Raw genomic sequence first — 57369 nt, 5'->3', positions numbered from 1 at the left:
AAAAGCCAGATCAATGAATATCTGGAAGCCTATAGAGGCGAAGGCATACAACATATCGCTTTGGGCACCCATCAGATATATGATTCTGTAGACAAGCTGCGGGCGAACGGGATCGCGTTTCAGGAAACGCCAGATCCCTATTATGAAAAGTTGGATACGCGCCTGCCGGGGCATGGGGAATCCGTGCCGGACATGCAAAAACGTCATATTTTGATGGATGGCGGAGACGCGCAGGGTGGCGGGCTGTTGTTGCAGATTTTCACAAAAAATGTGATCGGGCCGATTTTCTATGAGATCATCCAGCGCAAGGGCAATGAAGGTTTTGGCGAAGGCAATTTCAGAGCATTGTTTGAATCGATCGAAGAAGATCAGATCCGTCGGGGATATCTGAAGCCGGATACGGCGGCGGAGTAATCAGCATCGGCCAGAGATGGCCTTGATAGTATCATGCGGGAGACGAACCCATGCGCAACTGGATCAGCTTTCCACGGCTTGAGGGAGAGGCGTCGCGCCAAGCCCATGCGGATTTCCCCGAAGGGGCCTATGAGCGTGAGATGGGGAAAGAGGGGTTTTTCGGACCCGCAGCCCATCTGTACCATCGCCATGCTCCCACCGATTGGGTGGGCTTTGAGGGCCCGTTGAAGCCCCGCGCTTTTGATACAAACAGGTTTGCCGATTATGGCCCTAGCCCATGGGATGCCAAAAAACTGTTGAGCAATGCCCATGTGGCCGTGCGCTTTTGGTCATTGGATGGGGCGATGGATCATTTGGTGCGCAATGGCGATGGCGATGAGCTGTTGTTCATCCATGAAGGTTCTGGCGATCTTTATTGCGATTTTGGCCATATGCCATACCGGGATGGGGATTATGTGGTGTTGCCACGTGGCTCCATGTGGCGGCTGGACGCACAGTCTTCCACCCGCCTGATGATGGTGGAAGCGACCAATTCCAGCTATCAATTACCGGATAAAGGGCTGGTTGGGCCGCACGCTATTTTCGATCCGGCGATTCTGGATACACCCAGAATTGACGATGCCTTCAAAGCCCAGCAAACCGAGGATGAGTGGCGCGTTTTGGTGAAGCGGCGCAACCAATTGACCACCATCACCTATCCCTTCAACCGCTGGATGCCATGGGTTGGAAAGGGGATCTGATGCCGGTGCGGCTGAATTGGCGCGATATTCGCCCCTTGATGAGCCATCGCTATCATTTGCCGCCCAGCGCCCATACCACTTTTGTGGCCAGTCGATTTGTGGTGTGCAGCTTTGTGCCGCGCCCCATCGAAAGCGATCCCGGCGCGCTAAAGGTGCCATTTTATCATAATAATGACGATTATGATGAGTTCATCTTCTACCATCGCGGTGAATTTTTCAGCCGCGACAATATTCACCCCGGCATGACTAGCTTGCACCCTTGCGGCTTTACCCACGGCCCGCATCCCAAGGCGTTTGAAGCGGGGATGAAGGCGGCCAAAAAAGAAACCGATGAAGTGGCGGTCATGATCGATACCCGCGATCCTTTGGATGTGAGCGAAGAAGCGGTTGGTATTGAATGGAAAGACTATTATCTAAGCTGGGGCGGACAGGCACGGTACGGGTCTGCCGCGGAATAAGCACGTAAACGACGGATCAAGGAGCATTTATGCGTTTAGCATCTCTCAAGCAGGGGCGGGATGGCCAGTTGGTCGTCGTCAGTAAAGACCGCAAAAGCATGGCATTGGCGGCAGAGATTGCTCCCACATTGCAAGCAGCACTGGACGACTGGGATGCGGTTGCGCCCCGTTTGCAGGCTTTAAGCGATGATCTGGATGCCGGGCGCGTGGATGCAAAGCCCTTTGATGAAACAGCCTGTGCGTCGCCTTTGCCGCGCGCCTATCAATGGGCCGATGGCTCGGCCTATGTCAATCATGTGGAATTGGTGCGAAAGGCGCGCGGGGCAGAGGTCCCGGCAAGCTTTTGGGAAGACCCCTTGATGTATCAGGGCGGCTCTGACAGCTTTTTGGCACCTTATGAGCCCATCCAAATGGCCGACGATGCGTGGGGAATCGATTTCGAGGCGGAAATCGCCATCATCACCGGCGATGTGCCCATGGGGGTCAGCGTTGAAGATGCCGGGCGCTATATCCGGCTGGTGGTGCTGGTCAATGATGTGTCGCTGCGCAATCTGATCCCCGGCGAATTGGCCAAGGGCTTCGGATTTTTCCAATCCAAACCGTCTTCGGCATTTTCCCCCCTGGCCCTGACACTGGATGAACTGAACGCCCATTGGCGCGACAACAAAATGCACCTGCCATTATTGTCGTTCCTGAATGATGCGCCTTTTGGCAAGCCCAATGCCGGTCAGGATATGACCTTCGATTTCGCACAATTGGTGGCCCATGCCGCGAAATCACGGCCCTTGGCTGCAGGCACTATCATTGGTTCGGGAACGGTATCGAACAAGCTGGATGGCGGACCGGGAAAACCCATCGCGGAAGGTGGTGCAGGCTATAGCTGTATTGCGGAAATCCGGATGATCGAAAAAATCCAGAGCGGGGCGATGAAAACGCCGTTCATGACCTTTGGCGACCGGATCCGTATTGAAATGCGCGATGATGACGGACAGTCCCTGTTTGGGACCATTAACCAGTCGGTGGTAAAATACGGGAATGCTTGACCCCGCTTCGGGGCTTGAATGTGTGTTCGGGCAGCGCATGTTTTATGTATCCGGCGACGGTCTTTATCGCCGGAGCGGATTTGCCTTTATCAGCGCAGAAGGAGAGGCGCCATGTTGATCACCACAAGGCTTGGCCGAAAGGTTGAGGTCAATGAAGATTACACGGTGGATCAGAATTGGGCGCATTATACCGCCGATGAACATGCCCGTTGGGATCGGCTTTATGATCGCCAGCGCGAGATTTTGAAGGGCCGGGCCTGTCAGGAATTTCTTGACGGTCTGGAAGCCTTGAAACTTTCCGATGGCGGCATTCCGAATTTCGAAGAACTGTCCGAAAGGTTGATGGCGCGGACGGGCTGGAAAGTGGTGGCGGTGCCGGATCTTGTGCCTGACGAGGTGTTTTTCGACCATCTGGCCAATCGGCGCTTTCCTGCGGGTAATTTTATCCGCCGCGAAGACCAGTTCAATTACATTCAGGAACCGGATGTATTCCATGATGTATTCGGCCATGTGCCCATGCTGAGCCATCCGGTATTTGCCGATTATATGGAAGCCTATGGCAAGGGCGGGCTGGCGGCAGCCGGCAAGGGCGTGTTGCAAAATCTGGCACGGCTTTATTGGTATACGGTGGAATTTGGTTTGATCAACACACCGGACGGCATGCGCCTTTATGGAGCAGGCATTGTGTCCAGCCCTGCGGAATCGGTGTTCGCTTTGGAAGATCCATCGCCAAACCGCATCCATTTTGATCTGGAGCGGGTGATGTGCACCAATTACCGCATTGATGATTTCCAGCAGAGTTATTTCGTGATCGATAGCTTTGATGAATTGCTGGATGCCACCTATCAGCCCTTTGGCCCCATTTATGATCGGGTGCGTGGCCGTGCGGATTATGCCGTGGATACGGTTTTGACATCGGATCTTTTGCACCATCGAGGCAGCCAGGCCTATGCCCACGAAAAAACGAAGGCGTCATAATTAGCCATCAGATGGGGCTTTGTGTGCCGCTGTGAACGCGCTATAGGCTGGCTGCATGTCTGATCCTGTGATTTCTGTGATTATTCCCGTTCGCCCCGATGAGGCGGCCTTGCCGGCATTGCTTTCCCAACTGGAAGGCCATCGGGCCATTTGTGATATCCATGTGATGGGCGAAGGCAGCCGCGCCAAAAGCCTGAATGCGGGCGCAAAAAAAGCGCGCGGAACGCTGCTGTGGTTTTTGCACGCCGATAGCGTTTTGACAGACGATAGCATCGATCATCTGTTGGCCGGCTTTGCAAAAAGTCCCAAGAGCCTGTTGTATTTTGATCTGGCCTTTGCCCGCGATGCTGTGGGGCTGGTGAAGCTCAATCAATGGGGAGCCAATCTGCGCTCCCGACTATTGGGCGTTCCATTTGGCGATCAAGGGCTGGCATGTCACCGCGATATATTCAAAGCGGTCGGCCCATATGATGAACATTGTGCTTATGGCGAAGACCATTTGTTCGTGTGGCAGGCCCGGCAAGGCGGGGTCAAGCTTTTCCCCATTGGCGCACCGCTTTTGACCAGTGCCAGAACCTATCGTCAAACCGGTTGGTTGAAACTGACCATATTGTACCAATATCGCTGGATCAGGCAGGCCCTGCCAGAGGCGTGGAAACTGATGCGGAGACGTGGCTTATGACCGGTGCTGTTGCTGTTTTTGTAAAAACGCCGGGCCTGACAGCACCCAAAACCCGCCTTGCTGCCAGCATTGGCCCTGATGCGGCGGGGGAATTTTATCATCATAGCCTTGATGCGGTGGAAGAAACGGTCAGCCGGTTTTTGAAGCCCCGCGCCGATTGGATCGCCCGTTGGGCGGTGGCGGAAGAAGAGGGCGTATCCCATCCGCGCTGGCAATCTTTCGGGGCGCGGCACACCGGTCCAGGCGATCTGGGCACGCGCATGTGGCGTATTTATGAAGGCTTGCGCCGGGTGCATGGCCGGGTGTTTTTAATCGGTGCCGATGCGCCGCAATTAACGGCACAGCATTTGAAAGCGGCAGAAAAAGCTTGGACAGCCATGATTTTGTATTCGGTCCGGCATCGGATGGGGGATTCTGGTTGTTTGGCGGTCGGCGCGTGGTTCCCAAAGAGGTGTGGACAATGCCGCGCTATAGCACGGCCCATGCCCGAAGTGATCTGGAACAGGCCATGATAAAGGCAGGGCTTCAAAAACCGGCCCATTTACTGCCGCTTACGGATGTGGATGAAGTGGCGGATCTGGCGGCCTTGGCGCAGGAAATGCCCAAAAGCCGCACCGTCAGCCAGCGAAAAATCATCGGTTGGGTGAAAAGAATGGAGCAGGCATAACGCCGCCATAGGTTTCAACAGTCTATCGCCCGCCTTGCCATTCTGTTGTGCGCTCTATAATCCTAGGCGAGCGATTATGCGCTGCATAGTAAGGAGAGCACTGTGGCTCTGGAACGGATCGGTCTTTATCCGGGAACCTTTGATCCCATTACCTATGGACATCTGGACATCATCCGCCGGGGACTGAAACTGGTGGATAAGCTGGTGATTGGTGTTGCGACCAATCCATCGAAAGATCCATTGTTCAGTCTGGACGAGCGCGTCACCATGGTCCGTGCAGAAACGGCAGAGCTCGCACAGTCTTTGGGCGCGGATATCTCGGTGATGCCCTTCGATGAATTGCTGATGAGCTTCGCAGAGAGAATCGGGGCTTCGATCATTGTGCGCGGTCTTCGGGCTGTCTCGGATTTTGAATATGAATTCCAGATGGCGGGAATGAATGCGTTTCTCAATCCCGAGGTGGAAACTGTGTTCTTGATGGCCGATGCCAAATATCAGCCCATTGCATCAAAGCTGGTGAAAGAAATTGCCACTTATGGCGGCAATATTGACGGGTTCATTCCAAAGCGTGTTGCCCATGCTGTGCGCGCGCAAATGGCCTATAAACGCCAGCATAAAAGCGATTGAACAAGAGATCGGGAATGTTCGATACGGCCCGAAATGACGGAGACGACTTGGTATGATGAAGAAACTTCTCGCTGGCGTGTTGGCTTTGGGCCTCGCAGGCCCCGCCGTATCCGAGCAATCGCTGGACCTGAAAGACCCGGAAAACACACTTTATCTGGATTTGCCCATGGGCCGGGTGGTGATACAGATGCGTCCCGATAAAGCCCCGAACAATGTGGAGCGTATCAAGACACTGGTGCGTCAGGGGTTTTATGATGGTTTGACCTTCCATCGTGTGATCCCCAATTTTATGGCGCAAGGGGGCGACCCGGCGGGCAATGGATCGGGCGGGTCCGATTTGCCGGACCTGAAAGCCGAGTTTAATGATCTTCTGCATTTGCGCGGCACCATGTCCATGGCGCGGTCCAATTCGCCCGATAGCGCCAACAGCCAGTTTTTTATCATGTTCAGCCGTATGTCGGCGCTTGATGGAGAATATACCATTATCGGGCGCGTGACATCGGGCATGGAATTTGTGGACGCCATCGCCCAAGGCGAGCCTCCGGCCGAGCCGACAAAAATCGTCAAGATGACATTGGCATCGGATGTGGACAATCCGGTCAACTGACACAACGACGCCATGACGTAAAACGCCATGGCGTCATAATCTTAGCTGTCGGCCTTTTCCTGTGCCGCAAGGCCGTTGATCCAGGCATCCAATGCTTCAAGAGCGCGCCGGCTCATGGTTGGTTTGCGCTCTTTCTTTTTGACCTTCCCCGCAAGTGTGGGAACAGGCCGAAATTCACATTCATCGGTTGAAAGCTGTCTGGTCGGGCGCCGCCGGTGATATGCGAAAGAACAGCACCGAAGGCGGTTACATCGGGCGGCGGCGTCAGGGATTGCCCCAAAGCATCGGCGGCGGCAAAGCGTCCGGCCATCAACCCCACAGCGGCGGATTCGATATAGCCTTCGACTCCGGTGATCTGACCGGCGAAGCGCAAGCGCGGATCGGCTTTCAGGCGCAGGCTTTCGTCCAGCAACCGGGGTGAATTGATGAAGGTATTGCGGTGCAGGCCGCCCAAGCGTGCAAAAACGGCCTTTTCCAGACCGGGAATGGTCCGGAAAATCTCGCTTTGGGCGCCATATTTCAATTTTGTCTGGAACCCGACGATATTATACAGCGTTCCCAATTGGTTATCTTGTCGAAGCTGAATAACGGCATGGGGTTGTTTTCCTGTTCGGGGGTCGGTCAGTCCTACCGGCTTCATTGGCCCGAAGCGCAAGGTTTCACGGCCCCGTTCCGCCATCACTTCAATGGGCATACAGCCTTCAAAATAGGGGGTGTTTTCCTCCCATTCCTTGAAGCTGGTTTTTTCACCTTCCAAAAGGGCGGTGATAAAGGACTCATATTGGGCTTCATCAAGGGGGCAGTTGATATAATCGGCCCCTTCGCCTTTATCATAGCGGGATTGATACCAGGCCACATCCATATTGATGCTGTCTTTATGCACGATGGGGGCAATGGCATCGAAAAAAGCGAGGCTGTCTTCGCCGGTCAGGTCGAGAATGGCGTGGCTCAGGCCATCGGAGGTCAAAGGCCCGGTGGCGATGATCACATTGGCCCAGTCTTTGGGGGGCAAGCCATCGATACAATCACGCTCGATGGTGATTAATGGATGCTCGGCCAGTGTTTTGGTGACCATCTGCGAAAATTGATCGCGATCAACCGCCAAAGCTGATCCAGCGGGAACTTTTGCGGCATCGCCGCAGCGCATGATCAAGGAATTGAGACGGCGCATTTCTTCATGCAGCAGCCCGACGGCATTGTTTTGTGCATCATCGGACCGAAAAGAATTGGAACAGACCAGTTCCGCCAATCCGTCCGTATGATGGGCCGCCGTGTTTTGCACGGGGCGCATTTCGTGCAGCATCACCGCAATGCCTGCCTGCGCGATTTGCCATGCAGCTTCAGACCCTGCAAGACCGCCGCCGATGATATGGACACAATTGGACATGGGAAAAACCTGTTCTTGCTTTAGGAAAAAAGGGCCTGAATGCGTGCATTATCCCTGGAGCAATGTCCAAGGCTAACGCTATTGTGCGGACTCTATTTCAAATCCGCAGCAAGGACGCAAGAGAGATCATGACCAATCAAGACGGCCGGGTGACTTTTTGGCAGGCATTAAGGATGAAGCCGGTGGTGCACCGTGCCGGGCGGGTGGCGCTGATCGTGGGAACAATTTTGGTCTTGATCAATCAGGGCGAGCTTTTTCTTGCCGGCGAAATGCCGCCTTATGGAAGATATTGCTGACCTTTATCGTGCCTTATTGCGTCTCAAGCTATTCCAGTGCCGCGCATATTGCGGAGAAAAGCCGCCAAGAAGACGCACAAGCCTAGAACGTTTTTAACAACGTTCACCCGTAAATCATGCTTCCACTTAAGATTTTCGCCTTTAATTCAGGCTGATGGATTTCAGGCTGTAACGCCCGCCATCAAAACTATCGAACAGATCGTCGATATCGGGATGGCGGCAGGGGCCCCCCGAATCCGGCTCCAGATTCTGTTGGCTCACATAGGCGAAATAGGTGGACGTGTCGTTTTCGGCCAGAACATGATAAAAGGGTTGTTCTTTTTTTGGGCGCGCCTCTTCAGGGATGGCTTCCCACCATTCTTCATTATTGTCGAATTCGGGATCAACATCGAAGATCACGCCGCGAAAGGAGAACAAGCGGTGCTTGACCACCTGGCCGATGCAAAACTGTCCTTCACCTAATTTAGGCATTGCTCTCATCCTGTTGTTACGCACGTTCATACAGAGTCGTTTGATAGATAAAACCTCTATCCTATTGAATAAATAGAATAAATTCTGGTTCAGAGCTAGGCTTGTGGTAAGCGCCCTCGCAAGCTGGAAATTTTGGAATCCAGAGACATTAAAATGATGGTCATGGTTTCCAAGATGCTGTCGAAGTCGGTTGGTGTGTCGAATATGGTCGCACTTTCCAGGGAAATGCGCCCCGTTTTATCGAGCAAGATATGGTCATGAGCCCGCGATTTGGATCGCTCCGTTTCGGTAATGGCCGTTTTGCGGGCTTCAGGGTCTTGTGCAGAAAAGGGAAGAACGCCCAATTGTGCGCGCAAATTCAAGGTGCATTGCCCGAAATGGGGCTTGCCAAGATGGGCCTGAAAGACAATGCCATCCCATGTGAAGCTGAAATCCAGAGGCAGGCCTATGGTGGGATTGTCCAAATGCTCCTGTGCCTGCATCAGGATATGATGCAATTGCGGCAATTGGTCAGTCTCGCTATGTGACATGGTCTGCATCATATATATCGCCCGGTTTCGTGGTCACAGCGGTGGCGGGATAAAGATTTTTGCGTGCCAGAGTCTACGACCATGGTTTTAATGAAGCGTAAAATTTGAATGACTATTTGCCATGAAAGGGCAATTGATGCCGAAAGGCCTGAAACACGATCCCTTACAAAACAGCCCTTCGGCAGGCCATTGGCCGGTGATCAAGCGGTTAAGCCCCTATCTTTGGCCCAAAGGGCGCCCGGATCTTCGCTGGCGTATTGCTTTATCGCTGCTGTTGCTTGTGGGCGCGAAGGTGGTGACGGTTTACACACCGTTTTTCTACAAAGCAGCCATTGACGGATTGTCCAATCCTGCACAGCAAGCCGTGGCGTTGCCTCTTTTGTTGCTTGTGGCTTATGGGGTGGCCCGTTTTGGCTCGGTGGCTTTGGCGCAGATCCGCGATGCGATTTTTGCCAAAGCGTCGCAACATGCCTTGCGGTCTGTGGCATTGGAGACATTCTGGCATCTGCATGCGCTGTCCTTGCGCTTTCATCTGGAACGCCAGACCGGCGGGCTTTCCAGAGCCATAGAGCGCGGCACCCGTGCCATTGATTTCCTGTTGCGGTTCATGACCTTCAACATCGTTCCAACCATATTGGAACTGCTGTTTGTTGCGGGTGTTTTTTATGTTCATTTCGGCTGGCAGTTTGCCGTTGTTTTGCTGATATCCGTTGCCGCTTATATCGGGTTTTCTGTGATGATAACCGAATGGCGCACCCGCTTTCGTCGCACCATGAATGCGGAAGATAGCAAAGCCAATAGCCGGGCTGTGGATAGCCTGTTGAATTTTGAAACGGTAAAATATTTCGGCAATGAAGCCCATGAAGCCGCACGCTATGATAAGGCGTTGGCGCGGTATCAGGATGCTGCGGTCAAAAGCCAATCGTCTTTGTCGGCCTTGAATGCAGGGCAAGCGTTGATCATCAATGCCGCTTTGGCCAGCGTGATGGTGATGACAGCGCAAGGCTTTTTGGCCGACCGCCTGACATTGGGGGATGTGGTTCTGGCCAATGCCTTGCTGATTCAGCTTTTTGTGCCGCTTAATCTGTTGGGATTCGTGTACCGCGAAATCAAACAATCGCTGATTGATATGGAATATCTGTTCGGGCTTTTGGATGCGGACCGCGAAGTGGCGGATAAGCCCGATGCCAAAGCCTTGGTGGTGGGTGGCGCGCGCTTGTCCTTTCAGAATGTGTGCTTTGGCTATGATGCGCGTCGGCAGGTTTTGCACGATATATCCTTCGAGGTTCCCGCGGGGAAAACCGTTGCCATTGTGGGGCCCAGTGGTGCGGGGAAATCCACCTTGTCGCGGATATTGTACCGTTTTTACGATATTGAATCCGGCCATGTGCAAATTGATGGGCAAGATATCCGGGATGTGACCCAAGCCAGTCTGCGTGCCGCCATCGGGATCGTTCCCCAAGATACCGTTCTGTTCAATGACAGCATTGCCTATAATATTCGCTATGGACGCCCTGATGCCCGTGAAGACGAGGTTTATGAGGCGGCAAAGCTGTCCCGTATTGATGATTTTATCGCGCGCTTGCCCGATGGATATGACACACGGGTCGGGGAACGCGGATTGAAATTGTCGGGCGGGGAGAAGCAGCGGGTGGCCATTGCCCGAACCATTTTGAAAGACCCGCCCATTTTGCTGCTGGATGAAGCGACAAGTGCCTTGGATACCCGCACCGAACGGGAAATACAGGATGCCATTGAACGTGTGGCGCGCAATCGCACAACGCTGGTGATTGCCCATCGGTTGTCCACGGTGGTCAATGCCGATGAAATTTTGGTACTGGATGAAGGGAAAATCATCGAGCGGGGCCGCCATGAGACATTGTTGCAAGCAGGCGGGGCCTATGCCGCCATGTGGCAGCGCCAGCAAGAAAGCGCAGGATAGGCGGCGGGGAGGAACGGCCTTATTTTCGCACGCCCAAAGGCACCAAACCAAAGTTGAAATGCCCTGATCTGTCTCTTTCGTGCAGGCTCTATTTGACCTTTGCATGGGAATTGGTCAAATTCCGCGCAATCTGTCATACATCAGGGTAATGCCCTGAACAAAAACTGGAAAGGCTCGCTTTCATGGACCCGTTTCGCTCTGCCTTTAATCGCGTGCACCGCGAGGGCGTCCCCTTCGTTTTGATCGCGTTCGCTTTGGCCGCCCTTTCCATGGTGTTTATCAGCAAGGTGCTGGGCTGGATATTGATCGTTCTGGGCCTTTATATCGTTTATTTCTTCCGCGATCCTGTGCGGATGACACCCCTTCTGGATACGGTATTGGTCAGCCCCGCCGATGGTGTGGTGTCGAAAATCGAACAGGCTGTGCCGCCTGCGGAATTGGAAATGGGCGAGAGCACCCGCACGCGAATCTCTATTTTCCTGTCTGTGCTGAACGTGCATGTGAACCGGGTTCCATCCGATGGCACCATTACAAAACTCAGCTATATTCCCGGTAAATTCATCAATGCCACTCTGGATAAGGCCAGCGATGAAAATGAACGCCAGCTTGTGCGGCTGGATCGGGCCGATGGCCGGTCGGTGGCTTTTGTGCAGATTGCCGGCCTGATTGCCCGGCGCATTGTATGTAATTTGGAAGTGGGCCAGACGGTGGAAGCTGGCGAGCGCTTTGGGATCATTCGCTTTGGCAGCCGCATGGATGTGTACTGCCCTGAAGGCATGGAGCCGGTGATCGCTGTCGGCCAAACGGTGGTCGGTGGTGAAACGGTGATCGCCGATGACACGCCGTCCCATAAAAATATCCAGGGGCGCGCTTCCTGATGGTCAAACGCGCCTCCCGCAATTCCAGCGGCAATGGACGCCGCACTTTCACGGCACGCATGATGGCGGCCAATGTGGTTACCACCCTTGCGCTATGCTCGGGCATGACCGCCATTCGTTTTGCCATTGAAGGCCGGTTTCAACTGGCTGTGGTGTTTGTTGTTGCAGCGGCGGTTCTGGATGCCATGGACGGGGCCATTGCGCGTTTATTGAAAAGCACCAGCCGGTTCGGGGCAGAGCTTGATTCATTGTCCGATGTGGTGGCATTCGGCATGGCCCCGGCCTTTTTGCTTTATGCTTGGGGCTTGGGCGATATGGGGCGCGTTGGGTGGATTGTGGCTTTGGCCTTCGGGGTGTCTGTGGCCCTGAGACTGGCGCGTTATAACGCATCCATAGATGAGGCGGATGATCCTTATAAAGCCATGGGATTCTTCACCGGCGTGCCTGCGCCGGCGGGGGCCATGCTGGTTTTGTTGCCGATGTTGCTGGATTTCGCTTTTGAATCGGCGCTGTTTCAAAAATCGTTCGTTCTGGTGGGATATGTGGCGATCATTGCAACGCTGGTGGTATCGCGGGTGCCCACCTTTTCATTGAAACAATTGCGGGTGCGCCGGGAAGCGATGGTGCCCAGCCTGTTTGTGATTGCCTTGTTTGCCGCATCTGTCACGGTTTATCGCTGGGCCGCCATAGCCATTGTTGCCATTGCCTATCTGGCTTCGATCCTTTTGTCTTGGCGGGTTTATCGCCGCAAGTTCAAAATTGCCGATAGTAACGCCGCGCAGGACTGACAAAAAAGCGCAAGCGGTTATTCCGCCGCTTGCGTTACATCCTTTATTTCTTTGACGATTTTGCCTTCGATTCCCGCTTTTTTGGCTTTGCGGGCTGCTTTCTTTTCCTTGCGGATAATGCGCCAAGCCAGCATGGACGGGGTGACAATCAATGTCAGAACGGTGGCAAAGCTTAGCCCGAACACAATAGCCAAGGCCAGATCCACCCAGATAAAGCTGGTGGGGGAGCCGATTTCCACCGCGCGGGAAACGAAATCTACATTGAACTGGAACACCATGGGCAGCAGCCCGATCACAGTGGTGATGGTGGTCAGCAAAACCGGGCGCAGGCGTTGGGCGCCGGTGCGGACCACAGCTTCCAAAGACGGGATGCCCTGTTTTACCAAACGGGCATAAGTATCGATCAGAACGATATTGTTGTTCACCACAATCCCCGCCAGCGCGATGATCCCCACCCCTGTCATCACGATCACAAAGGGCCGGTCTGTCAGCCACAGGCCGAACACTGCGCCCACCGTTGATAACAGCACGGCGGTCAGGATCAGCCCCGCCTGATAAAAGCTGTTGAACTGCGCCAGCAAGATCAGCCCCATGCCGAACAATGCAATAATGAAGGCATTGAGCAAAAAGCTGCCCGATTCTTTCTCCACTTCATCCTGGCCCGCAAAACGGATCGAGACGCGCGGGTCAAAATTCTGGTCGGCAATCCATTTTTTGATCTCGATCACCTTGGCCGCAGGCTGCACGCCTTCCGCTACATCGCTGGCAAGGGTCATGACCCGTTGTCCATCGATGCGTTCAATATCGCCGGTTTTGGGACGGGCTTTGCGCTCCACGAAATTTCCGATGGGCACCGAGCCGAACTCTGTGGGAATACGCAAGGTATCAAGGGCGAGAATGCCGCGTTGGTCGACCGGAAAACGCACCCGTATATCCACCTCGTCATCGGCCTCATCGGGGCGATAGCGTCCAACCAATGCGCCATTGGTGACAAGCTGGATGAAACTGCCAACGGTGGTAAGATCGGTGCCAAAGCGGCCTGCTTCGGCGCGATCCACCTCTAACCGCCATTCAATTCCGGCCACGGGGCGGCTGTCTTCTTGATCCACCAGCCCGTCCATATTGTCGATGAACTCGCGAATACGCTCTACCGTGGGGATGATCAGGCTGGGGATGGCGCTGGCCACCTCGATCTCGATGGCTTTTCCTTGCACCGGCCCTTGTTGCTCTTCGGAAAATTCCACCTTTACGCCGGCTACATCGGCGACCCGTTCGCGGATATCTTGCTCAATTTCCGTCGCCGGGCGGCGTTCGTCCCAATCCTTGAACAGCAAGGTCACGCGGCCAATCGTATCTTCCGCATCGCCTGAACCCGCGCCGATGCGGGTATAGCGGTTTTCCACCCCCTCAATATCCAGAAGGCGGCTTTCCACATCGGAAACCAGCATATTCATTTCCGTGATGGAAAAATTGCCGCGTGCATGGACAAGCACGCGGGCGCTGTTGGGCTCGCCATCGGGAAACAGGATCTGTCCGTTATTATCGGTGATGAACAGCCCCCATGCGCCGATCAGGGCCACAAGGGTCAGGGCCATGATCTTGCCGGGATGATGGATCAGAACCGATAAAAGCCGCGTGTACCAACCGGTGATGCCGCTCAGGGACTTGGGATCGAAGGTCTGATCCCCCGCCAGATGTTCCATCAGGTCGGGATCTGCCTGGCCGGGTTTGCCGATCAAGGCGCCAAGAGTGGGCAAAAAGATCAAGGCCATCAACAGCGACCCGATCAGGGTGAAGATCAGTGTCAGCGGCAGATAGCTCATGAAATCGCCGATGATGCCTGGCCAGAAAAGCAAGGGTGCAAAGGCAACCAGCGTGGTGGCGGTCGAGGCAATAATAGGCCAGGACATGCGCTGGGCGGCCAATCGGAAGGCCTCTTTCCTGTGGTGACCCTCCAGCATCTTCCGGTCGGCATATTCCGTTACCACAATGGCCCCGTCCACCAGCAGCCCCACAGCCAGGATCAGGCCGAACAATACCACGGTATTGATGGTGTAGCCCAAGGCATAAAGCACCAAAATCCCGAAGAGGAAGGCTCCGGGTATGGACACGCTGACAAGGGTGGCCGAGCGCCAGCCAAGAGCTGCAACAACAACGATGGAAACCAGCGCCACCGCAGACAGAACGGAATTGCGCAAAGTGCTCAGGAAGTCGGTCACATAAACCGATGTATCGCCCAAAAATTCGTATTGCATGCTGCCGGGCCAGCTTTTGGCCGCGAATTCTGTCATGGCTTTGGCGGCCTGCGCCGTTTCAACGGTGTTGGTGCCCACACGTTTGATCACTTCGATGGTGATGGCGGGTCGGCCATTGAAGCGGGCCAGAGATGTGGCATCCTTGAAGGTGCGGCGCGCCTCGCCAAGGTCGGCCAGGGTGACAACCCCGTCGCGGGATGTCTTGACCGGCAGGCTGGCCACATCGCGGGCGTCTTCAAACAGTCCGGGAACTTTTACGGAAAATCGGCCATCACCCGCATCAAGGGCGCCAGCGGCGATCAGGCGGTTGTTGTTTTGCACCACCGTCAAAAGCTCGTTCAAGGACACATCATAGGTTTCGATCCGGGTGGGATCGACAACCACTTCCAGAACCTCTTCACGCTTGCCGCCGACCTGGGCTTCCAAAACGCTGGGAATGGTTTCCAGCTGGTCTTTCAGGGCTTCCGCAATGCGGACCATGGTGCGTTCGGGCGCATCGCCAAACAACACCACCGTTATGATGGGTTGCTTGCCAGCGGAATATTCCGCGACAACCGGCTCTTCGCTTTCATTGGGCAAATCGGCCTTGGCCATATCCACCGCTTCCCGCACATCCAAAAGCGCCTGATCCGCATCCACATCGGACTGGAATTCCAGCACAATGCTGGCCCCGCCCTCGAAGCCATTGGCCGTCATTTCCTTGACGCCTTCAATGGTTTGAAGCTGACGTTCCATGGGCTTGATGATCATCCGTTCGGCATCTTCTGGGGAGATGCCGTCATGGCTGATGCTGACAGAAAAGAAGGGGAACTGAACGTCCGGATTGTCTTCTTTCGGGATGGCGTAATAGGCATAGCCGCCAGCCAGCAAGATCATCATCAAAAGCGATAAAATCAACCGCTTGTGATCGACCGCGCTTTTGATGATCGAATTCATTGGCTTATCCCCGGCTGTATGGAAGCCTGAGGCTGTAATACGGTTCGGACTTTTTGACCGGCTGTGACAAATTCTTGCCCAACGGTGATGATCTCTATCTGATCGGGCAATCCACCCACCCAGATTTTGTCCCCCGCATCGCTCAGGATGGTCACAGGATAAAACACCACCAGCCCATCTTGCTCTGCGGCTCGAATGCCCAAACGTCCATCGGCATCCAGAACCAGCGCGGTCGGAGGCAGGGGATGGGCGCGGATAATTTCCAAAGGCACATGAATGGTTGCCGTCATGCCATCGCGCAAGGAGCGGTCTTCATTGGGGATGGCCACCTCGACCCGGAAGGTGCGGGTGCGCTCGGATGCCGTGGCGGAAATATAACGGATGATGCCGGTCTGTTCTTCAATGCCGTCAATCTGTACCCGTGCTTTGGTTCCCAAAGACAGGGCACCCACATCGCGCTCCGATACTTCGCCCACAATAAGGAACGGCGTTTCATCAATGAGGCGCGCGCAGACGCCGCCTTGCTGCAGATAATCGCCAATTTCTGCGGGTCTGTCATCGACCAGACCGGCAAAAGGTGCACGGATTTCCGTATTGTCCAAGGCGATCTGCATTTGGCTGAGTTGCGCTTGGGCCGCTTCGAATTCCGCTTTGGATTGTGCAAGCTGCGTGGCAGAGCGATGGCCTTTTTCTACCAGTTCAAGGGCTGCATCATATTCCAGTTTTCGTTGATCGCGGAGAGCCTTGGCCTGCGCCAGATTGGCTTTTCTGTCTTCAGTTGAAAGGCGGCAAATAATGGTGCCACTTTCCACACGTTGGCCTTTTTCCACCGGCGTTTCCACCACACGGCCGGTGATTTCCGCCTGAAGTTCCACCGAGCGAATGGCTTCGGTGCGGCCTCTTATTTCCAGATCCCGTTGAAATTCGGTGGCAGAGCTTTTTTGGGCCCGAACAGAAAATGCGGTTTGCGCGGGCGTTTGGGCTTTTTGCTCGTTTGTTTCGGTTTCCGGCGCTTTAAAAAGCACGCCAGACAGGACCCAGATCACAAGCACAATCGTAATCAAAGCGGCAAGAAGAAAGGACTTTTTCATAGGGTGGTCGATCCTGATAGATATCGTTTTTATCAAAGCCAATCAGACGATTGAGCATATTTGAAGATGATGTCGACATCCCCAGTTTGGTGCCGTGACAGAAGTTACTCGGCCGCCTCGCCAGGATTGGTGACCTGGGCAAGAAGGTCGTCCTGATGGTCCCGTAAATAAGTCAAAGCGGCCTTTTGCATTGCGACGCCATATTCCAAAACAAAGCGCGAGGCCGGCGACATATCATCCGCTAGCAAGGCCTCTAAAGACCGGATGCGTGTATCATGGTCCTCGATACGTTCATTGACCAGATCACTTACCCGGTCGGGGGAAACGGCTTCGGCAAACAAAAGCGCGGCCAGAAATTCGGAGCGGTTTTTATCAGGGCCGGGGGCTTTGCGCAATTGATCTGTCAAGGCGCGCTGGCCTTTTTCCGTCAGGCTGTAAACCTTTTTGTCGGGCCGTTTGTTTTGCGACATGGCCCGGCAGGTGACAAAGCTTCATCGGTCAATTTTGTCAAAGCCGGATAGATGGAGCCATAGCTGGCTTCGCTAAAGAAGCTGAAACTTCCTTCAGCGACCATCTTTTTGATTTCATAGCCGCTTGCATCACCCAAAGCGAGAATTCCAAGACAGAGTGTGCGTACATCCATGATTATTCTTCCCGATAGCCAGCATTAATAAGATACTATCGGCATGATATAGTCATTCCCGTGCCGCACTGCAATGGAATTGCAAAGAGCGCGTCTTCCTGAATGTGTTTTTCTCTTTGCCCCTTGCGCCTTTCTTTACGAAGCGGAAAGAAGCGGCTGATAGGGTTGTTGTTTATGCTGCTTCGAGGCTTTTGGATGATGCGTCACTTCTATTTGATCCGCGGTTTGATGCCTGCTTCACCATTCTGTTTGGCTGTGTCGTTGCTATGTGGCCTGTCGGCTTGCGCCTCGGCTCCCCAAACCGGGCCTGCTCCCATCGGGCTTTATCATCCATCGGCGCCAGTAGAACCAGAAAGCGCTGCTGATACAGAGCTTGCATCCTCTTTGACCTATCGGGTGGACCAACAAGCCCGGCAGTTGAAAGCGATTGATGATGCGCTTGTGGATATTACCGGAAAGCTGGGCGGTGTCGGTGGGGATCCGGCGGCCGATATTGCGGCCATACAGCAGGATGTAAGGGGCTTGTCCGATAAGGTGGATCGCCTGATGGCGCAGTTGAATGAAACGGATAGGGCTGTTGCCACCATCATGCGCCGTTTGGATATGATCGAGACGGCAACGGTTGGCGCGGTGAAAGAGGCTGCTGCTGCGCGAGATCTTGTGAATCGCGTCGAGGGAGTGAAAGCCGCGCAAGAAGGCTATGAGCTTGAAGCCGGACCGGGCCAATCCTATGCCATTCATCTTGCGTCTTACCAAAATCCCGCCGCGGCCAAAGAAGGGTGGGAGGTGCTGAAAGGCCAATATCCGGCGGTGCTGGAACATTTATCGCCGCGCCTTGACCCTTTGCGTTTGGATCAGGCGGGCGGGCAGTTTCTGCGCCTGATTGCCGGGCCGTTTGCGGATATTTCTCCGGCCAGGGAAGCCTGCGAAAACCTGCGCCAGCAAGGGGCGTTTTGCCAACTTTCCTTATTCAGGGGAGAGGGGCTTTAACCGCCTTGCTATCCTGAAAAAAGCTCGCCCTTTTTGATCCTTGCGCAACAGGCTTTGGTCCTTGATCAAATGGCCATCAAAGGAGCCGTTCTATCCGCCCATATCACAGCGTTTTTACGCGATGCGGTATGGAGCATATTTTGCCTTTGTGCAGCACACCGCTTTGCGTGGGCGAAGGGGCGCCACAGAGGGCGCAATGGATTTCCGGTAGGCTGCCAGACTTTGAAGCATGTCTTCCAGCCCCACCCAGGCCCAAATCCCCAACAAGCCGAAAAAAAATAATCCGCCGATATGTGCAAACATCTCCATAGCGCCCTCCGTTCTTGATATGTTCTTATATCTATAAGCACACCATCAATCAAGAACAAAATAAGAACAAAATGGGGAATTCTGAAAAACCCCTAGAAAAGCACAGGCTTTCAGCATGATTTTCAGATTTTAACAGGGAGGATGATCCAGAAGCCAAAGGCAAGGGGACGATTTTCGGGCCATATGCAATGGCTCTTATCGTCCGTTCCTGATCGATTTTTAAAAGAATGGATGCCCCGGGAGGACTCGAACCCCCACTGACGGAATCAGAATCCGCTGTCCTACCATTAGACGACGGGGCAATGGTTGGATCGGCGCGGCTTATAGGGGGCGGTTGGGCTGTCTGTCAAGGGCTGTTGGAAAACTCTGTGTCGATTGCCGGCTTGGCGGGAAAGGGGAACGCTTCTTTAAGGGAACGCAGTTTGAGACTGGAACCGCCTTTGGAAAAGGTGTTAAAGCTTTAAGCAAGTTGCGGGGTTTTTGATCCTCGCTTGTGATGAGTATCAGTCGTTATGTCAGTTATTGAGGATAAAAGCCTTGCACGGCCTGTTTCGGTCGATGAGGCAAGGCCCCGAAGGGCCGGGCCCGTTTATGGTGGCCGCGCCGTTTATAGCGCGATCGATTTGGGCACCAATAATTGCCGCTTGCTGGTGGCAAAACCGACCCGAAATGGCTTCCGTGTTATTGATGCCTTTTCCCGTATCGTCCGTTTGGGGGAGGGGCTCGAAATGTCGGGCCGTTTGTCCGATGCGGCCATGGATCGCGCTGTTAATGCACTGAAAATATGTGCCCAGAAAATCAAGAACAGGAAAGTGACCTGCATGCGCTCGGTTGCAACAGAAGCCTGTCGGGCGGCAGCCAACTGTTCTGATTTCGTGGCGCGGGTGAAGCGTGAAACCGGCCTGAATCTGGATGTGATTTCCCCGGCAGAAGAAGCGCGTCTGGCTGTTGTAGGCTGTCAATCGCTGATGGATCAACGTTACAGCCATGCCTTGGTGTTCGATATTGGTGGTGGCAGCACCGAGCTTATTTTTATTGAAAAGCGCGGGGGCGGCCAGTTTTCTATCCTTGCCTGGACATCTGTGCCTTTTGGTGTGACGACCATTGCCGAGCGCTTTGATTGCCAATCACTGAGCGCTGACATTTATAAAGAAATGGTCGCACTGATTGCCAAACATCTGGCGGACTTCGAGGAACTGGGAAAACTTGTTGGCTATGTAAAACGCGGCAAGGTCCAGCTTTTAGGAACATCGGGCACCATCACAACGCTTGCCAGTGTGCAATTGGGCTTGAAACACTATGATCGCAATCGGGTTGACGGGGCTTGGCTTCGGGCGGGGTCCGTTCATGCTCTTGCGCGGGCGGTGGCGCTGATGCCATATGAGGAACGCTTGGCCCAGCCTGTATCGGGGAGGATCGGGTGGATTATGTGGTGGCCGGATGTGCCATTCTGGATGCTATTTTAACACAATGGCCCTTCACCCGAATTCGGGTGGCCGATCGCGGGATTCGCGAAGGTGTGCTACGCGGTCTGATGAATGAAGGCGTGGCGTTTGATATCGGACATAACAGGGAACGATAAGATGGCGCGACCGCCGGAAAAAAGAGGAACGCGGGGGCGCAGCGGGTTGAAAGTGCGGGTGCGCACGGCGCGTGGGCGCAAATTGTCCTCGACCCGTTGGCTTCAACGTCAGCTGAATGATCCTTATGTGGAAGAAGCCCGCAGGCAGGGCTATCGCTCTCGCGCAGCGTTCAAATTGCTGGAGCTGGATGAAAAGTTCCAGCTTTTGAAGGGCGCCCGTCGGGTGGTGGATCTGGGGGCCGCGCCCGGTGGCTGGACACAAGTCCTTGTGGAGCAGTTTACCCGCTCGGGACAAAAAGACAACAAGATCGTCGGTATCGATATTCTGCCCATGGATCCGATTTCCGGGGCGGATCTGATCGAAATGGATTTTTTGGCGCCCCAGGCCCCCGATGAATTGAAGGCTCTGTTGGGCGGCCCTGCGGATATTGTTCTGTCGGATATGGCTGCCCCCACCACGGGGCATAAGCAAACCGACCATATCCGGACCATGGGATTATGTGAGGCCGCGCTGGATTTCGCCATGGATGTTTTGGAGCCGGGCGGAACATTTGTCGCCAAAGTGCTGCGCGGCGGTACCGATGACGATCTGTTGCGACGGATGAAGCTGCATTTTTCCTCTGTTCGCCATGCCAAACCTCCTGCCAGCCGCCCTGAGTCGGTGGAATGGTATGTGATTGCCAGCGGCTTTACCGGAAAATCGCAGGCTTTAAACGATCAATCCGCCCCATAGTTTGGCGGCGTCCAAGAAATCCATTGGACAGGGCAGGCTACAATGTCATATAGGCCCCAATCTTTTCTTTCGGATCGGTTAATAGGAGTGTCGGCAATCATGGATATTCGTCTGGGTCTTACATTTGATGATGTCCTGTTGGTGCCCGGCGAATCCGATGTGATGCCCGCACAGGTGGATGTGGGCACCTATGTCACGAATGCGATCCGGCTGAATATGCCTCTGATGTCGGCGGCCATGGATACGGTTACGGAAACCGATCTGGCCATCGCTATGGCGCAGATAGGCGGCATTGGCGTTCTGCACCGGAACAATTCCGTTGATGAACAGGCGCAGATGGTGCGGCAGGTGAAAAAGTTCGAGGCTGGCATGGTGGTCAATCCCGTTACCATGCACCCCGATGAAACGCTGGCCGATGCCCTTGATCTGATGGCGCGGCATAAAATCTCCGGCATTCCCGTGGTGGAACGCTGCGAAAGAGCCGGACCGGGAAAATTGGTGGGGATCGTTACCAACCGCGATGTGCGCTTTGCCAGCAATCCCCAGCAACCGGTGTCGGAATTGATGACCCGTGAAGCTGGTGACGGTTCATGCGGGCGTATCCAGTTCGGAAGCCAAGCGTTTGTTCCATCAGCACCGCATCGAAAAACTGTTGGTCGTTGATGAAGAATTCCGCTGCACGGGTCTGATCACGGTCAGGGATATGGAAAAGGCCGTTGCTTATCCCCATGCGGCCAAGGATGAAATCGGGCGTCTGCGGGTGGCTGCGGCCACAACCGTGGGTGATGCCGGCTTTGAACGTTCATTGGCCTTGATTGATGCCGAATGTGATCTGGTGGTTCTGGATACCGCCCATGGCCATTCGGCCCGGGTGATCGAAGCGGTGTCGCGCATCAAACGCGAAAGCAATTCCGTGCAGCTTCTGGCGGGCAATGTGGCCACCGCCGATGCCGCCAATGCGCTGATCGATGCCGGGGCGGACGCCATCAAGGTGGGAATCGGGCCGGGGTCTATCTGCACCACCCGCGTGGTGGCCGGTGTGGGCGTTCCGCAATTGACCGCCATCATGGATGTGGTGGATGCGGCCCGGAAGAAAAATATTCCGGTGATCGCCGATGGCGGTTTACGCACATCGGGGGATATTTCCAAAGCCATTGCCGCCGGGGCCAATGCCTGCATGGTCGGCTCGTTACTGGCGGGTACGCAAGAAGCACCGGGCGATGAATTTTTGTATCAGGGCCGTGCCTATAAAGCCTATCGGGGTATGGGTTCGGTTGGGGCCATGGCACGGGGCTCGGCAGACCGTTATTTCCAGGAAGATATCAAAGATGCCCTGAAGCTGGTTCCCGAAGGCGTGGAAGGACAGGTACCATTCAAGGGCCCGGTGAAGAATGTCCTGCATCAGCTTGTGGGTGGGCTGCGGGCCGGTATGGGCTATTCCGGGGCGCGCACCATTCCTGATATGCATGAACGGGCCAGCTTCATACGCATTACCAATTCCGGCTTGCGTGAAAGCCATGTGCATGATGTGGCCATTACACGGGAATCGCCAAATTACCCGTCAAATTGATCGAGTCTTCGGCGTGATCGGGCGATCACCAGTCTTTTGCGCCGGCCATTTTATTTTTGAAAGAAAGAGGCGTTCATGACCCCTTCTGCACGCCTTGCTGCGGCGGTTGAAATTCTCGGACAGATCGATGATGCGTTGGCCCATCGCGGGGCGGCCGCCGATGTGTTGATCAAACGCTATTTTCAAAAACGCCGCTATGCCGGATCGAAAGATCGTGCGGCAATTATCGATCTTGTTTATGGCGTGCTTCGCCGCCGCGGTGAGTATGGCTGGCGTTTGATGTCGGCGGGATTGCCTATCACGCCGCTTATGCTGGCCTTGATGCATCTGCGTATGGATGGGCCTTTGGCGGCAGATCTGTTTGAAGGCACCTATGCGCCCGAAGCGCCCAGCGATGATGCCATCAGCCGGTTTGATCGGGCCGTGGGCTTGGAAAACCCGCCCTTGGCGGCACGGTTGAATGTGCCGCAATGGCTGTCAGACCGGTTGGAAGCCCGCTATGGCGATGATGTTACGGCGCAAATTGATGCGCTGTCTGGGCGGGCGCCCACCGATTTGCGTGTCAATACGCTCAAGACCTCCCGCGAGGATGCCTTGGCGGCCCTTGCCGATGCGGGCATCAAAGCCGAGCCTACTCCTTATAGCCCTGTTGGTATCCGGTTGGAAAAAAATAGCCAGATTAAAGGCTTGGAGCTTTTTTCAAAAGGGTTGGTCGAGGTGCAGGACGAAGCCTCGCAGATTGCGGTGCAGCTATGTGGTGCGGCTCCGAAAGCGCAAGTGCTGGAATTATGTGCGGGCGCTGGCGGTAAAACGCTGGCTCTGGGTGCACAGATGAATAATTCCGGCCAGATCTATGCCCTTGATACGGACAAGCGCCGGCTGGATGAATTGAAGATACGCACCGACCGGGCGCGTCAGACCAATTTGCAAATTCATCGTCTGACCTCCGGTGAGGACAAGCGCGCCGATCAGCTTTACCGCTTCCTTGGCCAAATGGATCTGGTGATTGTGGATGCGCCTTGTTCGGGCAGTGGTACATGGCGGCGCAATCCCGAATTGCGTTGGCGGCTGGATGAAGACGCTTTGGCCGAAGCCGTTGCGATCCAGCGGGCTTTGCTGCGTGAAGCCATGACGCTGGCGGGGCCGAACGGGCGGATTGCTTATATGACATGCTCGATCCTTCAAGAAGAGAACGAGAATGTGATCGACCATGCCTTGTCTGAATCCGAAGACTGGGAGTTGGCGGATTATCATCGCAAGCTGGAAGATCTTGGCTTGGTACATTTGCCGGAAAGCGTGTCCAGTGCTCCGGAAATGCTGCAAATGACCCCCCTGCAGCATGGCACCGACGGGTTTTTCCTCGCCTTGCTGCAAAAAGTGCCAGACTAATCATAAGGGTGGCTATGGGGTGGACGGTCGATAAAATGCGAAGGGATTTTCGTGGCGTGATGTCTTGCATCCTGACATTGCAATCACACATAAATCCTGCAGCGAAACCCTGTCCTTCATATGGAACGGCGTGATGATGTTTATGTCCTTGAAAGAAATCCGCACTCTGGGTTCCATTCTGGTTTTGAGCAGCGCGGCCTTGATGGCCGCACCGGCATCGTCCTTTGCCTATCAAGCACAGCCCCGACCTATCGATCTGCTTCGCAGCATCTGATGATGGAAGGGCAGGCGGCGATGGCGGCTGCGGACTATAAAACCGCGCTGACCAAATTTGAAACGGCATTGGTGGCGGACCCGAACAATCTTGCAGCCCTTGTGGCCATTGGCCGCGCCCATGAAGCCTTGGGCGACCGCAGTGCCGGGATTGCCTATTATCGGCGCGTTCTGACCATCGAGCCGGATAATCGTGCGGCTTTGGCGGCCGAATCACTGGCCTATCTTGCGGATTTCGGTCTTGTGAAAGCCCGGCAAAATCTGGACCTTTTGAAGCGCCTTTGCGGGACGGAGGGCTGTGAGGAGGTGGACGAGGTTCGAGCAGCCATTGCTGCGTTCGAGGCGGAAAACCCCGAAGACAGCCCCGCCGATCAAGGAAAAAGTTGACGATTGGGCCTTAAACAGGCTCTCGCAGGCCGCTTTTGGTGCGTTCGATGATAGACAGAGCCTTTCAGCAAAGCTAAAAGCGCGTCATGTCAGATCATATCCTCATTCTCGACTTTGGCAGTCAGGTCACCCAACTCATTGCGCGGCGTGTGCGTGAGGCCGGTGTGTACTGCGAAATCGTGCCGTTCAATGCGGCCCAAGACATCCTCGACCAGTTTGATCCGAAGGGCATTATCCTGTCCGGTGGTCCGGCGTCCGTCACATGGGAAGATGCGCCACGCGCTCCCGATCGGGTGTTTGATATGGGTGTGCCGGTGCTTGGCATTTGTTATGGCCAGCAAACCATGGTCCAGCAGCTTGGTGGGGCGGTTCAGCCGTCTGACCATCAGGAATTTGGCCGCGCCTTCATTGATTTGGTCGCCGATTGCCGATTGTTTGAAGGCATGTGGCAAGCCGGCTCCCGCGAGCAGGTCTGGATGAGCCATGGCGACCGGGTCGAGGCATTGCCGGACAATTTCTCTGTGGTGGCTACATCGGAAGGGGCGCCCTTTGCCGCCATAGCCGATGATGAACGCGGCTTTTACGGCGTGCAGTTCCATCCCGAAGTGGTGCACACGCCCCATGGCGCGCAATTGATCCGTAATTTTGTTCATGATGTTTGCGGCTGTCAGGCCGATTGGTCGATGGCGGCGTTCAGGGATGCCAAAATCGCCGAGATTCGCGCGCAGGTGGGCGACGGTAAGGTGATTTGCGGTCTGTCGGGCGGGGTGGATAGCTCGGTGGTGGCGGTCTTGCTGCATGAAGCCATTGGCGACCAGTTGACCTGCGTGTTCGTTGATACCGGGCTGTTGCGCATGAATGAGGCGCAACAGGTGGTCGAGCTGTTCCGTGGCCATTATAATATTCCGCTGATCCACCGCGATGCCAGCGAGCTGTTCATGGGAAAATTGGCCGGCGTCACAGATCCCGAACAAAAGCGCAAGATCATCGGCGGCTTGTTCATTGATGTGTTTCAGGAGGAAGCGGGTAAAATCGGTGATGCGCAATTTTTGGCGCAAGGCACGCTTTATCCCGATGTGATCGAGAGCGTGTCATTTTCCGGCGGCCCATCGGTGACCATCAAATCGCATCATAATGTGGGCGGGCTGCCCGAAAAGATGAACCTGAAGCTGGTGGAACCTTTGCGCGAATTGTTCAAGGACGAAGTGCGCAATCTGGGCCGCGAACTGGGCTTGCCGGATGCCTTTGTGGATCGGCATCCTTTTCCGGGGCCGGGGCTGGCCATCCGTATTCCGGGGGCCGTCTCTACCGAAGCGGCGGATATCTTGCGCAAGGCCGATGCCATTTATCTGGAAGAAATCCGCAATGCCGGGCTTTATGACAGTATCTGGCAGGCGTTCGCCGTGCTTTTGCCCGTAAAAACCGTGGGCGTGATGGGCGATGCCCGCACCTATGACCATGTGTTGGCGCTGCGGGCTGTGACGTCCGTTGATGGCATGACGGCAGACAGCTATCCCTTCGATCATGGCTTCCTGTCACGGGTGGCGACGCGCATCATCAATGAAGTGCGCGGCATCAATCGGGTGGTTTATGATGTGACCTCGAAACCGCCCGGCACCATCGAGTGGGAATAAATTATTCGGTCAAGAATTGGATAACTTTTTGTATATAAACAGATAAAAATAGTTTAGTTAGTTTCAAACTAGTTTCAAAATTGTTGAATTTGTAGCCAGATTGACTCGCCTGATTCAGATATATGCTCTGTTTGGCTCAAGTCTTGTCCGCGAACCTGCATTCGTCGCGTCCGCGCTGGCGTGTAAAGAACGCTAAATAGAGATGCGAGGCAGTTACTCGCTCCGATAGAGGACATTCGATGAACAGCAAATGGGGAAATGACAATGTCAGCAAAACCAAAACCACTAAACCAAGTAAAACGCTCAATTAGGTCATGTTGACAAAAGGGGTTCCCAAACAGCCTCTGGTATGATTCAAGGCTTCTTTTTAGGAGGAAGTTTTGGTGCGTGGCGATTTGTCGGATGCGGAATGGTCGGTGATCGGGTCTTTGCTGCCGCCTGAACGGGGTCGGTGGGCGCGGCCCGCAGGCGATAACCGGCGCTTCCTCAATGGCATGCTCTACGTGCTGCGGGTCGGTTGCCCGTGGCGGGATATGCATGAACGCTATGGCAAATGGAACTCGGCCTATGTGCGCTTCCGGCGCTGGGCCGAACAGGGCGTCTGGGACGCACTTCTGGAAACGCTGGTCGACTTGGGCCTCACCGACGACTGGTGCCACATGATCGACAGCACCAGCGTCCGGGGCCATTCGCAGGCTGCCGGCGCAAAAGGGGGACTCATAAGGAGGCTTTTGGTCGATCACGCGGCGGCTTTACGAGCAAAATCCACGCCCTCTGTGACCATCAGGGACGCCCTCTCTGCTTTCACCTGACTGGTGGCGAAGCTCGGACTATACCGCCTTTGAGCCGCTCATCGAGATTGCACCATCAAAACCAAGAATGTTCCTGGCTGACAAAGGCTATGACAGCGACCATATCCGGCAGAGCCTGCTGATCCATGGCATCCTGCCGGTGATCCCGTCAAAGGCCAATCGAAGGGAGCCGGTGCCGCACAACAGGGCGGCCTACAAACACCGCAACCTTATCGAACGTATGTTCAATAAACTCAAACAGTTCCGCCGCATCGCAACCAGATATGAAAAGACGAAAGCCTCTTTCTTGGCCTTCCTCTCCCTCGCCGACGCAAAACTATGGATGCCTTCTTTTGTCAACAGAGCCTAAGACTGCGCCGATCTGAGTATTGATGATTACGCCCAACTAAAGAGCAAACTTAAGAAAGGTGGGCGCACTAATGCCGTGCTAGTTCGGCTCAAAAAAAGTATGAGAGGTAGCGGCATATGCTTATCGAAATTCCAGTAGTAGCGGTGAAGACGCTATCTGCGCGAACCGACGAAGAAATGTATTACGCGATGAAAGCACTTGCGAATTCAATGGGGACAGCCCCCTCAACGATCATCAGGCTTGCTGTGGCGCGTCTACTTGATCCTGCAAGGCTGGCAAAACCTTCTATCTTTGAGGAACTCAAAAATTTTGCACGATGAAGTAGCGATGATGCAGTCAGATGACTACGCGGAGTTTGCACAACTTGTCCGGCGCGTCGAGTTTCTGGAATTGAAAGCCTCTCATCTTTGGAAGTATCGAAAGGGTGAAATACGCGAAGCATATTCGGACGTTTGTGATACCCGATTCGTCAAACAGGAATCAACGACGGGCTTGATTGCGGAGTTGGACATGGTAAATGAGTAGATGAGTAGATGAGGGGTGGGGCAGCGGGTAGATGCTGGCTCAACGAAGTGGAAAATTTCTGTTGGTTCAAACCAGTTTCAAACTTAAAATTCATGAAGCCTCTAAATCTGCCTATGAAGAAAGGATGCTTGATGAAAATTTGGTTGATGATGTGTGTTGCACTCTTTGTGTTAGTCGGCTGCGGCAATTCGAATGATCAAAGCGTAGATGAGCCTAGAACAGAAGAGGCGAAATTGGAGCCGCAAGTATTCAAGTGCAGCGAACCGTTGCCGGAATTTACACTTGGATTGGAGTCCCGTCCGAGTGACTCTCAGGTAGCCGAACTATGTGCGTGTATTTGGAATAAGCTGCCGGAAGGTGGTTGGGAGCGAGAAGTAAGCGCGAAGATTGCCGCTGGCGAAGACCCCGGCTGGCAGGGGCGAGGATTCGGGCCAAGGTTTGGCGAGGCGTTAGAGACTTGTGGTGGCATGAATCTGTGAGAGTCATAGCAATCGAACGCATGATTTAAATGCCCGAAGATGCGCAAGAACAAATGAAATGTCTTCGTAATCATCGGTGATTTCCCATTAGAATCAGCGAGATAAGGCGTGATATCTTGCTGCCACTTGGAATTACGAATTTCAAAGATGTTTCAAAGTGTTTTTTTAATAATTAAAATAATGCCTTACACGCCAAATACTGTTTGGTGGGAATGATCGTTTCAGGGCGTGGAAAGGATTTATCATGAGCGTTCAACCACCCTCGGAGACAACAGCATCCGCGCCCATAAAGCGTTTGACGGTGCCGAACTTGATCAAGCGTAAACAGGCCGGAGAGCCTTTGGTGACGCTGACGGCCTATACGGCCCCGATGGCGCGGCTTCTGGACCCCCATTGCGAGCTTTTGCTGGTGGGCGACAGCATGGGCATGGCGCTTTACGGCATGGACTCCACCTTGGGCGTAACCATCGACATGATCATCAATCATGGCCGGGCCGTGGTGCGTGGATCAAAGCGGGCTTTGGTGGCGCTGGATATGCCCTTTGGCAGCTTTGAAGCATCAAAGCAGGTGGCCTTCACCAATGCGGCCAGAATGTTGAGCGAAACCGGTGCGCAGGCGGTGAAACTGGAAGGCGGCAAGGAAATGGCGGAAACCGTGCGCTTTTTAGTGGAACGCGGTATTCCGGTGATCGGCCATGTGGGGCTTCGTCCGCAATCGGTGCATGTGATCGGGGGCTATGCCGCCCAGGGCCGCGATGAAGATGCGTGGGAACCGATTATCGAGGATGCCAAAGCCATTGAAGCGGCCGGTGCCTTTGCCACTGTGGTGGAAGGAGTGGCGGAACCCTTGGCGGCCAAAATTACCGAAAGCGTGAACAATGTGGTGATCGGCATCGGGGCCTCGGCGGCCTGTGATGGCCAGATCCTTGTTACCGAAGATATGCTGGGGCTGTTCGATTGGGCGCCGCGTTTTGTAAAGCATTATGCAAGCCTTGGCCCCACCATATCGGATGCGGTGGCGCGTTATGCCGAAGATGTACGGGCGCGACGGTTTCCATCAACTGACGAGACGTATAAAATGCGGCGTCCGAAAAAATAAAGATAACCGGCGTGCCATCGCTGTGAATGTGATGGATTGCCTTTTGCGCTGGCGATATGGGGTGCTATGTGTTAGCGCCATGCAGATAAGACATGCAGGATAGACCGTCAGCAATCTGAAGGAGTGACGACAATCGTGGCTGAAGAATCCGATAGCATTTTTCGTGAAGTCGATGAAGACGTGCGCCGCGACCAGATGTTGGCGCTGTGGCGTCGGCATGGGGTTTCCTTCGTTTCCGCTACGGTGGTTGTGTTGCTGGCCGCCATTGGCTGGCAAATATGGACCGATATGCGCGAATCTTCGCTGAATGATCTGTCGGACCGTTATGCCGCGGCACAAGACGCAGCCGCAGGTGAAACGCCTGAGGCGGCGGCCAGTCTTTATGCGCAATTGGCGAAAGATCTGGATGGCGGTTATGGCCTTTTGGCTGGTTTGCGCCAAGGGGCGACACTATTGGAAGACGGCGATGCTGCCGCTGCAGCAGCAGCCTATGACCGGGTGGTTGCAAAGGCCGGTGACAGCCGCGTCAAAGCCTTTGCCGGTTATCTGGCGGCCTCGGCCAAAGTAAAAGCCGGCGATGCGGATGGGGCCATTGCCCAATTGCAGGGGCTCGCGCTTCCCAGTGAGCCGCTTTATTACAGCGCCACCGAGCTTTTGGCGGCAATCTATACCGCACATGGTGATATCGAGGAAGCACGCAGCCGTTTCGATGCCTTGGTCGAAGACCCTGCGGCCCCCGCGGCTTTGGTGGCGCGGGCACGCGATATGTTGGCGCTGTTTGATGCGGAATCCCCCGGTGCGGATGCCGATAACAGCGTAGGTGAGACTGAAAGCGGGAGCGCAGCACAGTGAGCATGCGGCGGAGATTTCTGCTTGCCGTCCCGGCGATGGCGGCGGCTGTTCTGGCTGGATGTTCCAGTGGTGAAGATATCAGCGAGCCTGATGTGGGCGGTGGCTATAATGCCGATAATCGCGAACGCATTGCCGTTTTGACATTCGAACAAGAACTGGCGGCCGATCCGGCCATTGCCGATGTTCGGGTGATCTTGCCGCGTCCTTACCGGAATAAAAACTGGCCGCAATCGGGCGGAACAGCGGCCAATACGGCGCAGCATCTGGAAATCGCTCCCACCTTGAAACGGGCGTGGCGTACCAGCATAGGACGTGGGTCCGATATCCTCACACGGCTTGATATGGAGCCGGTGGTTGAAAATGGCACCGTGTTTACCATTGATACGCGGGGCTTGGTGTCTGCCATCGATGCAGACACAGGGCGCAAGCGCTGGCAGGTGCGGCTGGAACGGAAAAAAGAGAAAAAGGCGCTGGCCTTCGGCGGTGGTTTGGCCGTGCAGGATGGCGTTTTATATGTGGCCACGGGCTATGGTTTTCTTTCGGCACTGGATACGGATACGGGGCGCGAGATTTGGCGGCATGATGGCATTGTGCCTTTGCGGGGTGCACCAAGCATTTCCGAGGGGCGGATTTTTTCTCTGACCCAAGACAATCAGCTTTTGGCGCTCAATACAAAAGATGGCAGCCTGATCTGGACCCAATCGGGATTACCGGAAGATGCCGGGCTTTTGGGCGCGGCTTCGCCTGCTGTGGCGGGGGATACGGTGGTCGCTGCGATGTCTTCGGGTGAATTGATGGCTATGCGCGTCGAAAATGGGCGCTTGGCCTGGCAAGATACATTGTCGCGCACCCGCCGGTTGACACCCCTTGCTACCTTGGCCGATATCGACGGCAATCCGGTGATTTCGCGCAATCGGGTTTATGCTGTGGGGCATGCGGGCCGTATGGTGGCCATTGATATGCGCAGTGGCGAGCGGGTGTGGGAAAGCAATGTACCGTCCGTCCATACCCCTTGGATTGGCGGCGATTATCTTTATGTACTCAGTGTCGATGCGGAAATCGCAGCAATCTCCGCCGCTGATGGCCGGGTGCGTTGGGTTACACGGTTGCAACGCTTTGAAGACCCTGAAGACCGGGATACCCCTTTGTCATGGACTGGCCCCGTGCTGGCTGGCGACCGTTTGATCATTGCCTCGTCCCATGGCTATGTCTTGTCCATATCGCCTTATACGGGCGATTTTCTTGGGGCAGAGAAACTGCCTGATGGCGCACTGGCATCGCCGGTGGTCGCCGATGGTACCGTGTATTTTCTGACCGAGGGTGCGGACCTCGTCGCATATCGCTGATAGGAAAAAGGCGTGTCGAAACATGCTCTTACGATAGCCATCATTGGGCGACCCAATGTGGGGAAGTCGACTCTGTTCAATCGCTTGGTGGGCAGACGCCTTGCCCTTGTGGACGATACCCCCGGTGTTACGCGGGATCGCCGTGCAGGTATTGGCCGTCTGGCGGATCTTACCTTCCATATTGTTGATACGGCTGGTCTTGAGGAAGGCGATTCTGAAAGCCTTGCCGGACGCATGCGGTTGCAAACGGAATCCGCCCTGAATGGGGCAACGATGGTGCTGTTCATGGTGGATGCCCGTTCTGGCATTACCCCTATGGACCGGCATTTTGCCAGTTGGCTGCGAGTGCAAAAAATTCCGGTGGTGCTGGTTGCCAACAAGGCGGAAGGCACGCGCGGGATGGAAGGCGCCTATGAAGCCTATTCGCTGGGTTTTGGCGATCCGGTGGCCTTGTCTGCGGAACATGCGGAAGGCTTGGGCGATCTATACGAATCCATTACGGAAACGGCGCGCATCTTGGGCGTGGACCCTCGCGCCGAGATCGAAGAAGAAAAGCCCGACGAAGACGAGACTCTGGATGGACCGCAAGAAGGCGATCTGGATTACGACTTTGAAGACCCTGAAGAAGAGCCGGAATTTACCGACGACCGGCCATTGCGCTTGGCCGTGGTGGGACGGCCCAATGCGGGGAAATCCACGCTTATCAACCATCTGGTGGGTGAAGAGCGGCTGATCACCGGGCCGGAAGCGGGCCTGACGCGGGATTCCATTTCCGTTGATTGGGATTATGACGATATTCCCGTGCGCTTGTTTGACACGGCCGGATTGCGCCGCCGCGCCCGTGTGCAGGAAAAGCTGGAAAAGCTGTCCGTTGCCGATACATTGCGGGCGGTGCGCTTTGCCGAAGTCGTGGTGCTGATGGTGGATGCCGATCGCGGTGTTGATAAGCAGGATATCAAGATCGCGTCTTTGGTGGTCAATGAAGGCCGGGCTTTGGTGATCGCCCTTAACAAGTGGGACACCGTAGACGATCGCCTAAGCGCCCAACGGGCTGTAAATGACGTGCTTACCCGGTCTTTGCCGCAATTGAAGGGCGTGACCACGGTGCCTATTTCCGCCCTTACCGGCCAAGGTACGGACCGCATCATGCCGTCTGTTCTGGCCGCTTATGAATTATGGAATTCGCGCATCCGCACCGCAGAATTCAATCGCTGGCTTTCCGCTGTAACGGAAGCACATCCGCCGCCTGCTGTGCAGGGCCGGGCAACGCGCATGCGTTATGGGGCGCAGATCAAATCCCGTCCGCCCACCTTTACCATTTTTACGAACCATCCGCGGGGCGTTCCCGATAGCTATATGCGGTATCTGGAAAATGAAATGCGGCGCGATTTCTCATTGGCCGGGGTGCCTTTGCGCTTGTATCTGCGCGCGTCCAAAAATCCTTATGTGGACGGGCGGAAAACCAAAAAGCAACGCCTAACGGAACGCAATAACCGCCGTTAAGGGCCGCAAGACAATCCTGTGGGTGTTATTTTCCGGTAAATGTGGCCGCGCTTTTGGTGAGAAAAGCGCGGACGCCTTCCATGAAATCCTGTGTAAAGCCCAAACGTTTTTGCGTTTCGGCTTCCAGTTCCAATTGATCATCCAGCCCGTTTTCAAGCGAGGCCCGTACAAGCGCCCGAATACCACCATAGGCGATGGTCGGGCCCGTGGCCAAGCCTTGCGCCAGAATATTCACCTCGTCCATAAGTTGATCGTCCTCAACGGCCTTGTGGATCAGGCCCCAGTTTTCTGCTGTGGTGGCGGGCAATTTCTCCCCCAGCATCATCAAACGGCGGGCGCGGGCAGGGCCGATAAGGCGCGGCAAAATCCAACTGGCTCCGGCATCGGGGGCAAGGCCGATATTCACAAAGGCTTGCAAAAAATAGGCAGACCGGGCAGCGAGAACAAAATCCGCACAAAGGGCAAGGCTCATGCCTGCCCCTGCAGCCGGGCCATTGACCGCCGCAATCACCGGGATGGGAAGGGCCATCAGCTTTTTCACAACAGGGTTATAACGTTCCCGTAAGCTGATCGACAGATCGGGCAGCCCTGATCCGCTTGTTGGTTTTTCGCTTAGATCGGCGCCAGAGGAAAAGGCACGCCCCGCCCCTGTGACAATCAAACAGCGCGTTGCCTGGCTGTGAGAAGAAAGATCGTCCAAAGCCGTTGCAAGTTCGGCCAATAAATCGGCGGATAACGCATTCAACCGTTCGGGCTGGTTCAATGTCAGCCGTGCAATCTGATTCTCTTTCTCAAGAGATATGGAACGGTATGACATGAAAGCCCCCTATGCGGTGTTATGACCGGTTCAGGCTAGTGCCGGGGGGCGTATGAGAAAAGCACAAACCGGCAAGGGACGCTTTGCTCCGCTCCGATATTTATTCCGGGGCAGGTCTTTACCGGTTTCGCATCATGAAAAATTGGCGACGCCGAAGCATCGCCAATCCAAGCCTGTACGGGATCAGGATAGATGTAGGTTAGCCGCGTTTGGGAACGGGGCGCATCAAGAAGGCGGGGACATGGGAGCCCATGCCCACCACTGGGCTGTCATCTTCATGATGATGCCGCCCATTGCCATTATTGCTGCGGCGATTGCCCGTCGATGTGTTGGCGCGGGCTTTTCTATCATCCGCTGACCGGTCTTTGGCCTTTTTGTCTTCAGACTTTTCCGTCTCTTTGGGTTTGGACCGGCTTCTGGATGGCTTTTGGGGAGCCGCTTTTGCTTGCGGTTCTATTGTTGCAGATTCGCTTGACGCATCTTCCTTGGCCGTGGCGTTTGATTTTTCTTCAGAATTGGTGCTTTGGGTTTTGGCCTGTGCGGCCTTGCCACGGGGTTTGCGGGCAGGGCGTCCACCGCTTTTCTTCGGTGTTTCCTCGTCGCTTTCCAGCTCGCGGGTTTTCACTTCTTTAAGCGGTTGGCGATCGATGGGACGCCCGATAAGCGCTTCGATTTCCAAAACAGCCTTGGTATCGGACGGCATGGCAAGGGTTACGGAACAGCCCTTGCGGCCAGCGCGGCCCGTTCTGCCGATGCGGTGTACATAATCTTCGGAATTGCGGGGCACATCATAGTTGAACACATGGCTGACGCTGGGAATATCAAGCCCACGTGCGGCCACATCGCTGGCCACCAGAATACGCACATCGCCGGATTTGAAACGGGCCAAAGTGTCCATTCGATCAGGCTGGGCCATATCGCCATGAAGTTGCCCAACAGCCAGACCAGCCCGCTTGAGGCTGGTATAAACCGATTTCACTTCAACCTTGCGATTGCAAAAGACAATGGCGCTGTCGATGTCATCGGACGCAATCAATTCCCGCAGGGCTTTGCTTTTTTCACGCGCCCCCACAATGGCAATGCTTTGACTGACTGTGGCAGCCGTAGAGGCGGGCGGGGCCACTTCTATCAGCTTGGGATCATTGAGGAACTTATCCGTTAGGCGTTTGATTTCTTTGGACAGGGTGGCCGAGAAGAACAACGTTTGATGAGCTTGCGGGATTTTCTGGCAAATGCTTTCCACATCGGGAATGAAGCCCATATCCAGCATGCGGTCACATTCATCAACCACCAGCACCTGAACGCCATTGAGCATCACATTGCCACGGGTGGCATGGTCCAGCAATCGTCCCGGCGTGGCGATCAAAACATCAACGCCGCGTTCCAGCTTGGCTTCCTGATCGCCAAAAGAAACGCCACCAATCAGCAAGGCCATGGAGAGCTTGGAATGTTTTCCGTATTTTTCAAAACTTTCCGCCACTTGCGCAGCAAGCTCGCGGGTGGGCTCCAGGATCAAGGTGCGCGGCATACGGGCCTTGGCGCGGCCTTGCGAAAGAATGTCGATCATAGGCAGAGTGAAGCCGGCGGTTTTCCCTGTGCCGGTCTGGGCAATACCAATGACATCCCTGCCTTGCAAAATGGCGGGAATTGCCTGACGCTGGATTGGCGTCGGTGTGTCATATCCTGCGTCCCGAACCGCTTTTAACAGTTCATCGCTTAGTCCGAGATATTCAAAGCTCATGGGCGGATCGACTGTCCTCGCCTTGTGAAATGCTGTGCCTTCGAGCACCAGTCCATTTCGATGATCAAAATTTGGCGCAACAATAGGGAATTACACTTCAAAGTCAATGAAATGAGCCATGGCTGCGGATTGTTCTGGATTGTCCGTGTTTTAAGGTGGCAATATGAGACACTATATGGGACATCCTGTTACAGGATGCACGATAAGAGTGTCGAATCCAAGGTGCAGGATTTAACGGGCTTTTTCTCGTGGATTTTACGGCACTTTAACCTTTTTGCGCCTAGGGTTTTTCTATGGGCCTATCCTGATTTTCGGCCTTGCCAGCTTTGAGGATGTTGCAATTTGAGCACGCAGTCGAATCTTTCCCAAGCAGATGTCCTGAAACTCCTGTCCGAACCTTCGGCAGAAAACCGTGCGGAAGCGGCGCGGAAAGTCGGGACATATTTTACAGAAACGTCACCTACCGGGGCCGAACGGGAACTGGCAGAAGACATTTTCCGTGCCTTGGTGAAGGATGCGGAAGTTCGGGTCAGGAAGGCTCTTTCCGAAACACTGAAAGAAAATCCCTCCATTCCGGCGGATGTGGCGCGCACGCTGGCCAGCGATGTGAGCGAAGTGGCGCTGCCGGTGATCGAATTTTCATCGGTCCTGACCGACAAGGATTTGCTGGATATTATCGGGACCGATGATCCTGAGCGGCAGGTAGCCGTGGCCAAACGCGCCACGGTTTCGCCCGATATTGCCGATGCTTTGGCGGAGTCGGGTGATGAAGCGGTTGTCTCCACCCTTGTTGGCAATGATGGCGCGCAGATTAAAGATGCGACCTTTGCACGGGTGCTGGACAAATATTCCGGAAGTGATGCGGTCAAAACGCCCCTTGCCAAGCGGGAAAAACTGCCCTTGGCGGTGGCCGAGCGGCTTGTAACCATGGTTACGGAAAGCCTGCGGGATCATCTGGTGACGCATCATGAGCTGTCGCCTTCGGTGGCCGCGGATTTGTTGCTGGAAAGCCGGGAACGGGCAACGGTCAGTCTGTTAACACCGGGAACCAATGCGCCGGATGTGCTCAGCCTGGTGGACCAGCTTCATAAAAACGGACGGTTATCGCCAACATTGATTATCCGCGCCTTGTGCATGGGCGACATGACCTTTTTTGAAGCGGCTTTGGCAAAACGGGCCGGAATATCGGTGGCCAATGCATGGCAGCTTGTGCATGACAAAGGCCAATTGGGGCTCACCAAATTGTTCGATCGGGCCGAAATGCCTGCAGCGCTTTTGCATGTGGCGCGCATTGGCACTGCCATCAGCGAAGAAATGCGCCTGACCAGTGGTGATGATCGTGATTTGTTTCGAAAAGTAATGATCGAACGGGTTTTGACTCAGGTCGATCAGGATCTCGATAGCGACAATCTGGATTATCTGATTGGAAAATTGGGCCGGAAGGCGCTTGAGCTACGCTTTTTCCAACAATTTTGGTGCCGATATTTTTCTGCTGCCCTCGTCGTAGGGGGCTATGGCAGCTTTTCTTGTTTTTAAACAAGTTTAAGACGAGGCCGTGCTTGCACCGGGTGGGGCCAGTTGGTATCTAAGGACACCATTTCTGTCACTGGTGATCCTGGGCTGACATGAGTGTCTGATACCCAGCAGCCGTTATACGAAATCCTGTAGAAAAGGGTGCTTCGCCTGTGGTTGATACCGCCGATACATCTACGCCCGCCCATCCGATTTCCACCATTGCCATCGAAGAGGAAATGAAATCCTCCTATCTTGATTACGCAATGAGCGTGATCGTCAGCCGTGCGCTTCCCGATGTGCGGGATGGCCTGAAGCCAGTGCATCGGCGCATTCTCTATTCGATGCACGAAAATGGCTATGAATGGAACAAGCCTTACCGTAAATCGGCCCGCATCGTTGGGGATGTGATGGGGAAATATCATCCCATGGTGATAGTGCGATTTATGATGCCCTTGTGCGTATGGCGCAGGATTTTTCCATGCGTCTGCCGTTGATCGACGGGCAAGGCAATTTCGGCTCTATGGATGGGGATCCGGCGGCTGCCATGCGTTACACTGAAGCGCGTATGGCGAAGGTGTCCACCACACTTTTGGCCGACATTGAAAAAGATACGGTGAATTTTGCTGACAATTATGATGGGTCGGAAAGCGAACCCGTGGTTTTGCCTGCCCGCTTCCCCAATCTTTTGGTGAATGGGGCCGCTGGTATTGCGGTGGGGATGGCGACCAATATTCCGCCCCATAATCTGGGTGAAGTGATCGATGCGACTTTGGCGCTGATCGATAATCCTGCGGCGACCAACACAGACCTGCAAGACTATGTAAAAGGGCCGGATTTCCCCACAGGCGGGATTATCCTTGGTCGATCGGGGGTTGTTTCAGCCCTTGAAACCGGACGTGGCTCCATCGTTATCCGTTCACGCACGCATTATGAAGAAATCCGGGGGCGTGAAGCGATTATCATTACGGAGACGCCGTTTCAGGTGAACAAATCAGCGATGATCGAAAAGATCGCTGAGGCTGTGAAAGCCAAACGGATCGAAGGGATCGCCGATCTGCGCGACGAATCCGACCGCGATGGCGTGCGGGTGGTGATCGAACTGAAGCGCGATGCGGTTGGTGATGTGGTTTTAAACCAGCTTTATCGCTTTACCCCGGTTCAAACCCATTTCGGCATCAATATGCTGGCGCTCAATCACGGGCGGCCCGAGCAATTGTCCTTGAAGGATGTTCTGTCCTCTTTCATCACCTTCCGCGAAGAGGTGATTACAAGGCGCACCAAGTTCGAATTGGGGAAAGCCCGTGATCGGGCGCATCTGGCCGTGGGCCTTGTGGTGGCGGTGTCCAATATCGATGAAGTGGTTTCGATCATCCGCGGCGCACCCAGCCCGGCTGTTGCGCGCCAGACATTGCTGGAGCGGGAATGGGATGCCGGCGATATTCTGCCCTATCTGGACCTGATCGGCGAACCGCCTATGCCGGGATCAAAGGGGGCTGTTTACCGCCTGACCGAAATACAGGTAAAAGCCATTCTTGATCTGCGCTTGCATCGTTTGACAGCGCTTGGCCGTGACGAGATCGGCAAGGAACTGGAAGAATTGGCTGAAAAAATCCGCGGATTTCTTGAGATTTTGCGGTCCCGCGCCCGTCTATATGAGGTGCTGCGTGGAGAAATCCTTGATGTGCGTGAGAATTTCGCCACGCCGCGTCGCACGGAAATCAGCATGCTGGAGGCATCCGGCGTTAATGAAGAAGACCTGATTGCCCGTGAAGACATGGTGGTGACCGTTACCCATGGCGGCTATATCAAGCGTGTGGCGCTGGATAGCTACCGGGAGCAGCGTCGGGGTGGAAAAGGCCGGTCAGGCATGGCCACCCGCGAAGAAGATGTTTTGACGACGGTGTTTGTGGCCAATACCCATCAACCGGTGCTGTTTTTCTCCAATTATGGCCAGGTCTACAAGCTGAAGGTTTGGCGCCTGCCACTGGGAACGCCGCAAAGTCGCGGCAAGGCGCTGGTGAATCTGTTCCCGCTGGCCGAAGGGGAAGTCATCACCAATTTGATGGCACTGCCTGAAGATGAGGATAGCTGGGGCGAACTGAATGTAATGTTTGCCACCCGCACCGGCAATGTGCGCCGTAATCTGTTGTCCGATTTCACCAATGTGCCGTCCAATGGCAAAATCGCCATCCGCTTTGATGAGGGGTCGGATGATCGTCTGGTGGGTGTCCGCGTTGCCCATGAAGATGATGATGTTTTGCTGGCGGCCCAATCCGGCAAATGTATTCGCTTCCCCGTGCGTGATGTGCGGGTATTCAAGGGCCGCACGGCAACCGGGGTGCGCGGTATGCGCCTTGCCGCCGGCGATCAGGTGATGGCCATCTCCATCTTGAATGGGCAAGATGCCACCGTTGAGGAACGCGATGCCTATCTGAAGGTGGCTCCATGGAAAAATGCCGATGTGACCGGGTCTTCTTTGTCGCAAGAGCGGATAGACCAGATGGCCGAGCGGGAGCAGTTTATCCTGACCATAACGGAAAACGGATATGGCAAGCGCACCAGTTCCTATGAATACCGCACCACAGGCCGGGGCGGGCAGGGCATTGTCAATATCGTTACCAGCGAGCGTAATGGGGCCGTGGTCGGTTCCGGCCCGGTTTCGGAAAGCGATCAGCTTATGCTGTTGACCAATGCGGGCAAAATCATCCGCATTGGCGTGCAGGATATCCGTATTGCCGGACGAAATACCCAAGGCGTTACGCTGTTCCGTGTCGATCAAGAGGAACAGGTTGTCAGCGTTGCCAAGGTGCCTGAGCCTGATGAAGGTGAGGAAGAACTGGATGCGGAAGATACCGCCGCTATGGACGGCGATTCCGCAAGCAGCGCTTCTGGATCATCTGAAGGGGAAGGCGAAGATGCGCAGGCCACCCCGCAGTCTTTGGAAGACGATGCTGGTGACACAGATCCAGACGCTTAAGATCCACAAATAAAACAATGCGATGCGGGGGGTGTGTTTATCACCTCCCGTTTTTTATTTCCCACCGCAAATTATGCTGGTGGCCGCAATTATTTCTTTTGTTCGGGGGCGCGGTCCGGTTTTTCCCGCACTGTTGGTTTCAGATGGGGGGAGATGCCCTTTTATCGGGTAAGCGGGATACAGGCTCAGGTTCAGGTTCAGGTTCAGGCTTGTTGACCGGTCTTAGGTGGTTTCCCCTACAAAGCCACTTTCTTGCGATTGGTCCTTTGGCTGATACAGGGGCAGGGTGATGACGACCAGAGTCCCCGATCCCGGATTGCTGCTCAGTGTCAGACTGCCGCCATGGAGCTCGATTATGCGTTTGGCCAAGGGCAATCCCAAACCGGACCCTTCAAAACGCCGGTTAAAGGTGCTGTCCGCCTGCGAGAAGGGTTCCATGATCCGCTCAACATCATCGGGATGAATGCCGATCCCTTCGTCCTTGAAGCAGATCTTGTAAAAAGCGCCTTCCGCATAACCGGTAATTGTTACGGTGCTTGGCCCGGGTGTGAATTTCACCGCATTGCATAATATATTGGTCAGGGCGCGCACAATCATATTGCGCTCCACATAAAGCGGCAGATCATCTTCGGAAAGATCGCGCACAATATCGATTTGCTTGTCTTGCGCCTTGGCCAAAGTCGGTTTCATCACATCATCCATCAGACCGGGGATGGATTCCGGGTGGCGATCAATATCTTCGATCTTATTGCCGATTTTGGTGAGATCCAAAATGGTTTCAACCAGATCCAGCAAGGTGTTCCCGGCGCTTGAAATGATGTCCATATAGGGCAAAAGAAGTTTTGGCTCGGCGCCATTGTCGATCTTGTTCTTTATCAGTTCCGAAAAACCAAGAACCGCATTTAAAGGCGTTCTTAGTTCATGGCTCATATGGGCAAGAAAGTTCGATTTGGCCGAACTGGCTAATTCAATGGCTTGCAGGGCCTGCTTCAAGTCGATTTCGGCAGCGGTGCGTTTTTCAATTTCATGGCGCAGGGCATCATTGCTATCCCCCAGCTCACGGGTGCGTTCCTGCACCTTGCGGTCCAGCATCTCCATGGCACGGGCGGTGGCTTCCACCTGATCGTTCAGCCGTGCGGTTTCTGCTTCCCGAAGGCGCTTTTCCGCTTCATTCTGGGCTCGCTCCATGCGCCGCTGGTTTTCATAAATCTCGCGGAAGACCTCTAACGCATTGGCCATGTCACCGATTTCATCCCGGCGCTCACGCTCGGGGACAGACATATTGATATTGCCATCGGCAAGGGAACGCATGGCCCTTCGCAGACGCCCCAAAGGGCGTGTGATGGAATTGTTTACCATGAGGCCCGCGACAATCATGATAAACGCCCCAAACAGAATGGCGAAGATCAGCTTGGATTTGATGTCTTTTCGCATGTTTTGCGCTTCATCGCGAAAGGCGATGGAGCGGGCACGGGCAAATTCATGAATGGCGTTGATTTTTTCGGTTAGATCGCGAACCAGTTTGATGTTTTCGGTAGTGGTCAGCTGTTTCGCTTGCGCTTGATCTCCTTCGATCAAATGGCCGGCTATGGTCAGATTAAGCTCGGAAAACTGTTTGAAAAGCGTGAAGGCGTCTTGTGCATCTTCCTGGTTCCCAAGGAACCGCTCTCGGATGATGGTGAAATTCTGCCTTGTTCTTTTATGAGCGTTTTCCAAGGCTTCATATTTCATCAGCCTTTCATTGGTGCTTGTCGCAGATGCCATGGCCGACAGATTGAGCTGCGCTTCTGTAATATCGGCACGGATAGCCATGGTGGCATTACTGACCAGAAAAGGATGCTGATAAGCTTGGTCCGTTATTTTTGAAAGCGCCTGAATTCCATAATAAGTTGCAAAAGACAACCAGCCGAAAGCCAAAACGCCCAAGCTGTACCCAAGAAAAATGCGGTGAATAATCTTCAAGTGAAAAGAATTGCCCGGTTTGCTGGTCGCAGGGCTTGTTTGAGGGGGAGCGCTAGACTTTGCTTCACTATTTAGTGGCGAGGCATGCGGAGCGGTATTTTCATGTGCCGTGGTCACTGAGTGTGTCTCCGTTCAAGCGGCCCCCGACGAGACGCGAATACAAGGCCTCCCCACAAAGCCTTCATGCCTCTCAGCAGATTATTCTTTATACTTCATATGTTTAAAATCTTAATAATCCGGCAAAATTTCCCTATATCAGGCCGTGCAGATATATTCATAATGATGAAAAACAATGTGACACATATTTATAGCACGGCTCAATCACAGTTTTATATCAAAAAGGGTTTTAATCATCTTGTCATACGGGAAATTTGGTATTCCCAAAAAGATTAGACCCGAGATGGTCCAGCCATATCTGCCATGATGTCATCGTCTTGTATTGCCATCTTTCTGATGTCGTTGAGCTGCGGCTTTTGCGATTTAGACCAACGCCACAGAATATCCCTCTTTGTTAGATAAGCGCTGTTCATGAAACTGGATTTCAACCGTCTGAGGCATCGGATGCCCAAGTCGCGCTCCATGAGAATCATCATGGGAGGTCTTCTCATGCTTGGCGGTGTGGGTGGGTATTGCCCATTTTGGGATTTTGGATGTTCCCCGCTGGTGTTTTTGTTTTATCGGTCGATTTTCCCAGAGTTCGCCGCTGGCGACGGCGGGTAACCGTTAAATTTTTGCGCAAAAGTCGGCGCTGAAAAGGCGTCTCTCTTTATGACAGCACTTGCTCAATGCAACTGTGCCGCTTATGAGGGATCATGATTGCTTTTCCTGACAGTATCGGCCCGAAATCTGGAATATTGATCCATGGTCTTGAGTCTATGCTGTGGACCCGAATTTTTCCTGTAATTCCTCGATTGATGCGGAGCTGAGATCTGTGAGTGTAAAAGCCGGTACGACGACCCCCGATCATCAAAATACTGTCGCTCTAGGTGTGCGCCTGTCGCGGTATCTGTCGGTTCCTATGGCGAGCACAGCCTTGGTGCTTGTCATGTCGCTTCCTGCCTTTGCCCAAGAGGTGACCATTGATGACGATCGCACCAGCACGGTGAGGACCTCGACAGCCGATGGCGGCTCTCCCGGTGATGTGACCATAAGCACCAGCGGATCGGTCACCGTCGAGGACGGGACTGCCCTGGTCGTCGATAGCTCCAATCTGTTGGTTATTAACGGGATTGTGGAATCCACCGACCGGGTGGGCGGCGTTGGCATTGATGTCTTGACCGGTGACAGCGGGATCACATCGGGGATCGAACTTTCCGGCAATATTGTGCTGGATGGTGATTTCCAGAACAATGATGAAGTGGTGGGCGGCCCCAATTTCGGGATCAGACTGGGCGGGGCCGGAACATTCACCGGCGATATTACCAGCAATAGTGGCAGCCAGATTGTTGTGTTTGGCACGGACAGTGTGGGGCTGGACCTTGGGTCTGCGGTAGACGGCTCTATACGCCTTGGCGGCACATTGGCGGTTCAAGGTGAAAACTCCATTGGCCTTGCCGTGCGCTCCAGCGTCAGTGGTGATGTTGAAAATTCCGGTACCATCCAAGGAGTTTCCTTCGGAGGCGAAACCGGGATGTTGATTGAAGGTGCCGTTTCGGGAAGTGTTTTAAATCTTGGCGCAATCACCACTGGGCGCAATCAGGTTTTCGATAATGATTTTAATGTCTTACCGCAAGAATCCGGCGGCCCCGGCGTGTTTATTTCCGCCGATGTGGCGCGGGGCTTTGTGAATGGCCCGCCGGTGATTCCCGAAGATCCCGACGAGGATGGTGATGGCATTGTTGATCTGATTCCGGGCACCGGTGCTACGATTGCCGCCCGTGGAGATGGCAAGGCCGTTGTGATTTCTGCAACCCGCAGCGATGGCAGCATGGGGGATGTAACCCTTGGGGCTTTCGGAACAGGCGATGAAGCCTTCGGGTTTATCAATCGCGGCACGCTTCGGGCTGATAGCCAGGAAACCGACTTCGTTGTCAATACCGTTCGTATTGAAGGGGCGCAGTCCGGGGCCGATATTTTCCAGACCACATTGGAAGGCGGTTTTTTAAACGATACGGCCGGGGTTATTCGCTCGGATTCCATCGATCAAACAGCGACCTCCATCAGCGTGGGCAGCCACACCATTTTGCCGCTGTTCCAAAATAATGGCACGATTACCGCGCAATCCACGCGCACCAGTGATGATAGCAATTCCGATGGGGTGCAAGATACATTCGGCCCCGGTGGTGACGCCTTCGGCATTGTGTTTGAAGAAAATGTCTCTGTCGATCGCATCGTCAATACAGGGTCGATTTTGGTTTCTGCCGCCGGTGAGACCAGCGTGGCGCGCGCTATTCTCGATTTGTCGGGCAATGTGACGGTGTTCGAAAATAGCGGCGTCCTTTCCGCCAATACGCCAAGCAATCCGTCGGGATTGCGAATTGCTGCCGATTTCTCCCGATCCACATCGGATATGACGCTGACCAATAGTGGAACGATCTTTGGTGATGTGTTGTTGGGGGCGGGGAGCGATATTTTCTCTATGGATGGCGGAACGCTGACGGGTGCTCTTGACTTTGGGGCCGGGCAGAACCGCTTTACTCTGGCCAATGAAGCGCTTTTCTCAGGCGCTTTATCGGGAGAAGATATCGATCTGGTCGTCTCGAACTCTAGCTTTGCCACCACCAATACCAGTGCAACCAATGTACGTTCAGCACGATTCGAAGACGGCTCGGAATTGATCCTGTCTTTGCAAGGAAATGCCCTTAATGAAGGTGCGCTGATTGCGTCGGGCAATGTGACCATTGGCGCGGGTACGGAGATCGACCCGAATTTCTTTGCCTTTCCTGCTACGGGCACGCCTTTGGTACTTATTTCCGCCGATCAGTTGATTTTGGGCGATAGCCTGGAAAATCTGAATCTGCAGATCGGTCTTTCTTCGGTCATTTTCGAACAATCCTTGGGATTGCAATCCGGTGATCGGGATGAACTGGTTGTCAATTTGCGGCGCCGTACCGCTGAAGAAATTGGGTTGAGCCAGCGGCGTGGGGCACTTTTTGAAGCCTCGATTGCCGGCCTGCAGGGCGATAATGAACTGGGCGGGGCCATTGCCAATCTGGAGACGAAAGAATCTCTGGAAAGCGTTCTGGATCAGGTCGCGCCGGAAGCGGGTGAAATGCCGCGCTATTCCGCTGTCACCAACCAATCCATGGCCTTGGGGATTTTGTCGCAGCGCTTTTCTTCCTTGCGGGATGATGATGGGGTGGAATTTGCCAATTCTGCCCGTTTGGCGCGGGCGTCGGCTCGCCGGTCCCGCGAAGTGTCGACCAATGGGCTGAATGTCTGGCTGCAAGAGATCGGCTATGTGGCAAATCGCGATACGGTGGATGATGTAACCGGTTTTGATGGTGAAACGGTGGGCTTTGCGGCCGGCATCGACAAGCCGCTTCTTGGCATGGATGCGCTTGGCTTCAGCATCATGCAAACGGTGGGTGATTATAGCGATGACCTTGCCGGGAAAGACGAGTTCGACGTTTTATCCACCCAGTTCAATGTCTATGGCAGCTATTCCACGGGCGGATTTTTCGTGGATGCCATCGGCACTTTCGCATTCATGAGCTTTGACCGGACGCGGTTGATTGAATTCGATGATTTAAGCCGCGAACTGGAATCCGATTGGAATGCCACGCAGTTCGGCGCCAGTGCCCAGGCCGGTTATCGTATGAAATTTGGCCGCTATGGGCTGACCGCTGCGGGGAATATCAATTATGTGAAGCTGGATGAGGATGGTTATACGGAAGTGGCCACCAGCGGATCAGGGTTCGAGGTGGACGATCGCAAGACCACATCTTTCCGCGCCGGAGCCACGCTGGCTATGGATGCGCTGTTCACCATGGGCGATGACCTGAAGATAATGCCCACCATTCGCGCCGGTTATTTGACAGAACTCAGCGATGACGAGATTGAAACCCGTGCCCGCTTTGCAGCAGGCGGCGACAGTTTCCTGAGCACAACGCCGGTGGCGCTGGATGATACGGTGATCGGAGGCGTTGGGCTGGTATTTTTGACAGACAGCATTAATGTGTCGTTCAACTATGATCAGGAAAGAGCCAGCGATTTCATTTCGCACACAGGATCATTGACGGTCCGGATCAAATTCTGATCCGAAAACCGACATGCGGGTCGCGTTCAGGGTTTCATCAGCTGCGATGATCCGCTAAACAACGGGATGAACCTCGATTTTTGATTGTCGCACGAATGCGGTACAGGAGTTTGCAATGGACACTGAAGAGCACGAACGGACATTTGATGGCTTTATCAAACTAAGTAAGTGGGTGGCCATTGCTTCGGTCATCGTTCTTTCCGCTATGGCAATTTTTCTGGTCTGAGCTGTTGTCCTGACGGTTGGGAAAAGGCTCCCTTTTTCCCGGATTATCCGTCTTTGAATTGGACATTTGGCGACTGAACACAGTTTTTAAAATCCTTGAAAAGGGGGCATCATGGCATCCAGTTTGAATAAGGTCATGCTGATCGGAAATCTTGGGCGCGATCCTGAGGTTCGTACGCTAAACGATGGATCTCCGGTGGTTAATCTGGCCATTGCCACATCGGAAACATGGCGTGATAAATCGAGCGGCGAACGCCGGGAGCGCACGGAATGGCACCGGGTTGTGATCTTCAATGAAAACCTTGCCAAGGTGGCGCAAAATTATCTGCGCAAAGGCAGCAAGGTCTATATTGAAGGCCAGTTGCAAACGAGGAAATGGCAAGATCGCGACGGGGTGGAAAAATATACCACTGAAATCGTTTTGCAGCGTTTCCGTGGCGAATTGACCATGCTGGATAGCCGTGGCGGCGGCGAAGGCGGCGGTCGCTCTTCGGGCGGTGATTATGGTGCCGGCGCTTATGGCGGTGGCGGTAATGATTATGGCTCTGCGGGTGGTCAAACAGGTCAGGGGGGCGGCCAAAGTGGCCCATCGGGCGATCTGGATGATGATATTCCGTTCTAATCGCGCAAGAAATTTAATCTGAAAGCGGTTTATAGAGGCCGTCGAACCACGGGGACCAGTCTGTGTTCGGCGGCCCGTTTTTTATTTCGAAAAACTGGCGAACACTGCCATCATCATTGGCGGTCCAGGTGCCACGAAAAGGCGATTCTGCGCCTGAATAGGGCCGCAAAAACCCTTCCAATCGCATCACACCGGGTTTTATCAAGCTGCCGGATATATCGATCAAATAGCCCGGAACCGCGATCCAGATTTGTCGCCATTTGCGGCTGGTGGGATCATAATAAGTGAGGCTTTCTCCGCTACCGCCACTTTGTGCCGTCCAATGCTCTAGAAGCGCACACCCCCCCTTGAGTTTTTCAATGTGATTTGTGCCGGCAAGGATATGGTCATTGGAACGGTCCATAACCTGCCAATGACCCAGCCAGAAATCGAATTGGGAAAACTCCGCACCCTCGCAGATATTTTGCACAGGAGCAGGCAAGGTAGATGGAGGAGATACGCTTTCCTGCCCCATGCTTATTCCCGACGGTCCCATCAGGAAAAACACAGATCCAAATACCGCCCCGGCCATGCGAAAAAAAGCCGACCTGCCCATGGTCCTGTCTCCATTGTTTTCAGCCGCGCGATGATCAGTGTCTCGCTATGGCTTGCTCATGTCCAGTTCATCCTGCCATTGTCATAATAAGGCAAAGGAACAGGAGAATGGGAATGAAACGCAGTCTTTTGATATCGGTGACCCTGACGATGCTGACGCCGGCAGTGCTGGCAAACCCAGACCACCGGACAATAGATGCCGACAGCCGTACCGACCTGTCCCTGACCATTTATAACAATAATTTGGCGCTTGTTCGTGATGTGCGGGACATCACATTGACATCCGGACAAACGCAGCTGGAATTTTCAGGGATTTCCACACAGATCCAGCCCCAAACCGTTCTTTTTTATGGCCGCGATTTGCAGGTGGTGGAACAAAATTTCGATGCCAATCTTCTGACCCCGCAATCCTTGTTGGAAAATGCTGTGGGGGAAAAGGTGAGAATCTACCGTCCCCATCCTGAAACCGGGGAAGATAAAGTGCTGGATGCCCGCATCTTGTCGGCGACGGGTGGCGTGGTGCTTGAGGTGGATGGACGCATTGAATTTCTTAATGAATTGCCCGGTCGGGTGGTGTTTCAAAATATCCCAAACTATCTGCATGTGGAGCCGGTTCTTTCCTTGCTGATTAACAGCAAAAAGTCCGGCGATCGAACAGTAGCCCTTAATTATTTGAGTGGCGGCATGTCTTGGTCGGCGGATTATGTGGGGATTTTGTCGGAGGATGAACGCAGCCTTGACCTTCAGGGCTGGGCAACCATCGTCAATAATAGTGGCGTGGATTTCACAGAAACCTCCATTCAGCTTGCCGCGGGCGAGATCAACCGGGTCAATGGCGGAAACAATGTGGGCCGCTTTCTGGCAGCAAAGACAATGGAAAGCCGGGCGCAAATGGATATGGTCCAAATGGAACAAAGCGCTTTGGCCGATATGCATCTTTATGAGGTGCCGCAAAAAGCCACGTTGGTGGATCAGCAGACAAAGCAAATTGCCTTGATCCAAAAGCCAAAAATATCGGCCAGAAAAATCTACCGCTATGGGACATCCAATTTCCAAAGCATGGATAATGCCGTTTCCGTGGATATGGCCTTGCACTTTGATAATACAAAAGCATCAGGGGCAGGGGAGCCATTACCCGCCGGAATTTTGCGGATTTACACCAGGGATGCGGATGGGCGGTTACAGTTCATTGGCGAAGATAACCTTAAGCACACACCCGTTGATGGGGAGGTGATCGCCCAATTGGGAAAAGCCTTCGATGTGACCATTCAGCCCACCACTGTGGACCACAAAGTGTTGGAAAACACCCGCGACCGCAGCGTTCACAGCTACACCCAGCGCTATCTTGTGAAAAACAGGAAAGACAAAGCCGTAACGGTGGAGATTGACCAGAAAATCTATGCGACAGGCTGGAAAATCCTGAAAGAATCGCAAGCCCATAGCGAGAAAACAGCGCAAAAGATTCTGTGGAAACTGGACGTTCCGGCATCGGCTGAAGCCATATTGGAATTTATGGTGGAGGTTGAGGCGCGTTAAAGGCAGACCGCTTTTATAAAGGCATGTCTTTCTTGAATGTCTCCATATAGGGACGTGTATATGGCAAGCTGTGGAGGTTCCGACAGAGCTGCCATTGCGCCACCACATGCCCGCCATGGCGAAATGAGAGTTCAGAGCCCGCCAGATAAAATTCCCACATCCGGCAAAAACGCTCATCCAGAAGAGCCGCGACCTTGGGCCGGTTCTTGGAAAATCTTTGCCGCCAATGGTGCAATGTCTCGGCATAGTGATGCCGCAAAATCTCAAGATCTGTCAGCATCAATCCCGAGCGTTCAATATGGGGCAGCACTTCAGACAATGCAGGTGAATATCCACCGGGAAAAATATATTTGGTCATCCACGGATTGGTCGCTCCCGGCCCTTGTGACCGGGCGATATGGTGGATCAGAGCCACGCCATCGGGGGTGAGCAGATCATGGATCTTTTGGAAAAAGGCACCATAAAAGGGCAAGCCGACATGTTCGAACATGCCAATGGAAACAATGCGGTCAAAGGCCGGTTCAATGGCGCGATAATCTTTCAGGTGAATAAAAACCCGCCCCGAAAGCCCCGCCTGTTCGACCCGTTCCTTGGCAAGTTGTGCTTGCTGTGTTGATAAAGTGATGCCGATTACCTGCACATCGCAATGGTGCGCCAGCCACAAGGCCATGCTGCCCCATCCGCAACCGATATCCAGAACGCGCATGCCCGGCTTCAAGGCCAGTTTTGCTGCGATATGGCGCAATTTCTGATTTTGGGCCGTCTCCAGATCATCATCGGGGGAGTCAAAATAGGCGCAGGAATAAGTTAGCCCGCGATCCAGAAACAGCCGGTAAAGCGTATTGGACAGATCATAATGATGGGCGACATTGCGCTTTGCGCGTCGTGCGGGATTATATTGTGCCGCGAATCGTATGGACTTCCGCCATCCGCGCTGGATTTTTTGTAAAAGAGGATCGGAATCGTCTCCTGCGCCCAGATTGCGGGTGAGCAAGGACAGGAAATCGAACACCGTGGCATTCTCGATGGTCAAGGTCCCATCCATATAGGCCTCCCCTAATTTCAGATAAGGGTTGAGGCCAATGGCCAAGGCTGTTTTGTGGTTTTTTACATGCATATGGATGGCGGGACCGCTGCCATCGCCATAATGGCGGAATGGTCCTTTGCCGATCTGTAAGCGAAGAGAGCCTTTTTTGACGATATGTGAAAAAAGTGCATCGAGAAGCATCGTTGGTCCCCACAAGTCTTCTTGCCATAAAGAAAGTGGTAAACAACATATTCTGTTTGTCAAACATGTGAAAAAGGCGGCCCTTGTGGGACCGCCTTTCCATGAACTTACAGAGAAAAAAGACCGCCTTAGGCGTTGTCTTCATCCTCGGATTCGGAGGACATATCAGCGTCATCGGCATCTTCGTCTTCAAGAAGATCCTGCACAAGCTGTTCGGTGTCCATATCCGCTTCGTCTTCCAGATCATCGGCGTCGTCACCAAGAATGGCGCCACCGATTTTCCACTGCTGCTCGGCTTCTGTTTCGGAGCGGGCAACATTGGCGGTCACATCAACGGACACTTCCGGATGCAAGCGGACCAGAACCGTATGAAGTCCCAGTTCCTTGATCGGTTTTTGCAGCTCAACCTGCGAACGGACAATCTGGAAGCCTTGCTCACCAAGGGCATCGGCAACATCACGGGCCGTGACCGACCCATAAAGCTGTCCGGATTCCCCGGCCTGACGCACCAGAACGAAACGCGCACCGGTCATTTTACCGGCAACGGATTCGGCTTCTTCACGGCGGGCAAGGTTCTGAGCTTCAATATCCTTGCGACGGGCTTCAAACGCTTTGCGATTGGCAACCGTTGCACGGAGGGCTTTGCTGCGCGGCAAAAGGAAATTGCGCGCGAAACCCGGCTTCACGTTAACTTCATCGCCCATTTGGCCGAGATTGGGAACGCGTTCGAGAAGGATGACTTTCATCGATCGGCTCCTTATTTCACAACAAATGGCAGAAGAGCGATATTACGGGCGCGTTTGATGGCGCGGGCAAGCTCTCGCTGCTTCTTGGCGGAAACGGCCGTGATACGGCTGGGGACGATCTTCCCGCGCTCAGAGATATAGCGTGACAGAAGTTTCGTGTCTTTATAGTCGATCTTCTGCGCATCCGGGCCCGAGAAGGGGCAGGTTTTGCGACGGCGGAAGAAGGGGCGGCGTGCGCCGGGGGCTTTGCTGGCCATGATCAATCCCTCCTGTCACGTTGTTCACGACCGCCATCGCGGCCACCACCATCACGACCACCAGGACGGCCACCACGACGATCAGAACGCTCGGGCTTGCTGCGCAGGAAAATCGACGGACCTTCCTCCAGCTCATCCACGCGAATGGTCATGAAACGCAAAATGTCTTCGTTAAGACCTGCCTGACGCTCCATTTCGGCAACCGCAGGATAAGGGGCATCGATGTTCAAAAGAACATAATGGCCTTTGCGGTTTTTCCGGACTTTGTAAGCAAGCGGGCGAAGGCCCCAATATTCGTTCTTGGCGACGCGTCCGCCAAGGTCTTCGACAATTTTCGTCAGCTCCCCGGTCAGGCTTTCAACCTGAGCGGTGCTCACGTCTTGCCGAGCAATGAAAATATGCTCGTAATACGGCATCTGGTGCTCCTTGCTGATCGTACGCGCAGGCAAATGCCTTTGCGCCTCCAGCTTTCTTCAAGATAAAAAGCCGGGAAATCCCCGGCAGATTGGGGCTATAACGCGCAAAGCCGCATGATGCAAGGGCTAAGGCCGGTTTCAAGCCGTAAAAGACCAGTCTGTGCCCTTGATATTGCCAGAGCCTATTGAAAGGTCTATGCCCATCAAGGTGATAAAGGCACAAAAACGTAAGGGCAGCTTTTGGCCCATGCGGAATGATAGAGTGCACGATACATCAGGAACAAACCCGGATCGGGAGCTTTTTTTCATATGACACGCGCCGTTCTTTTCCCCGGGCAGGGAAGCCAATATGTGGGCATGGGAAAATCCCTTGCCGAAGTTTATCCCGTTGCACGGGCGGTTTTTGAAGAAGTCAACGATGCCTTGGGGCAAAATTTAAGCCGCTTGATGTTTGAAGGCGACGAAGCCGAATTGCGGCTGACAGAAAATGCCCAGCCCGCCTTGATGGCGGCCAGCATGGCCGTGGTGCGGGTTCTGGCCGATGGCGGGGTTGCCATCAGCGATTGCGCAAGCCATGTGGCGGGCCATTCGCTTGGGGAATATTCAGCGCTTTGTGCCGCCGGGGCTTTATCGCTTACCGATGCGGCGCGCCTGTTGAAACATCGTGGTCAAGCCATGCAACGTGCGGTTCCCCTGAATGAAGGGGCCATGGCCGCCATTTTAGGGCTGGAAATAGATGTCGTGGAAGAGGTGGTGAAAGAAGCCGCCACCGATGGTCAGGTTTGCGCCTGCGCCAATGACAATGCGCCGGGGCAAGTTGTTATCTCTGGCCATACGGCCGCTGTGGAGGCGGCCATTGCTTTGGCCAAAGAGCGTGGGGCAAAACGCGGCTTGCTTTTGCCCGTTTCGGCACCTTTCCACTGCTCCTTGATGGCTCCTGCTGCCGATGAAATGCGCGAAGCGTTGAAAACCGCCAGCATCGCAAGCCCCGTGGTGCCGGTCATTACCAATATCACCGCCGCACCGGAAACCGACCCCGAAGCCCTGCGCCGCTTGTTGGTGGAACAGGTGACAGGGCGGGTGCGCTGGCGTGAAACGGTGCTGGTCTTTTCCGGTTTGGGAATTGATCAAATGGTGGAACTGGGGGCAGGGAAGGTCTTGTCCGGACTTGTCAAAAGAATCGACCGGTCCATTGCTACGACGAACATTCAGGACCCGGCGGATCTGGATGCCTTCATTGCCACGCTTTAACATGTGAAACTGTGTCTTTGTATTTGGAACGAGCCTTTGATGGTCGAGAATGGAACAGGTGGGAGACTTTGATATATGTTTGATCTGACGGGAAAACGCGCTCTGGTCACCGGCGCATCCGGTGGCATTGGCGGGGCCATAGCAACCGCGCTTCACGCACAAGGAGCCGTGGTGGCGCTTTCCGGCACCCGCCAAGAGGCATTGAATGCCGTTGCGGAAAAACTGGCGGATAGAACATATGTGATCCCGGCCAATCTATCAGATCCGGAAAGTGTCGAGGCCTTGGCCAAATCCGCTCTGGAGGCCATGGGCGGTGTGGATATCCTGATCAACAATGCGGGCATCACCCGTGACCAGCTTTTGATGCGCATGAAAGATGCGGATTGGGCCGATGTGATGCGGGTCAATCTGGAATCGGCTTTTCGCCTGTCACGCGCCATGATGCGCCCGATGATGAAGGCCCGCTATGGCCGAATCATTTCCATCACCAGTGTGGTTGGCGTGACGGGGAATGCAGGGCAGGCCAATTATGCCGCCTCGAAAGCAGGCATGATCGGCTTTTCCAAATCTCTGGCACAGGAAGTGGCCTCTCGTGGGATAACGGTGAATTGCATTGCGCCGGGCTTTATCACATCGCCGATGACCGATGCCTTGGGGGAAGATCAGCGCACGCGTTTGCTTGGCGGAATTCCTGCGGGCCGGTTTGGTGAAGGGGATGATATCGCCTCCGCAGCCGTTTACCTTTCCAGCGCGGAAGCCGGATATGTGACCGGTCAGACCTTGCATGTGAATGGCGGCATGGCAATGATATAGAGACAGATCGTGTTTTTAGCGAAAAATCCCATGGAAATTGGTCATAAAGGTGAAAAATGACGAACAGGCCGGCTTTGATTTATGGATAATCTATGATAGAGCCGAGCCGCTTTCACCAAATAGCCTTTGACTGCTTATAATGGTCGGTTATTGATCGGGTGAAAAAAATCGTTGTGTTCGATGGGATAGAGGACTTACTACACCCGGGAACAAACCCTGCCCTAAGGGATCGAGCCCACAGCATAAGGATATTGGGAATGAGCGATACAGCCGAACGCGTAAAGAAAATTGTTGTTGAGCATCTTGGCGTCGAAGAAGCCAAAGTGACTGAAAATGCAAGCTTCATTGACGATCTTGGCGCCGACAGCCTTGATACCGTTGAGCTGGTGATGGCTTTTGAAGAAGAATTCGGTGTGGAAATTCCCGACGATGCCGCCGAGAAGATCCAGACTGTGAAAGACGCAATCGATTTTATTGATGCGAACAGCTAAGACCTGTGGTCTTGTTGAGCTAAGCTGATACGGCGGCGGGGGCTTTCCTGGCTCTCGTCGCCGTTTGCCTTTCAATGCCAAAGACGAATAGGTGCTGAGATGAGACGTGTCGTTGTAACGGGCCTGGGAATGGTGACGCCGCTTGGGGATGGGGTCGAGACCAGTTGGTCGCGTATCCTGTCGGGCCAATCCGGTGCGGGTGAAATCACACGCTTCGATGCGTCAAACAGTGTGGCTCGGGTGGTTTGCGAAGTGCCTGTTGGCGATGGCAGCAATGGCACCTTCAATGCCGACCGCTATATGGAACCCAAGGACCGCCGCCGGGTGGACGATTTCATCGTTTATGGCATCGCTGCCGCACAGCAAGCCATCGAAGATGCCGGCTGGACAAACCCGCAAGGGGAAGAGGCCGAACGCTCCGGCGTGATGATCGGCTCTGGCATTGGCGGTTTGCCCGGTATCGAGGAATCCTCCGTTTTGATGCATGAGCGCGGCCCGCGCCGGGTATCCCCGCATTTCATTCCGGGGCGGTTGATCAATCTGGTGTCGGGGCAGGTGTCGATCCGTTATGGCCTGAAAGGCCCCAATCATGCGGTGGTAACGGCTTGTTCTACCGGAGCTCATGCCATTGGTGATGCGGCCCGGCTGATCATGCTTGATGATGCGGATGTGATGGTGGCCGGTGGTGCCGAAGCAGCCATTTGCCCTGTGGGCGTTGCGGGCTTTGCGCAGGCAAAAGCGCTGTCTACCCGTTATAATGATACGCCGGAAAAAGCCTCCCGTCCGTGGGATGAAGGCCGTGATGGCTTTGTCATGGGAGAAGGCGCGGGCATTGTGGTTCTGGAAGAACTGGAACATGCCAAAAAACGCGGCGCGAAAATCTATGGGGAAATCGTCGGTTACGGGATGTCCGGCGATGCCTATCATGTCACCGCGCCCGCACCCGATGGCGATGGGGCCTTCCGGGCCATGCGCGCTGCCTTGAAACGTGCCGGGATGGCGCCTTCGGATATTGATTATATCAATGCCCATGGCACCTCCACTCCGCTGGGAGACGAGATCGAATTGGGGGCGGTGAAGCGCCTGTTCGGTGACGCGGTTTCGCAGCTTTCCATGTCGTCCACCAAATCGTCGATCGGGCATTTGCTGGGCGCTGCCGGTGCTGTGGAAGCGATTTTCTCCATGTTGGCCATGCAGCAAAATATTGCACCGCCGACCCTTAATCTGGAAAATCCAAGCCCAAGCTGTGAAGGCATTGATCTGGTGCCATTGAAAGCGAAAGAGCGCCCCATTCGTGCGATTCTCTCGAACTCTTTTGGCTTTGGCGGAACCAATGCCTCTTTGATTATCAAAGAGTTCACTGAATAAGCAGCTTTCGCGTCAAATAGGGCCAGGACATGACCCGAGGCCGCGTGACGATAAGCATTTTTGCCCTGCTGCTGATCCTGACGGGATTGGCGGGAGGGCTTTTTTATCATCAGATCAGCCGCCCCGGCCCGTTATCCACCCCCCAGCGCATTTTGGTGGAGCGCGGCAAGGGGCTTGGGGCCATTGCCCATATGCTGGAACAGCATGGCTTGCTGCGGGACCGCCTGAGCTTTCGCCTGACGGCGCGGTTGTTGAAAGCGGACCGGGATGTGCGGGCCGGTGAATTCGAAATCAAGCCACATGCCAGTGTTCTGGAAATTCTGGATGAATTGCGCTTTGGCGATGCGGTCTTGCGCCGCGTGACCATTCCCGAAGGGCTCAGCAGTGCCCAAATTGTCGCTTTGTTATCCGAAACCGAAGGTTTGGTGGGCGAGATAGACCGCATCCCTGCGGAAGGAACATTGCTTCCTGAAACCTATTATTTCTCTTATGGCGATGAAAGACAAACGATCCTGAAACGCATGGAGCGTGCGCAATTGGATTTGCTGGCGTTGCTATGGCCCGACAGGGCACCGGATCTGCCTTTTTCTACCGAATTGGAGGCCATCACCTTGGCCTCCATCATCGAAAAGGAAACCGCCAACCATGCGGAAAAACCGCTGGTGGCCAGTGTGTTTGTCAATCGCTTGCGACGCAATATGCGGCTGCAATCTGACCCTACGGTGATTTATGGGGTGACAGGCGGAGAGCCTCTTGGCCGCCCGATCTTGCGCAGTGAACTGGATCGCGAAACACCCTTCAATACCTATCGCATAAAGGGGCTGCCGCCTCATCCCATCGCCAATCCCGGTGCGGCCTCGATTGCCGCCGCCCTTCACCCGGCGGATAGCGACTATCTTTATTTTGTGGCCGACGGGAAAGGCGGGCATGCCTTTGCGACCCGGCTTTTTGAACATAATGCCAATGTGGCGCGTTGGCGGCGCTTGCTGAAAGATCGTACTACTTCTTCGGAGACTGTCTCAAAATAGCATCGCTCAAGGCTTGTGGCAGCAGCGTTAAAAAGCGCATGGCAAAGGCTGTGGGGAAAGGGAAGGCGATCACTCCCTTATTGCGCGCCAAACCCTTGGCGATGATCTTTGCGGCTTTTTCGGATGTCATCAGGAACGGCATGGGAAAACGATTTTTTTCCGTCATGCGGCTTTCCACAAAGCCGGGGCAGATCACATTGATCTTCACCCGCCCCCAATATGCCCCGCGCAAAGCATCGCCATAGCTTTTAACGGCCACCTTGCTGGCGGAATAAGAGGCAGCCCCCGGCATGCCGCGAAATCCGGCGATAGAAGCATG

The 57369-nt window shown here is 54.3% G+C and carries 49 protein-coding genes, 1 tRNA gene and 6 pseudogenes (2 of these 56 cut by a window edge); 39 read left to right on the top strand and 17 right to left on the bottom strand.

The features are described 5' to 3' along the window. The 9 genes and pseudogenes from hppD to JCM17844_RS02560 form a co-directional block, all read left to right on the top strand. Positions 1-414: the 3' portion of a 4-hydroxyphenylpyruvate dioxygenase gene (hppD, locus tag JCM17844_RS02600; RefSeq protein WP_149999500.1), read on the top strand. The gene continues 678 nt to the left of window position 1, outside the view; only the last 414 of its 1092 coding nucleotides appear in the window; its start codon lies beyond the left edge, outside the window; its stop codon occupies positions 412-414. 50 nt (positions 415-464) lie between these two features. Continuing rightward, positions 465-1612 (top strand): annotated as a pseudogene (locus JCM17844_RS17075) (homogentisate 1,2-dioxygenase). Positions 1613-1641: 29 nt separating this feature from the next. Continuing rightward, positions 1642-2655 (top strand): fumarylacetoacetate hydrolase family protein, encoded by a 1014-nt coding sequence (locus tag JCM17844_RS02590; RefSeq protein WP_149999499.1) that lies wholly within the window; start codon positions 1642-1644, stop codon positions 2653-2655. Between the two features lie 111 nt (positions 2656-2766). Next, positions 2767-3633 (top strand): phenylalanine 4-monooxygenase, encoded by an 867-nt coding sequence (phhA, locus tag JCM17844_RS02585; RefSeq protein WP_149999498.1) that lies wholly within the window; start codon positions 2767-2769, stop codon positions 3631-3633. 55 nt (positions 3634-3688) lie between these two features. Further along, positions 3689-4315 carry a glycosyltransferase gene (locus JCM17844_RS02580; RefSeq protein WP_149999497.1) on the top strand — a complete coding sequence of 209 codons (627 nt, stop codon included), beginning with the start codon at positions 3689-3691 and terminating at the stop codon, positions 4313-4315. Then, positions 4312-4730, top strand: a pseudogene (locus JCM17844_RS02575) (TIGR04282 family arsenosugar biosynthesis glycosyltransferase); the annotation flags it as partial. The gene JCM17844_RS02580 and the pseudogene JCM17844_RS02575, both read left to right, overlap by 4 nt. 45 nt (positions 4731-4775) lie before the next feature. Then, positions 4776-4982: a hypothetical protein gene (locus tag JCM17844_RS14165; RefSeq protein WP_210431240.1), complete on the top strand. Its 207-nt coding sequence runs from the start codon at positions 4776-4778 to the stop codon at positions 4980-4982. A 108-nt stretch (positions 4983-5090) separates the two neighbouring features. Continuing rightward, positions 5091-5609, top strand: a complete 519-nt coding sequence (gene coaD, locus JCM17844_RS02565) for a pantetheine-phosphate adenylyltransferase (protein ID WP_149999591.1) — start codon at positions 5091-5093, stop codon at positions 5607-5609. A gap of 52 nt (positions 5610-5661) precedes the next feature. Next, complete coding sequence (locus JCM17844_RS02560; RefSeq protein ID WP_235898879.1) at positions 5662-6216, top strand: peptidylprolyl isomerase; 555 nt, start codon at positions 5662-5664, stop codon at positions 6214-6216. Between the two features lie 41 nt (positions 6217-6257). Here the strand turns inward: JCM17844_RS02560 and trmFO are convergent. Further along, a pseudogene (trmFO, locus tag JCM17844_RS02555) lies at positions 6258-7603 on the bottom strand (methylenetetrahydrofolate--tRNA-(uracil(54)-C(5))-methyltransferase (FADH(2)-oxidizing) TrmFO). A gap of 128 nt (positions 7604-7731) precedes the next feature. Between trmFO and nrtS the strand changes: the two are divergent. Beyond that, positions 7732-7899, top strand: coding sequence for a nitrate/nitrite transporter NrtS (nrtS, locus tag JCM17844_RS14160; RefSeq protein ID WP_210431210.1), 168 nt, complete (start codon positions 7732-7734; stop codon positions 7897-7899). Positions 7900-8040: 141 nt separating this feature from the next. On the opposite strand, the gene hspQ is transcribed toward nrtS, so the two are convergent. Both hspQ and JCM17844_RS02540 read right to left on the bottom strand, forming a co-directional pair. After that, positions 8041-8379 (bottom strand): heat shock protein HspQ, encoded by a 339-nt coding sequence (gene hspQ / locus JCM17844_RS02545; RefSeq protein ID WP_371864730.1) that lies wholly within the window; start codon positions 8377-8379, stop codon positions 8041-8043. A gap of 86 nt (positions 8380-8465) precedes the next feature. Continuing rightward, on the bottom strand, positions 8466-8912 hold the full coding sequence (locus JCM17844_RS02540; RefSeq protein WP_149999492.1) for a hypothetical protein: 447 nt from the start codon (positions 8910-8912) through the stop codon (positions 8466-8468). Positions 8913-9036: 124 nt separating this feature from the next. Between JCM17844_RS02540 and JCM17844_RS02535 the strand changes: the two genes are divergently transcribed. From JCM17844_RS02535 to pssA, 3 genes are all read left to right on the top strand, one after another. After that, a complete protein-coding gene (locus tag JCM17844_RS02535) occupies positions 9037-10842 on the top strand; it encodes an ABCB family ABC transporter ATP-binding protein/permease (RefSeq protein WP_149999491.1) in 1806 nt (601 codons plus the stop codon). Positions 10843-11024: 182 nt separating this feature from the next. Further along, positions 11025-11720 carry a phosphatidylserine decarboxylase gene (locus tag JCM17844_RS02530; RefSeq protein WP_149999490.1) on the top strand — a complete coding sequence of 232 codons (696 nt, stop codon included), beginning with the start codon at positions 11025-11027 and terminating at the stop codon, positions 11718-11720. Continuing rightward, positions 11720-12508: a CDP-diacylglycerol--serine O-phosphatidyltransferase gene (pssA, locus tag JCM17844_RS02525; protein WP_149999489.1), complete on the top strand. Its 789-nt coding sequence runs from the start codon at positions 11720-11722 to the stop codon at positions 12506-12508. The genes JCM17844_RS02530 and pssA overlap by 1 nt, the downstream gene beginning before the upstream one ends. Positions 12509-12525: 17 nt before the next feature. Here the strand turns inward: pssA and JCM17844_RS02520 are convergent, their stop codons facing one another. From JCM17844_RS02520 to JCM17844_RS02510, 3 genes are all read right to left on the bottom strand, one after another. Continuing rightward, a complete protein-coding gene (locus tag JCM17844_RS02520) occupies positions 12526-15699 on the bottom strand; it encodes an efflux RND transporter permease subunit (protein ID WP_149999488.1) in 3174 nt (1057 codons plus the stop codon). Beyond that, complete coding sequence (locus JCM17844_RS02515; RefSeq protein WP_149999487.1) at positions 15696-16790, bottom strand: efflux RND transporter periplasmic adaptor subunit; 1095 nt, start codon at positions 16788-16790, stop codon at positions 15696-15698. The genes JCM17844_RS02520 and JCM17844_RS02515 overlap by 4 nt, the downstream gene beginning before the upstream one ends. Positions 16791-16894: 104 nt before the next feature. After that, on the bottom strand, positions 16895-17260 hold the full coding sequence (locus JCM17844_RS02510; RefSeq protein ID WP_149999486.1) for a PadR family transcriptional regulator: 366 nt from the start codon (positions 17258-17260) through the stop codon (positions 16895-16897). 368 nt (positions 17261-17628) lie between these two features. On the opposite strand from JCM17844_RS02510, the gene JCM17844_RS02500 reads away from it, so the two are divergent. Further along, positions 17629-18423: an SPOR domain-containing protein gene (locus tag JCM17844_RS02500; RefSeq protein ID WP_210431208.1), complete on the top strand. Its 795-nt coding sequence runs from the start codon at positions 17629-17631 to the stop codon at positions 18421-18423. Positions 18424-18960: 537 nt separating this feature from the next. Here JCM17844_RS02500 and JCM17844_RS02495 read toward each other — a convergent pair. Further along, a tRNA-Gln gene (locus JCM17844_RS02495) sits at positions 18961-19034 on the bottom strand. A gap of 210 nt (positions 19035-19244) precedes the next feature. On the opposite strand from JCM17844_RS02495, the gene JCM17844_RS02490 reads away from it, so the two are divergent. The 14 genes and pseudogenes from JCM17844_RS02490 (at position 19245) to der (ending at position 33265) form a co-directional block, all read left to right on the top strand. After that, positions 19245-20198: a Ppx/GppA phosphatase family protein gene (locus tag JCM17844_RS02490; protein WP_210431207.1), complete on the top strand. Its 954-nt coding sequence runs from the start codon at positions 19245-19247 to the stop codon at positions 20196-20198. Between the two features lie 117 nt (positions 20199-20315). Continuing rightward, complete coding sequence (locus tag JCM17844_RS02485) at positions 20316-21047, top strand: RlmE family RNA methyltransferase (protein WP_149999483.1); 732 nt, start codon at positions 20316-20318, stop codon at positions 21045-21047. Positions 21048-21146: 99 nt separating this feature from the next. Then, positions 21147-22617: pseudogene (gene guaB / locus JCM17844_RS02480) on the top strand (IMP dehydrogenase). Positions 22618-22692: 75 nt separating this feature from the next. Continuing rightward, positions 22693-24006, top strand: coding sequence for an RsmB/NOP family class I SAM-dependent RNA methyltransferase (locus JCM17844_RS02475; RefSeq protein WP_149999482.1), 1314 nt, complete (start codon positions 22693-22695; stop codon positions 24004-24006). Between the two features lie 133 nt (positions 24007-24139). Further along, positions 24140-24280, top strand: coding sequence for a hypothetical protein (locus tag JCM17844_RS14150; protein WP_210431205.1), 141 nt, complete (start codon positions 24140-24142; stop codon positions 24278-24280). Then, the gene (locus tag JCM17844_RS02470; protein ID WP_149999481.1) at positions 24280-24666 is read left to right on the top strand and encodes a tetratricopeptide repeat protein; all 387 of its coding nucleotides are present in this window, start codon (positions 24280-24282) and stop codon (positions 24664-24666) included. The genes JCM17844_RS14150 and JCM17844_RS02470 overlap by 1 nt, the downstream gene beginning before the upstream one ends. A gap of 86 nt (positions 24667-24752) precedes the next feature. Then, positions 24753-26300 carry a glutamine-hydrolyzing GMP synthase gene (gene guaA, locus JCM17844_RS02465; protein ID WP_149999480.1) on the top strand — a complete coding sequence of 516 codons (1548 nt, stop codon included), beginning with the start codon at positions 24753-24755 and terminating at the stop codon, positions 26298-26300. 380 nt (positions 26301-26680) lie between these two features. Then, positions 26681-27461, top strand: a pseudogene (locus JCM17844_RS17455) (IS5 family transposase). Between the two features lie 116 nt (positions 27462-27577). Next, complete coding sequence (locus JCM17844_RS02455; RefSeq protein WP_149999479.1) at positions 27578-27781, top strand: hypothetical protein; 204 nt, start codon at positions 27578-27580, stop codon at positions 27779-27781. A gap of 336 nt (positions 27782-28117) precedes the next feature. Further along, entirely contained in the window at positions 28118-28465 is a 348-nt protein-coding gene (locus JCM17844_RS02450) for a hypothetical protein (protein ID WP_149999478.1), read from the top strand. Positions 28466-28709: 244 nt separating this feature from the next. Next, positions 28710-29564, top strand: a complete 855-nt coding sequence (panB, locus tag JCM17844_RS02445; protein ID WP_149999477.1) for a 3-methyl-2-oxobutanoate hydroxymethyltransferase — start codon at positions 28710-28712, stop codon at positions 29562-29564. 135 nt (positions 29565-29699) lie between these two features. Next, a complete protein-coding gene (locus tag JCM17844_RS02440) occupies positions 29700-30416 on the top strand; it encodes a tetratricopeptide repeat protein (RefSeq protein WP_149999476.1) in 717 nt (238 codons plus the stop codon). Positions 30417-30418: 2 nt separating this feature from the next. After that, positions 30419-31762: an outer membrane protein assembly factor BamB family protein gene (locus JCM17844_RS02435; protein ID WP_149999475.1), complete on the top strand. Its 1344-nt coding sequence runs from the start codon at positions 30419-30421 to the stop codon at positions 31760-31762. Between the two features lie 12 nt (positions 31763-31774). Then, positions 31775-33265 carry a ribosome biogenesis GTPase Der gene (der, locus tag JCM17844_RS02430; protein WP_149999474.1) on the top strand — a complete coding sequence of 497 codons (1491 nt, stop codon included), beginning with the start codon at positions 31775-31777 and terminating at the stop codon, positions 33263-33265. Positions 33266-33290: 25 nt separating this feature from the next. Here der and JCM17844_RS02425 read toward each other — a convergent pair whose 3' ends face one another. Together JCM17844_RS02425 and JCM17844_RS02420 are read right to left on the bottom strand one after the other, a co-directional pair. Further along, a complete protein-coding gene (locus JCM17844_RS02425; RefSeq protein WP_149999473.1) occupies positions 33291-34082 on the bottom strand; it encodes an enoyl-CoA hydratase-related protein in 792 nt (263 codons plus the stop codon). Between the two features lie 199 nt (positions 34083-34281). Next, complete coding sequence (locus JCM17844_RS02420; protein WP_149999472.1) at positions 34282-35823, bottom strand: DEAD/DEAH box helicase; 1542 nt, start codon at positions 35821-35823, stop codon at positions 34282-34284. Between the two features lie 342 nt (positions 35824-36165). Between JCM17844_RS02420 and spbR the strand changes: the two genes are divergently transcribed. Further along, positions 36166-37359: a SpbR family protein gene (spbR, locus tag JCM17844_RS02415; RefSeq protein ID WP_149999471.1), complete on the top strand. Its 1194-nt coding sequence runs from the start codon at positions 36166-36168 to the stop codon at positions 37357-37359. Between the two features lie 215 nt (positions 37360-37574). Further along, positions 37575-40315 (top strand): annotated as a pseudogene (gene gyrA, locus JCM17844_RS02410) (DNA gyrase subunit A). 222 nt (positions 40316-40537) lie between these two features. Here the strand turns inward: gyrA and JCM17844_RS02405 are convergent. Continuing rightward, positions 40538-42277 carry a sensor histidine kinase gene (locus tag JCM17844_RS02405; protein ID WP_149999470.1) on the bottom strand — a complete coding sequence of 580 codons (1740 nt, stop codon included), beginning with the start codon at positions 42275-42277 and terminating at the stop codon, positions 40538-40540. Between the two features lie 931 nt (positions 42278-43208). Between JCM17844_RS02405 and JCM17844_RS02395 the strand changes: the two genes are divergently transcribed. The 3 genes from JCM17844_RS02395 (at position 43209) to ssb (ending at position 47322) form a co-directional block, all read left to right on the top strand. Then, a complete protein-coding gene (locus JCM17844_RS02395) occupies positions 43209-46475 on the top strand; it encodes an autotransporter family protein (protein WP_149999469.1) in 3267 nt (1088 codons plus the stop codon). Positions 46476-46590: 115 nt separating this feature from the next. Further along, positions 46591-46701 (top strand): aa3-type cytochrome c oxidase subunit IV, encoded by a 111-nt coding sequence (locus JCM17844_RS02390; protein ID WP_149999468.1) that lies wholly within the window; start codon positions 46591-46593, stop codon positions 46699-46701. 111 nt (positions 46702-46812) lie between these two features. Continuing rightward, entirely contained in the window at positions 46813-47322 is a 510-nt protein-coding gene (gene ssb, locus JCM17844_RS02385) for a single-stranded DNA-binding protein (protein WP_149999467.1), read from the top strand. 13 nt (positions 47323-47335) lie between these two features. On the opposite strand, the gene JCM17844_RS02380 is transcribed toward ssb, so the two are convergent. Further along, a complete protein-coding gene (locus JCM17844_RS02380; protein ID WP_210431201.1) occupies positions 47336-47917 on the bottom strand; it encodes a hypothetical protein in 582 nt (193 codons plus the stop codon). A 113-nt stretch (positions 47918-48030) separates the two neighbouring features. Between JCM17844_RS02380 and JCM17844_RS02375 the strand changes: the two genes are divergently transcribed. Continuing rightward, positions 48031-49452 (top strand): DUF4139 domain-containing protein, encoded by a 1422-nt coding sequence (locus tag JCM17844_RS02375; protein ID WP_210431200.1) that lies wholly within the window; start codon positions 48031-48033, stop codon positions 49450-49452. 13 nt (positions 49453-49465) lie between these two features. On the opposite strand, the gene JCM17844_RS02370 is transcribed toward JCM17844_RS02375, so the two are convergent. The 4 genes from JCM17844_RS02370 to rpsF all read right to left on the bottom strand — a co-directional run bounded on the left by JCM17844_RS02370 (position 49466) and on the right by rpsF (position 52099). Then, a complete protein-coding gene (locus JCM17844_RS02370) occupies positions 49466-50680 on the bottom strand; it encodes an SAM-dependent methyltransferase (RefSeq protein ID WP_149999464.1) in 1215 nt (404 codons plus the stop codon). A gap of 128 nt (positions 50681-50808) precedes the next feature. Beyond that, complete coding sequence (rplI, locus tag JCM17844_RS02365; protein WP_149999463.1) at positions 50809-51426, bottom strand: 50S ribosomal protein L9; 618 nt, start codon at positions 51424-51426, stop codon at positions 50809-50811. Positions 51427-51437: 11 nt separating this feature from the next. Next, positions 51438-51683: a 30S ribosomal protein S18 gene (gene rpsR, locus JCM17844_RS02360; RefSeq protein ID WP_149999462.1), complete on the bottom strand. Its 246-nt coding sequence runs from the start codon at positions 51681-51683 to the stop codon at positions 51438-51440. 2 nt (positions 51684-51685) lie between these two features. Next, on the bottom strand, positions 51686-52099 hold the full coding sequence (gene rpsF, locus JCM17844_RS02355) for a 30S ribosomal protein S6 (RefSeq protein ID WP_149999589.1): 414 nt from the start codon (positions 52097-52099) through the stop codon (positions 51686-51688). A 309-nt stretch (positions 52100-52408) separates the two neighbouring features. Here rpsF and fabD point away from each other — a divergent pair, with 309 nt between their 5' ends. The 5 genes from fabD to mltG all read left to right on the top strand — a co-directional run bounded on the left by fabD (position 52409) and on the right by mltG (position 57050). Further along, positions 52409-53350 (top strand): ACP S-malonyltransferase, encoded by a 942-nt coding sequence (fabD, locus tag JCM17844_RS02350; protein ID WP_149999461.1) that lies wholly within the window; start codon positions 52409-52411, stop codon positions 53348-53350. A gap of 75 nt (positions 53351-53425) precedes the next feature. Continuing rightward, positions 53426-54163 carry a 3-oxoacyl-[acyl-carrier-protein] reductase gene (gene fabG, locus JCM17844_RS02345; protein WP_149999460.1) on the top strand — a complete coding sequence of 246 codons (738 nt, stop codon included), beginning with the start codon at positions 53426-53428 and terminating at the stop codon, positions 54161-54163. Between the two features lie 257 nt (positions 54164-54420). Then, positions 54421-54654, top strand: coding sequence for an acyl carrier protein (locus JCM17844_RS02340; RefSeq protein ID WP_042086239.1), 234 nt, complete (start codon positions 54421-54423; stop codon positions 54652-54654). Between the two features lie 99 nt (positions 54655-54753). Beyond that, complete coding sequence (fabF, locus tag JCM17844_RS02335; RefSeq protein WP_149999459.1) at positions 54754-56022, top strand: beta-ketoacyl-ACP synthase II; 1269 nt, start codon at positions 54754-54756, stop codon at positions 56020-56022. Between the two features lie 29 nt (positions 56023-56051). Then, positions 56052-57050, top strand: a complete 999-nt coding sequence (gene mltG / locus JCM17844_RS02330; protein WP_149999458.1) for an endolytic transglycosylase MltG — start codon at positions 56052-56054, stop codon at positions 57048-57050. On the opposite strand, the gene JCM17844_RS16315 is transcribed toward mltG, so the two are convergent. Next, on the bottom strand, positions 57022-57342 hold the full coding sequence (locus tag JCM17844_RS16315) for an SDR family NAD(P)-dependent oxidoreductase (protein WP_210431199.1): 321 nt from the start codon (positions 57340-57342) through the stop codon (positions 57022-57024). The genes mltG and JCM17844_RS16315 overlap by 29 nt on opposite strands. Then, on the bottom strand, positions 57255-57369 hold the 3' portion of the coding sequence (locus JCM17844_RS16310; protein ID WP_210431198.1) for an SDR family NAD(P)-dependent oxidoreductase. 413 nt of this gene lie beyond the right edge of the window; only the last 115 of its 528 coding nucleotides appear in the window; its start codon lies off the right edge, out of view; the stop codon is at positions 57255-57257. The genes JCM17844_RS16315 and JCM17844_RS16310 overlap by 88 nt, the downstream gene beginning before the upstream one ends.

It is taken from the genome of Iodidimonas gelatinilytica, assembly GCF_008579125.1.
Classification (GTDB): domain Bacteria; phylum Pseudomonadota; class Alphaproteobacteria; order Sphingomonadales; family Rhodothalassiaceae; genus Iodidimonas; species Iodidimonas muriae.
The sequence above is the reverse complement of the archived record's forward strand: the minus strand, read 5'-3'. Positions and strand labels throughout refer to the sequence as shown.

Excerpts from the sequence above, each read along its gene's own strand:
- JCM17844_RS02535 (WP_149999491.1), top strand. The coding sequence starts at position 9,037 with ATGCCGAAAGGCCTGAAACACGATCCCTTACAAAACAGCCCTTCGGCA.
- JCM17844_RS02450 (WP_149999478.1), top strand. The coding sequence starts at position 28,118 with ATGAAAATTTGGTTGATGATGTGTGTTGCACTCTTTGTGTTAGTCGGC.
- rpsF (WP_149999589.1), bottom strand. The coding sequence starts at position 52,099 with ATGCCGTATTACGAGCATATTTTCATTGCTCGGCAAGACGTGAGCACC.
- JCM17844_RS14150 (WP_210431205.1), top strand. The coding sequence starts at position 24,140 with ATGATGTTTATGTCCTTGAAAGAAATCCGCACTCTGGGTTCCATTCTG.
- nrtS (WP_210431210.1), top strand. The coding sequence starts at position 7,732 with ATGACCAATCAAGACGGCCGGGTGACTTTTTGGCAGGCATTAAGGATG.
- JCM17844_RS02520 (WP_149999488.1), bottom strand. The coding sequence starts at position 15,699 with ATGAATTCGATCATCAAAAGCGCGGTCGATCACAAGCGGTTGATTTTA.
- JCM17844_RS02375 (WP_210431200.1), top strand. The coding sequence starts at position 48,031 with ATGAAACGCAGTCTTTTGATATCGGTGACCCTGACGATGCTGACGCCG.
- JCM17844_RS02485 (WP_149999483.1), top strand. The coding sequence starts at position 20,316 with ATGGCGCGACCGCCGGAAAAAAGAGGAACGCGGGGGCGCAGCGGGTTG.
- pssA (WP_149999489.1), top strand. The coding sequence starts at position 11,720 with ATGGTCAAACGCGCCTCCCGCAATTCCAGCGGCAATGGACGCCGCACT.
- fabF (WP_149999459.1), top strand. The coding sequence starts at position 54,754 with ATGAGACGTGTCGTTGTAACGGGCCTGGGAATGGTGACGCCGCTTGGG.
- rplI (WP_149999463.1), bottom strand. The coding sequence starts at position 51,426 with ATGAAAGTCATCCTTCTCGAACGCGTTCCCAATCTCGGCCAAATGGGC.
- JCM17844_RS02370 (WP_149999464.1), bottom strand. The coding sequence starts at position 50,680 with ATGCTTCTCGATGCACTTTTTTCACATATCGTCAAAAAAGGCTCTCTT.
- ssb (WP_149999467.1), top strand. The coding sequence starts at position 46,813 with ATGGCATCCAGTTTGAATAAGGTCATGCTGATCGGAAATCTTGGGCGC.
- JCM17844_RS02510 (WP_149999486.1), bottom strand. The coding sequence starts at position 17,260 with ATGTCGCAAAACAAACGGCCCGACAAAAAGGTTTACAGCCTGACGGAA.
- panB (WP_149999477.1), top strand. The coding sequence starts at position 28,710 with ATGAGCGTTCAACCACCCTCGGAGACAACAGCATCCGCGCCCATAAAG.
- JCM17844_RS02530 (WP_149999490.1), top strand. The coding sequence starts at position 11,025 with ATGGACCCGTTTCGCTCTGCCTTTAATCGCGTGCACCGCGAGGGCGTC.
- JCM17844_RS02435 (WP_149999475.1), top strand. The coding sequence starts at position 30,419 with ATGCGGCGGAGATTTCTGCTTGCCGTCCCGGCGATGGCGGCGGCTGTT.
- guaA (WP_149999480.1), top strand. The coding sequence starts at position 24,753 with ATGTCAGATCATATCCTCATTCTCGACTTTGGCAGTCAGGTCACCCAA.
- fabD (WP_149999461.1), top strand. The coding sequence starts at position 52,409 with ATGACACGCGCCGTTCTTTTCCCCGGGCAGGGAAGCCAATATGTGGGC.
- JCM17844_RS02475 (WP_149999482.1), top strand. The coding sequence starts at position 22,693 with ATGACCCCTTCTGCACGCCTTGCTGCGGCGGTTGAAATTCTCGGACAG.
- JCM17844_RS02590 (WP_149999499.1), top strand. The coding sequence starts at position 1,642 with ATGCGTTTAGCATCTCTCAAGCAGGGGCGGGATGGCCAGTTGGTCGTC.
- JCM17844_RS02470 (WP_149999481.1), top strand. The coding sequence starts at position 24,280 with ATGATGGAAGGGCAGGCGGCGATGGCGGCTGCGGACTATAAAACCGCG.
- JCM17844_RS14165 (WP_210431240.1), top strand. The coding sequence starts at position 4,776 with ATGCCGCGCTATAGCACGGCCCATGCCCGAAGTGATCTGGAACAGGCC.
- JCM17844_RS16315 (WP_210431199.1), bottom strand. The coding sequence starts at position 57,342 with ATGCCGGGGGCTGCCTCTTATTCCGCCAGCAAGGTGGCCGTTAAAAGC.
- JCM17844_RS02425 (WP_149999473.1), bottom strand. The coding sequence starts at position 34,082 with ATGTCATACCGTTCCATATCTCTTGAGAAAGAGAATCAGATTGCACGG.
- JCM17844_RS02455 (WP_149999479.1), top strand. The coding sequence starts at position 27,578 with ATGCTTATCGAAATTCCAGTAGTAGCGGTGAAGACGCTATCTGCGCGA.
- JCM17844_RS02500 (WP_210431208.1), top strand. The coding sequence starts at position 17,629 with ATGATGCGTCACTTCTATTTGATCCGCGGTTTGATGCCTGCTTCACCA.
- rpsR (WP_149999462.1), bottom strand. The coding sequence starts at position 51,683 with ATGGCCAGCAAAGCCCCCGGCGCACGCCGCCCCTTCTTCCGCCGTCGC.
- mltG (WP_149999458.1), top strand. The coding sequence starts at position 56,052 with ATGACCCGAGGCCGCGTGACGATAAGCATTTTTGCCCTGCTGCTGATC.
- JCM17844_RS02390 (WP_149999468.1), top strand. The coding sequence starts at position 46,591 with ATGGACACTGAAGAGCACGAACGGACATTTGATGGCTTTATCAAACTA.
- JCM17844_RS02540 (WP_149999492.1), bottom strand. The coding sequence starts at position 8,912 with ATGATGCAGACCATGTCACATAGCGAGACTGACCAATTGCCGCAATTG.
- JCM17844_RS02340 (WP_042086239.1), top strand. The coding sequence starts at position 54,421 with ATGAGCGATACAGCCGAACGCGTAAAGAAAATTGTTGTTGAGCATCTT.
- JCM17844_RS02420 (WP_149999472.1), bottom strand. The coding sequence starts at position 35,823 with ATGAGCTTTGAATATCTCGGACTAAGCGATGAACTGTTAAAAGCGGTT.
- fabG (WP_149999460.1), top strand. The coding sequence starts at position 53,426 with ATGTTTGATCTGACGGGAAAACGCGCTCTGGTCACCGGCGCATCCGGT.
- JCM17844_RS02515 (WP_149999487.1), bottom strand. The coding sequence starts at position 16,790 with ATGAAAAAGTCCTTTCTTCTTGCCGCTTTGATTACGATTGTGCTTGTG.
- JCM17844_RS02580 (WP_149999497.1), top strand. The coding sequence starts at position 3,689 with ATGTCTGATCCTGTGATTTCTGTGATTATTCCCGTTCGCCCCGATGAG.
- JCM17844_RS02560 (WP_235898879.1), top strand. The coding sequence starts at position 5,662 with ATGATGAAGAAACTTCTCGCTGGCGTGTTGGCTTTGGGCCTCGCAGGC.
- JCM17844_RS02380 (WP_210431201.1), bottom strand. The coding sequence starts at position 47,917 with ATGGGCAGGTCGGCTTTTTTTCGCATGGCCGGGGCGGTATTTGGATCT.
- phhA (WP_149999498.1), top strand. The coding sequence starts at position 2,767 with ATGTTGATCACCACAAGGCTTGGCCGAAAGGTTGAGGTCAATGAAGAT.
- hspQ (WP_371864730.1), bottom strand. The coding sequence starts at position 8,379 with ATGAGAGCAATGCCTAAATTAGGTGAAGGACAGTTTTGCATCGGCCAG.
- JCM17844_RS02490 (WP_210431207.1), top strand. The coding sequence starts at position 19,245 with ATGTCAGTTATTGAGGATAAAAGCCTTGCACGGCCTGTTTCGGTCGAT.